The following is a 57,671-nucleotide window of genomic DNA, read 5'->3' on the forward strand; positions in this document are numbered from 1 at the left end:
ACCAATCTGGAAAATTAACTGGTCATATTCGCCCAATCCCTAGAACACATTTTTGTCACTCTTTCAGCACTCTCGGTGAAAGTGTTCCAGGCTTCACAAACACTATCAACAATGTCTTCATAATTTTTGAAAACTCGATTGGCAAGGCAGTGCTGGCGCATCCAGCTCCACACTTGTTCGATCGAATTAAGCTCAGGTGAATAAGGGGGTAATTTGATGAGGCTGACATTATTGAATTCATCTGCAATGCCATCGGTATGCAGCCAGCACCATCCATAATAACGACTGCATGTCTGTCTGCTTCTGTGACTTCCGAGATCTGTCTCAAGTGCAGGATCATGGCTTCTTTACTCGTCCATGGAACCACTGTTGCTTGGCCTATACCTCTGCTTGGACATACTGAACCAAATAGGTATGAATATGTGCCCCGGTTAATCTACCACCTTGAGCGCTACTTGCTCTTTTTTCTATGTAGTCAGCCAGTTGCGCTCGTTGTTTAGTGCTAATAAATGTGGGTACTACCAGTACGTGGTTTCTCTTGTAAGCCTGCTAGGCCTTCTGTTAAATAGACATGTACCCACTTGTTGACACTGGTTCTACTCACTTTTAAAAATTGAGAAATTTGAGTCCGAGACTTTCCATCTTGAAAGTGAGCGAGTGCAAGTAAGCGCATCTTCATTTGAATGGATGTCTGGCTACGAGCAAGAGCATTGAAATCTGTATTTTTAAAATTATCCATGAATACAAATGAAGAAGATATGATCACAATTAGATCATATTTTTACTTAGAATGGTATAAGGTGGCTTTTTTGTACAGGAAGTACTTATCCTTGAACGCCAAGGATGGCGTAGTATAGATTTTATTTCCCATATCCAATTTCAAGGTAGGCAGGTGGCTTATCCACTTAAGCATGTACGTGCAATGCCTACTCCCGATGTCGCCCCGCCGCTGAGCGGGGTTCCCAGTTCACAGCGACTATGTCGCTTCTCGCTACAAAGCCGTTGAATGCTGCATACTGCAGACTCAAAACATCAGTTTCTTGCCTATGCTCTAGGTATAAAAAAGCCTACTTTTATAAGTAGGCTTGAGTCATTTTTGCGAGAGATTGTTAATCTATCGAGAGTTCTTTGAGCTTGCGGGTGAGGGTATTACGCCCCCAGCCTAGTCGCTTGGCGGCTTCCTGTTTGTGCCCATTGGTATGGGCCAGTGCGGTTTCGAGTAATATGCGCTCGAATGCAGGTTGGACTTCGGTGAGGAGATTATTTTCACCAGCACAGAGTCGCTCATCAATCCAAAGTTTCAATGATTCTTGCCAATTCGATGGATCTGCGGATGATTGATTTCTAGTTTGATTTTGCTCCTTGAGTAACTCAGGAGGGAGATCTTGAGGTAATATCTCCTGTCCCGATGCCATGACCATGAGCCAGCGACAAGTATTTTCCAATTGACGGACATTACCCGGCCAAGGAAGTTCTGAGAGTTTTTCGGCAGTCTCTGCTGTTAGAACTTTAGGTTCGACAGCTATCTCTTTGGCGGCTGATGAAAGAAAATGCCTGGCGAGTTGTGGTATGTCCTCTCTTCGTTGTGACAATGGCGGCAGGTGGATCTTAATTACATTAAGCCTATGATACAGATCTTCCCTGAAGCCTCCATTTTGTACTAACTGCTCTAAATCTTGATGGGTTGCGGCTATTATTCTCACATCGACTTGTATCGGAGAGTGACCGCCGACACGATAGAACTGACCATCGGCTAAGACTCTGAGTAATCGGGTTTGAACATCCAGAGGCATGTCACCAATTTCATCCAGAAAGAGTGTGCCACCATTAGCCTGTTCGAATCTGCCCTGCCTCACTCCAGCGGCACCAGTAAAGGCGCCCTTTTCATGGCCAAAGAGTTCAGATTCGATCAGATCTTTGGGGATGGCTGCCATATTGATGGCGATAAAGGGTTTATTTTTTCGTGGGCTGTGTTTGTGCAGAGCGCTGGCGACGAGTTCTTTACCTGTGCCTGACTGTCCGTTGATGAGTACGCTAATAGAAGATCGTGATAAACGACCTATCGCTCGAAAGACCTCCTGCATAGCCGGTGCTTCACCAATAATTTCAGGGGCTTTAACTTGTATCTCTGCTACCGTATTGATAGTTTGGTCTGTAGAGTGAGTTAATGCTCGTTCGACTAAGGTTACGGCTTCATCGATATCGAATGGTTTAGGTAGGTATTCGAAGGCCCCCGCCTGATATGCACTCACAGCACTATCTAGATCCGAATGAGCGGTCATTATGATGACCGGGATATTAGGATAATGAATTTGAAGCCTCTCTAATAAAGAGAGTCCATCTGTACCTGGCATGCGGATATCGGAGATGATCACCTTAGGCTGTGATAATTCCAGTGCCTCCCATAGAGACTCAGCCGCGGCAAAGCTTGCTGAGGAGATCTTCGCGCCCTTCAATGCTCTTTCTACGACCCAACGAATAGAGCTGTCGTCATCGAGTACCCAAACTTGCTCCGTCATACTGCTCTCCCGTGATGCTATTCAAATTTTATTGGTGTCGTGCTTGTTGTCATCTTTTTACAGCTGTCTTTTATGTGGTCTTTATTGGCAGTAAAATTGTAAACTCGGTTTCTCCAGGCTTCGACTGACAATCTATTCTGCCACCATGCAATCTGGCAAAGTTATGGGATATGGACAAACCTAAGCCTGAGCCTTGAGCCCTACCTGTCACCATAGGATAAAACAAGGTATCCATGAGCTCAGGTTTGATGCCTGGACCATTGTCAATAATAGACAAGGCAATCACGATTTTATGCCTCTGGGTGCCAATAGTGACTTGGTGTTGGGTGCGTGTCTTTATGGTTATATTGCCACCAATACCTTCCAAGGCCTGCACCGCATTTTGCACAATATTAAGCACAGCTTGCTGAAGCTGTTCCGGATCCATATTGATATCTGGAATTGAAGGGTCGTAGTCTTGCTTGAATTGGATGTTTTCCGGTAGCGTCATGGTGACAAGTGTAAGCACTTTTTGAATCACTTGATGAATATTTTGCAATGTATGTTGGCTGGGCTTCTGTGGTCCAAGCAAGCGATCGACCAAATTTCTTAATCTATCGGCCTGCTCGATAATCATATCGGTGAATTCATGTAATTCGGGATCATGTAACTCACGTGAAAGCAGTTGTGCCGCCCCCCTAAGTCCACCTAATGGATTTTTAATTTCGTGTGCTAAATTACGCACTAGATATTGTGCTGCCTGCTGTTGGGCATCGAGAGCCAGTTGCTGATGGATGCGGCGTTGCTGATCTACCTGTCTCAGTTCTAGCAGAGCTAAACCTTGCTCATGCTCCAATGGGGTCAAGGTAATATCCACAATATGATGTTGGTTATCCAATGTCACTAGAGGTGCGGTACTGATGGTTAACCCTTGGTTATCCCTTATTGCATTGCTGAGTATTTGTGTGCTTACGCCTAACACTTGAAAATTATCTGCAAGGGAATGCTCAGTTAAACGATGGGTGCTGACGCCTAATAGCTGCTCCGCAGCGGCATTGGCATAACACAGTCTAAGATCAACATCTATGACCATTACGGCGGTAATAAGGTTGTTTAGCAGGTGTTTTAGATCCATTTGGACTCCAAGCAAATTAGATGCACCATCACAATGCACCATTTTGGTGCGTCGCGCAATACCCTTCACTGAGTTGACTACCCATATAAATAATATAACTATATGAAATCAAAAGATTTATTAGTGGTCGCCTGGTGAAAGTGTAGGTGTTGCCTGACGACGAATGATAGCTCTGTGAAGAAATATCTTTCTTGGTGGTGTTGACGCAAGTTGTTTGCCGTTTTGTGCAACAGCCTTGATAACAAAGCTATGCTCGCCTCTGTCGATATCTTTGAGGCTAAATACAGGGCTGGTTTGTGGGGGGCCGACTATAACGCCATCCATCAGAAGAACCAATACATGTTTGGCCTCTAAATTCGGGGAAATCCGAGCCATAATCGTTATCTTGCCTTGGTTATTCCAAATGGTTTCCTCTTCGTCGGGAGAGGTGATACTCAAGTTATATTGAGTTGATGAATCCTGATCGTCATTGCTAGTTGAAGAATTAGCCTTAAATGCCTGCAATTTTATCTGGTTTTGAGTATTGCTCTTAAACTCGACGGTTTCAGCGTTTTCGATGGGTTTATCCGAATAATGTATCTTGCCGTCTTTATCGACCCACTTATAAACCGTGGCTTGGGTGAAGAGGGTAAAAAACAACAGAAAAATAGTAAGGGAGAAGCGCATAGAAGTTCCTTTGTTACATATTTGTATGCTCTTCAAGATTAGCTTTTTTTCAGTTAAAAATCAGAAGTAAATCATTTTGCGCCTATTCATCCCTATGCAATATCTAAGCTAAAGTCATATGTTCATTTTGATATTTAAAGTGGTCGTTAGCTGGTAAAAATAAAGTACTGACCAGATAGTGCTGACGACGTGATCTGGGATTCATTCGTGTCGTGAGCCTATTACTTTGAATCCGGCTCCCCAAGCTTTGGACTACAATGGTGTGCTACGAAGCTAACTCTTATTGATAGCGCTTGCCATTGAGCCGCTCGATGATCTGTGTCGCATTGAGATCGTGGATCACGTTGATTAAGGTCGCTGGTGCATCGGTAACTGCGCCGATTATCACTAGGATAGGAATGACTTCAATAGGCAGGCCAAGAGTGGTGACAATAAAAATCTCCCCTAAAAATGCGCCACCGGGCACGCCACCTATAACGAAGGCAGACAAAACCGAAATCAAAATCGTGATGGCAAATACATCCGGGGTGAACTCTAAGCCTAGTAGTGAATAGATGAAGACGATTTTAAGTGCGGTGGTCATCGAGGCGCCGCCCTTGTTTAAATTGACCAGTAGCGGTAAACAGATATCGACAATTTCTTCTCTGATCTCCATCTTACCCGCAGCACGGATATTGACCGGAAGGGTGGCCAGCGAAGAGCTGGTGCCCAATGCGGTAACCGAAGGTTCGATAGCATGTTTCCAGAACTGAGCAACCCCCTTAACGCCACCTCCAAGCCAGGCATAGAAAGTGGAGCCTACGGTGAAATAAGCGATGGCAGCGATGAAAAATAGGCCTATAGCGCGGGCAAATGTACCGAGTAGATGTGTATCCTGACTCGCCATAGTCGAGGCAAAGTAGGCGCCTAAGCCTACAGGGGCGGCGACCATAAGAATGGCAACAATCTTCATGATGACAGTATTAAGGCTGTCGAGCATGCGGGAGACTCTTACCCCCATCTTCACCGGATTGACCAATGGCAATACCTGAAATCACCGACATAATAATGAGGGCTAATATATTCGATTTTGAGAGTAAACCGACGAAATCATTAGTGGTAAGCAGTCCTACAAAGTCCATGTTGCCTGGGCCGGTTTCGACGCTCTGATGAAGGTCCAATATGACACCTTGAGCTGGGTCAAAAGCCAGTGCTAACCCGACTATGGACAGTGCGGGAATAATTGCCATTACAATCGATACCAGCAATATAGTGACTAGAATAACACCGAGATTTTTCAAATCTGTCATGCGCGCAATTGATGAGGTCACGCTGATGGCGACGAGTGGCACGATTATCATAAACAGCAAGTTAAGGAAGATTTGCCCTATAGGTTTGAGTCTAAGGGCAAACTCGGGGGCGAAGACTCCGACACAACCACCGATAAGCAGAGCCGACAGTAAAATGATGGACGAGCGATAGGGTTCAAGTTTTTGCCACATACAATAGTCCCATTAATTATGTCAGATCACCGACTTACCGTGAGCTAGAGGCGCCAAACTATATAATACCATTTCATATAAGTATCTGGTCAGTTCAGAGACTTACTCGGAATGGTATAACTCATTGCTCGTGGCTAACGTCCTCTCCTGCCTTCTCTCATCATGCCGTGTTGCCGGGCATTGCGAGAACGATTTAGTCCTTCACGATCTAAGTGACGATTATTCATCTGCTGACTGACATTATTCGGTCTGGCTGGCATAGTCGTAGGCATGCTGATATCTCTATTACTTAAACCTGTATCGATTTGCTGGCGGACCTCTGGCGTGGGAGTCCAACTGCCTCTGTCACGGCTCTGCCATTGCCCCTCGTTATCTCGAGCCAGGTTACCATTCTTGTCGGCAAAGACATTATTGGCACGATCAGCATTATGAGTCGCTTGCTTAAACTTATTATTGAGCTTAGCAGGATCGGCATTACGCTTTCGGTTCTCCGGGTGATTATAGAGGCTATTTCTATTCACTCGATTGCCTGAGATATGGTTATTTTTAACCAGCTTATTGGAGATGTTGGTTCGGTTACCTATGCTGATGCTATTACCAATATTAATGTCACCTGTGTTGATCACCACAGGTCGGCGATAGCCACCACCATAGTAACCGCCGCAGCAGCGACCCGGATAGTAGTGGTTACCCCAGCCTGCATTCCAGCCAACACCTACACTGAAGAAGCCATTACTCCAACTGACGCCGACATTCCATCCAGTCCATGGGTTGTAACCCACATGTAGCCCCCAAGTCGGTGGACGCGGGTAGTAGTATCTACCCCAGTAAGGAGGGTAATACCAGCCAGTGCCGTAGACGGGCACACCGTAGTATGGATAGGACCACATATAACCTGGGGTGTATCCTACGTAAACGATCTCAGGTGTGGAATCATAGATTTCTACATAGGTGGTGTTGTAGACAGGCGAGCTGGGGGGGATCTTGGCTAACTCTTCAGTGGGGATTTTATCCGCGACTTTCCATGGGCCATTTGCCGAGCTGGCGGTGAACCAAACGCCGTTGTCGACCGCGTAATATTGGTCATTAATCTTCAAAACCTGAGTACCGGTGTTAACGGCATAAGCCACCTTAGTACCAGGAATGGATTCGAATTTAGGCTCACCATCATAGGTAACGTTAAGTTTTGCCTCGCTACGTTTAATAGCCGCGGTTTGTGGGATCTGTGCATCTAGCATAGCCTGATCGGCTTCCGATGTGCCGGCGACTGAGACTCTTAAGCCGCCGATATCAGACTCTGGCGGGATATCATTAAAGCTGGCGGGCAGCTTATCGGCGCGGACAAATATCCAGGGACCCGCCTCTTTCTTCGCTTTAAACCAGCGTCCGGAGAGGAGTAGATACATGTCACCAGTCGTTGTCTCTCTTATCCATGCCGTCTCTGTATTACTGACATAAAGTAGCTTGCCTTGAGTTAGGCTCTTCCACTCAGGCTTTCCGTCGGTTGCCACCAGCTCGCTGGGTTCATCGACGGCTATCACAGCCGGAGCCTTGCTAGCCTTAGCGCTTGCTTGCTCGGATGAGGGTATCATCTTCACCAGATCTGCTGGCGGATACTGGGTAATCTGCCAGGGTCCCATTGGCTTATCCGCGACGTACCAGAATGTACCACTGCTGAGATACACCTTGTTAGTCTTAGTATTGCGCGCAACAGCGAAAGGCGTATTTAACGCACGTTCATAGGGGCTGTTTTCTATCTCCCTAAATTGAGGGCGGCCATCATACGAGAGTAAAACGCTGAGCTGCTGACGAAAAAGAATATTTGGGGCATCATTTTTAATCGCTTGTAGGCTTTTCTTTTCTTGTTTGGCATTGGCAAGACTGGCGGATAGTTTGTCCATAGATATCTCGAAGCTGCTTGCAGCCAAAGCTTTCTCTACGACTTGGGTAAACCTTTGTTCGTCAGCTTGTGTCGAATCTGGCCACCTTACTCGGGTGACTCTTACATTTCTGACTGTCGCGCTGTCATTATCGGTATCGATACGTGCACTGAACCAGAACGCTCCGAATATGGGGTCCTCTGTGTCGATAAGCTCGAGTGACATAGCCGCTCGCCCCTGAAGGATATTACCGGAAAGAGATTCGGGTTGCGGTTGGTAAACAACAATAGTCCCTTCCTTGTTAGTGACTTCCTGAGGCCATTCTATGGTGCTGGCGTTGACATTGAATGTCCCTATGGAGAGGAAAGCAATAGCGATGAAGATAAGGCGTAAACAAGTTGAGATTTTGGCAGGCATGACAGTTCCTTCTATCTGAGACTGATCACAAGCTAACATAATTGCTCAATTTAGAAGCTATTTTTATTCTTTTTAGGTAGTGAGATTACTCTCGAGATCCAATGAAGCGGGATGTAGGAATAAAGCTAGTGGCAAGAAAAAGGCCCTAAACAAGATGTTTAGGGCCTTAAAAACTCGCTGTTTAACTTACAGCTATGGATACATCATTGAGATTATAAGCTGTAGTAAAGCTCGAATTCGACAGGGTGAGTGGTTTGATTAACACGCTCGACATCTTCAGTCTTCAGCGTGATATATGAATCGATGAAATCGTTACTGAATACTTCGCCGCGAGTCAGGAATTCACGATCCGCATCCAGACATTCCAGTGCATTCTCAAGTGAAGTTGCCACTGTTGGAATTTCAGCAGCCTCTTCAGGAGGCAGGTCATATAGATCTTTGTCCATGGCTTCACCCGGGTGGATCTTGTTCTGGATACCGTCGAGGCCAGCCATCAGCATAGCCGAGAATGCCAGATATGGGTTAGCCATTGGGTCACCGAATCTTATTTCGATACGACGTCCCTTAGGGCTTGGAACCAAAGGTATACGAATCGAAGCACTGCGGTTAGCCGCAGAGTATGCCAACATTACCGGTGCTTCGAAATGTGGAATTAGGCGCTTGTATGAGTTGGTGGCTGGGTTAGAGAAAGCGTTAATCGCACGTGCATGCTTGATGATGCCACCGATAAAATAGATAGCCAACTCGCTTAATCCGCCGTATTTATCGCCGGCGAATAGGTTGGTGCCATCTTTGGCCAGCGAGATATGCACGTGCATACCGCTACCATTGTCGCCAACGATAGGTTTAGGCATAAAGGTGGCTGTCTTGCCGTAGACATGGGCGACGTTATGAACGACATATTTAAGCACCTGAACTTCGTCGGCCTTGAGCGTTAGTGTGTTGAAGCGAGTCGCGATCTCGTTCTGACCGGCCGTCGCAACTTCATGGTGATGAGCCTCGACAACCTGACCCATCTCCTCGAGGATAAGACACATAGCGCTACGGATATCTTGTGAAGAATCGACCGGAGGCACAGGGAAGTATCCGCCCTTAACGCCGGGTCTGTGGCCCGTGTTACCACCTTCGTAGCTGGTTCCTGAGTTCCAGCTGGCTTCTTCGGCGTCTAGCTTATAGAAACAGCCGGACATATCGGCGCCATATTTAACATCGTCGAACAGGAAAAACTCTGGTTCTGGACCGACCAGGACGGTATCTGCTATACCGGTAGAACGCAGGTACTCTTCGGCTTTCTTGGCGATAGAGCGTGGGTCACGGTTATAACCTGTCATGGTGCCAGGATTGAGAATATCGCAACGTATATTAGCCGTGGTATCTGCGGTGAAAGGATCCAGTACGAAGCTTTCAGGATCTGGCATCAACACCATGTCTGATTCGTTGATTCCCTTCCAACCATTAATAGATGAACCATCGAACATCTTGCCGTCTTCAAAAAAGTCTTCATCGACCTGATGCGCAGGGATTGAGACGTGCTGTTCTTTACCACGGGTATCGGTAAAGCGTAGATCAACAAACTTAACTTCTAATTCTTTGAGTTGTTGTAAAACTGATTCAGCTGACATTCTAAGTCTCCGAGTAGGGTAAAGGCTAAGCCCTTATTTATTTCTAAAATTATATTAGCGCTTCTTATGCGATTCTGACTTTTAATATGCTAGACTCGTGCCAAAAGCGTAAGGTTATGATTTTCAATAAAACAGAAGCGGCATGCTGCCCACAGATATGAAAGTATGCACTATTATGGTGCGTCAACTGGTCGATTTTGGTGCGATCACCATGATGGTGCGAAGGCAGACAAAACATACTATTCATAGCTGACTAAAAAATAATCCTGTGCGAGAGCACTTGGCTAGAGTAGAATGACACGTTTTTTATTGCAACAGCTATTATTAAGGCTGTTACAAATATCCCACTATATTATAGATGGTAAGAGGTTTATCAGTGTTAGAGAATTTACGTAACATCGCCATTATTGCACACGTGGACCATGGTAAAACTACCTTGGTAGACAAGTTGCTGTCGCAGTCTGGAACCCTTCAGACCCGAGGAGAAGCCACTGAGCGGGTGATGGATTCAAACGATATTGAAAAGGAACGTGGAATCACGATTCTTGCCAAGAACACTGCCATCATGTGGAACGATTACCGTATCAACATCGTGGATACTCCAGGTCACGCCGATTTCGGTGGTGAAGTTGAGCGCGTTCTTTCTATGGTTGATTCAGTATTGCTTCTTGTCGATGCCGTTGACGGTCCAATGCCGCAGACTCGCTTTGTAACTAAGAAAGCTTTCGCCCTAGGTCTTAAGCCTATCGTGGTTATCAACAAGATTGACCGCCCTGGCGCGCGTCCTGATTGGGTTATCGATCAAGTCTTCGACCTGTTCGACAACCTAGGCGCTACCGATGATCAGCTAGATTTCCCAATCGTTTATGCTTCTGCATTGAACGGTTATGCTGGTCTGGATCCTGAAGTCTCTGGAGGTGACATGACGCCATTGTTCGAGACTATCGTCGAAAAAGTTGCTGCACCCAATGCTGATGCAGAAGGTGATCTACAGATGCAGATCTCCCAGATCGATCACAACAACTATGTGGGCGTTATCGGTATCGGTCGCATCAAGCGCGGCAGTGTTAAGACTAACCAGCAGGTCACTATCATCAGTGCCGACGGTAAGAAGCGTAACGGTAAAATTGGCCAGGTATTAGGTTACATGGGTCTTGAGCGTAACGAAGTCGAAGTCGGTAATGCCGGTGACATCGTGGCTATCACGGGTCTGGGTCAACTACTTATCTCAGATACTGTCTGTGCTACTACTAACGTAGAGGCATTGGAACCACTGTCTGTCGATGAGCCTACTCTGACTATGACCTTCCAGGTCAACACCTCTCCGTTCGCCGGTAAAGAAGGTAAGTACGTGACTTCACGTAACATCCTTGACCGTCTGCAGCAGGAACTAGTACACAACGTAGCACTACGTGTGGAAGAGACTGAAAGCCCGGATCGTTTCCGTGTTTCTGGTCGTGGTGAGCTTCACCTGTCAATTCTGATCGAAAACATGCGTCGTGAAGGTTACGAGCTAGCCGTTTCTCGTCCAGAAGTTATCGTTAAAGAGATCGATGGCGAGATGTGTGAGCCATTCGAAAACTTGACTGTTGACATTGAAGAGCAGCATCAAGGTTCTGTTATCGAGAAGCTGGGGATCCGTAAAGCTGACATGCGTGACATGCAGTTAGACGGTAAGGGTCGCGTACGTATCGACTTCATCATTCCAAGCCGTGGCTTGATTGGTTTCCAAACTGATTTCATGACAGCGACTTCTGGTTCCGGCCTTATTTACCATTCATTCGACCATTACGGTCCAGTGAAAGGCGGTGATATCGGTCAGCGTGCTCGTGGCGTATTGATCTCTAACGCTACCGGTAAAGCACTGACTTTCGCTCTGTTTAACCTTCAAGCTCGTGGTCGTCTATTTATCGGTCACGCCGCAGAAGTTTATGAAGGTCAGGTTATCGGTCTTCATGCTCGCGCAAATGATTTAACAGTTAACTGTTTGAAAGGTAAGCAGCTGACTAACATGCGTGCATCGGGTACCGATGAGGCGCAAGTACTGACTACGCCAATCACGATGACACTCGAGCAGGCGCTTGAATTTATCGATGATGATGAGTTGGTAGAAGTTACGCCGTTGAACATTCGTGTTCGTAAGCGTTACTTGACCGAGAACGAGCGTAAGCGTCATAACCGTAAGTAATGTATTTGAGTTACTTATGTTAGTCGAAACCTAAGGTTTCGAGTTTCGTAAGAAAAGCCCTGAGCATGAAAATGCTCAGGGCTTTTCTGTATATGGATATACTTATCCCCGGAGTACAGGATGTACTAGGAGGGGATTGTGTTGGCCTCAAATTAGGCCAAGTGGAATTTGGCTGTATTGTTATTTGGCAATGTTGCGAATGCCATTACTTCATGGTTATCTATCACCTGCCGTGGGTGCTGTACAGGATGTACGAATGTCGTGATCACATGGATGTGAATGAACGACCTTAAGTGAAAACACTTCTATGACACGGCGCCCTCTCTATTGACGGAAAGGGTCCCTATAGCCTCTGCGACATCAAATAACCTCCATGTTTAAGAGCCAGTTCGATAAAATATGTCTATATACAAATGCCAGTTCAGCTTTCATGCTTCTCGTTCATGAGCTTACCTGATTACCCACTATCGTCAGCCATTGTTATACTGTAAGTAATCCCAGTTGTGTTTGAGGTGCAAAATGGCCAAAAACAAAGTGCAGTTCCAAAAAGGGTATAGCTTAATTGAGCTATTTAAAAACTACGGCTCAGAAGAACAATGCTCCGCCGCCTTGTTCAACTGGAAGTGGCCACATGGCTTTCAATGCCCGGATTGTGGGTCTTCAAAATACTGCTCGTTAAAAAGCAGAAAACTTTATCAATGCAATCATTGTCACCACCAAACTTCTCTGACCAGCAATACGATTTTTGCCAGTACTAAACTTCCATTGCAAACGTGGTTTATTGCCATCTATCTGATAACACAATCAAAGACTGGTTTATCAGCATTAGCGTTAAAAAGGCAAATTGGCGTTTCGTACAACACTGCCTGGAAAGTAAAGCAAAAAATCATGCAGGTCATGAAGGAACGTGATGATACTAAGCCACTATCTGGCATAGTCCAGCTCGATGATGTGTATTGGGGTGGCGAACAGCATGGAGGTAAACCGGGAAGAGGTTCCAGCAACAAAACACCTTTCGTAGTAGCCATATCGTTGACCGATGATGGCCAGCCATTACACATGAATATGAATGTTGTGAATGGTTTTAAGACCCAAGAAATAAAGAACTGGGCAGATATGCATCTATCAGATGGGTGCACTGTAGTATCGGACGGATTGGCGTGTTTTCGAGCAGTGACAAAGTCCCACTGTGCTCACGTTAGTCTTGTTACTGGAGGAGGGGCGAGTTGTGTAGAGATTGAAGCTTTTCGTTGGGTCAATACAATGATAGGTAATGTTAAAATGTCCCTGCACGGTGCTTACCACTCGATTAGCGCCGAGCATCTACCGCGATATCTTGGCGAGTTTTGTTATCGGTTCAATCGGCGTTTTAATCTAACTGAATTATTGCCACGATTTATGAGTGTGGCAGTTAGAACGCCACCTATGCCATATAGACTGTTAAAGATGGCTGAGCCTCATGGGTAATCAGGTGAGCTTATGGCTTTGCCATATTCACCCTATCTCTCGCTCGGAGAGTTTCATGCTGTGAAATCTCGCCTTGCTGTCGAAGGTCACAGCCGCGTTTGCACTAGAGTATTTACTTCTTCGATTTCAGCTCTACTGGTTTGTAACTTGTTTCTGTCGGATAGGCGACACCTGTTACCCAGCACCCTACATCGCAGCTAAAACAGGTTAGAACCAAGAGTTTCGGCCTTCCTTCACCCGCTTCCGCTTACTTATGTAAGCTTCATATTCGGGGTCGTAAGTCGTAAGGTGTCGTTGCACTCCTCAGGAAGAACACCCTCTCACGATTCAGTTCCCGTCCAATGGACTTCGTTACATTGTCAGACTCGCTGCTTTATTCAGAGTCTTAGGGTTAGGGGATGTATGGCAACCTGACACGTACTAACTCTGGCTGCAACAGCCCTAGTTTGGGGGAAACGACAGACCTTCTGACTGCCAGATTAAGGGCGGAGAATAAAGTTTACACTGACCCCACTTGTTACCACTTGTTAGCGCTTAATCCACAACGGTCATCGAATTCGAGTAGGGTGGTAAATCGATGAGAAAACTGGCGAAATCCGATCACTTAGGGTAAAAATAGAAGATAAAGAGAAAAGATGATTTAGGTGATCGGATTAAGCCGAAATGAGTGATTCGCAATCACGGGAATATGCACATGAATTAGAAGAGTATTTGTTTAAAATGAATAATATAAGATTACATATTAGTCAAAATAATAGTTAGTTTCTTTTTTGGTGATTTGAAGCTACGTCATAAGTTGAATACAAGGATATTTTGATGGGACAAGACGGCTCAGGAAGCACAATTGCAGTAATAATTACTCTTTTAATATTTTTTATACCTCTTCTTTTTGCGTGGCTATCAAAGCGAAAACGCAAAAAAGTTGAAGCTGAGCTTGAGGAAAGTAAGTCAAAGCTAAATGCTGCCGAGAAAAAAGTAGAAGAACTAAATGATAAATATAGCCCTATTATTGATATGGAGTTACATATTCAGCAACTACTTGATGAGGCAAAAGAAGTATCCGCATCGAACATTTTCCAATCAGAGATTATTCTAGGTAAAGCAGAGGCTAAAGCTAAAGAGCTTTCAATTACAAGTTATTCGAAAGCCAAAGACCTGGTTACTGATGCAGAGTTAGAAGTAGTTAATATAAAATCAGAATCTAAAGAATTAAATGCTAAAGCGAACCAAAAGTTAAAGGATATTAAGGACAAAGTAGTTGTTTTAACAAACGAAGCTCATGAAGAAGCAAATCGTATTATTGAGTTAGCAAAAGTTCAGGCACAAGAAATTGCTGGCGATGCATATGATGCTAAGTTAAAAGCAGACTCATATGAATCTGCAATTCGAGCTATGAAAAATACAATTGAAGGATATAAGGATGATTACATCATCCCTAATCATTCAGTATTAGATGACTTAGCGGAAGAGTTCAGTTTTAAAGATGCAGGAGAGCAGTTAAAGCAAGCTCGTAAGCGTGTAAAAGATATGGTTAAGCAAGGGCATGCTGGTGATTGTGACTATGTTGAAACACACAGAAAGACTTACGCAATTCATTTTGCTGTGGATGCATTCAATGGGAAAGTTGATTCAGCATTAGCCAAAGTCAAGCATGATAATTTCGGTAAAATCAAACAAGAAATCACTGATGCTTTTGCTTTGGTAAACCACAACGGGGCACCTTTTAGAAATGCTCGAATTAATCAAACTTTTTTAGATGCTCGTCAAGAAGAATTAAAATGGGCTGTTTCTACACATGAATTACGCCAAATTGAATTGGCAGAACAACGTGAGATAAAGCAACAGATTCGTGAAGAAGAGAAAGCACGAAAAGAAATGGAAAAGGCAATTAAAGAGGCTGAAAAAGAAGAACGTTTGATTCAGAAAGCCTTAGAAAAATCTAGAGCTGAGTTAGCTAATGCCAATGAAGAACAACGCATAGAGTTTGAAGCACAGCTAGCTGAATTAGAAGGTAAATTAGAAGAAGCAGAAGAAAGAGGGCAACGAGCACTATCTATGGCACAGCAGACGCGACGTGGTCATGTTTATGTAATTAGTAATGTTGGTAGCTTTGGTGAGAATGTATTTAAAATTGGTATGACTAGACGATTAGAACCGTTGGATCGAGTGAAAGAGCTTGGTGATGCATCAGTACCATTTTCTTTTGATGTTCATGCCATGTTGTATAGTGAGGATGCACCAGCTCTAGAAAAAGATTTACATCGACGCTTTAATCGCGAATCAGTAAATAAAGTGAATCCGAGAAAAGAATTTTTCCGAACATCTCTAGCTGAAATTAAACAAGTAGTAAATAACCAAGGTATTACTGATGTTCATTGGACAATGAAAGCAGAAGCAGCAGAGTACAGAGAGTCTCTTGCTATTGAAGCCGCACAACAAGAAGAAAATGTGGCTTAATGAACGAAGGGGTCGTAGCGAATTAGGTAGGTCTCATGATTCAAAATTGTTTATAGGTAAGGTTAAATAACCTTCTTTTGAATCACACAGTGTAGATGCGGCTGCGAGCTTCGATGATACGGTGAGGTTTCACGGCGTGAAATTCTTCGAACGAGAGACAGGATGTCGAACTGGCATTTAAACATGGAAGTTGTTTGAAACCGCAGAGCCCACAGGGCCAATTTTGTTCCATACAAAATTTGGCATTTCCTCCATCCCTGGAGGTCAGATGTACTCGAATGATATCTTATCTAAAAGCCAGTTCGGTAAAATATGCCCCTATAAAAATGCCAGTTCGGCATCTAAGCCTCTTGTTCATAAGCACATGGCTACGCTATAGCAGAACCCTCTCGCAATTAAAGAGTGCACTTAAGCACGCTGCAGGCGATAGATAGCAATGAAATTATGACCTTCAATGACATATTTCAACAGCAAAGGACACTGGATTCCGGCTCAAAAGATCTGCCGGAATGACGAAAAGTAAAAACCAAAACAAAATGAACCAAGGTAAAAATGTATTAAGCCTTCATTCGAAGGCTAACAAGCTTTGTGGTAGAGAGCAGAAGTATCTGCATATAAGGTCCTAGAATCTAGGACCTATAAGCTGATTTTTAATGTCCAATCGATTTCAGATGCTGTATCAGATAGATACGATCTTCATCCGGTGTTTGGCTATGCCAAAACCCGCCAACGTAGGCGCCTAATGGGATGAGGAACATGATGAGTAACAGGATTATGGTTAATCCCCTTGCGGATAGCTTAATCCCATTGCGGGTGCTGAAGTGTAGGGCTTCCTTCTTGGGGCAGGCCGATACGCAGCGCATGCAGGCCTGACATTCGTCGGAGCGAATATTCTTCTGCGTGTGAACTGAAATATTGGCCGGGCAGGCGCGGGTACATTTGTCGCAGTTCATTCCCTTAGACTCGATCAGGCAGTGTTGTGTGCTTCTGCGTATCTTAAACGGGCTCAGGAAGCTGATTAAACCTAATAAGGCACCATAAGGGCAGATGTAGCGGCAGAAGCCCTGACGTCGCCACGCAGCGAGACCTAAGATGAAGGCAAAGCAGACTAAGGTCACTAACCCCGGGGTGATGAAGAACAGACCCATCTTGAGATCGGCTATCTTGTGGTAGTTTCCCTCAAGATAGTGCGGAATAGACTGAGGCGGCATGCCGATGATGATGTAGAGCAATGCGGCTAACAGCAGGTATTTGAGCATACGAAGGGGCCAGTCTAACCAGGCTGGTGGTAGCATCTCATTCTTAATGAAGTGTTTTCTTAGCTTATACAAGTATTCCCCCGCGAGCCCCAGGGGGCAGGCCCAACCACAGAAGGCGCGTTTGCATAGCAGTCCAGTCAGCAAGACCACGGCTAACATCACTGCAGCGGCTGGATGAGTCTGATCCCATAGGCCTAGAGTCAGTATGGCCTTGAGTTCTATGCCTCCGGCGATGGGTAAAAAGGCGTCGCCGACATCTGGCCTCATTAGCCAAGGCGTGATGCCAGCTTTTAATAATGCCGTGTTTATCGCAAATTGAACTCCGACTAACAACATAGACAGTGCCAGTAGATGTTGAATTGCATCTCGCAGGCTATTTATCCTCTGTTCACCTCTGGCTAGCTCAGGTTTAAATTTAGTGAGCAGGAAGATTGAAGATGCTGCGATAGCACTCGCGAGCATCAAGGGCCAATACAGTGAGCTTATACAGGCGCCAATAGCCAGGATAATAGTGGTCAAGGCTCCCGATTTTTTTCCACTCCAATAAAGTAAGCTTGCGCTATAGGCGAGTGCAAGCATTAAGGTTAATGATTCTACAAAGGTCATAATGATCTGATATGAGTGACAAGGTGTATCAGTCAGAGGCTTGAGGCGGAAGTAAGTTCTTCACATAACACGCTTTTGTGTATTACCTCTAAATAACAGCGGGTGTTTAGGGCTAGGCTAGGAGCTGTATCACAAACTTATGATTGAGTGGCTTGTGTATATTGATATTTGGGGTAGGGAAGAAAAATCGAGTACGTAACATCGACAAAAAGACCCTGAGCATAGATGCTCAGGGTCTTTTTGTGTTGTTTGATTTTCTAGTTTCTAGTTTCTAGTTTCTAGAACCTAGTTTTCTTCCATGGCGGCAATAAACTTATTCGATGCTTCGATAGACTTATTCATCTCTTTGATCAGGCCTGAAATATCGGTCTTCAGGCTAGCAAACTCACCCTTGATGGCTCCGATCGCTTGGGCATTCAAGTTATGCTTCAGATAAAGCATATTGTCTTTCATTGCGGTTAAAACCGGTGCCATCTTACTTTCGGCGCGCTTCATGGTACGAACTAACTGCTGGTACGAACGCTGAGTCTCACGCAACTTACTCTCACTGCTACGGCGTAGGCTGGCCTTGCTTATTTCACCTATTTCGCTTTGCCATTCATCGAATAGAGCATCGGCTACATCTTCCACTTTTTCGATGCGGTTGCTGACGTCATCGGCTGCATCTTGAGATGATTCATATTCATCCTTGGCCTTGTTGTAAGCCGTCTGCAGATCACCACCATCGTGGTTAATCAGGGCCTGCATCTCGACCAGTGCCGAGCTGAACTGCTTCTGTGCCTCTTGCTGAGACTCTCTGGCATCCTCTATTCGGTCGACCATGATGTCACGCTTGTGATAACCCACTTTCTCCATGGCACCATAATAGGCACTCTGACAGCCCGTCAGGAGTAAGCTGGTGGCCACGATGGCAATTGATATGTATCTGTTCATTTTTGGATTGTCCTTGTCCATAACTGGAAACTGAGTTCGGCCAAATGTAAACGATTAATCGGCTTTGAATCGTGCGGCGTCAATGATGCACCAAAGGTGCAATGGCAACGCGACAATTAAGAATATGCCAAAAGTGAAAGTGGCAATGCCGTATGAAATATATGTAGCGAGACAAAAGATTATTGCAGCGATTATGCGTCCCTGAACGAGTTGTCCTAAGCCTGCGAAAAAAAAGCTGGCGATAGCGGCAATTACGTTGCCTGCCGATCCTGGTTGTGACATCTATTTATTCCTTACACTTGTCAATCTTAGGTTATAAGCTTTATTGTACGAATATACGTATTTAATACCAAGTCTTCAAATCAACAAAATCAAGAGATCGCAGTGATAAATAAGATAGATGGAACACATTTTCGTACCTTGGGGCTAAGCATTTGGCATTTCATGGTACATCTAAAACAGAGATTAGCGGAAGATCAGATCAATATTCGTGCGGGACATTTAGCCTATGTCACCTTATTGTCCTTGGTGCCTATGGTGACAGTGACCATGTCTATGTTGTCAGCTTTTCCTGTGTTTAGCGATATTAGGGGCCAGATAGAAAGCTTTATCTATGATAATTTTCTGCCTGCTGCCGGTGACAGTGTTCAGGTCTATATCAATGAATTTGTCGACAATGCCTCCAAGGGAACGGCAGTGGGTATTGCAGCATTGATGGTCGTGGCGATCATGCTGATATCTAATATAGATAAGTCCCTCAACAGTATTTGGCGCACCACGGAGAAGCGCTCCATAGCGGTGTCATTTTCCATGTATTGGATGGTGTTGACCCTTGGCCCGGTATTGATGGGGGCAAGTCTAGTGGCAACGTCCTATGTGGTGTCACTCAAGGTATTCAGTGGTGCAGATATCTCGGGATTTGTGCCCTTATTAGTTGAGCGTTTACCTCTGTTTTTCTCGGTCGCTACCTTTCTGCTCATCTATATGGTTGTGCCCAATACTAAGGTTAAATTTTTTCACGCACTATTAGGGGCGGTTGCTGCGGCACTATTGTTTGAGTTTGGCAAGAAAGGCTTCGCTTTCTATCTGACTGAGTTCCCAAGCTACGAGGCGATATATGGTGCCTTGGCGGTGATTCCTATCCTGTTTGTTTGGGTGTATCTCTCCTGGATTATCGTTTTGATTGGCGCCGAAATAACGGCGGCCTTGCCTGAATATCTCGATAAGAAATTGCCAGCGTCTTCTGAGTCGTCATCTGCTAAAGATGCGATAAAGACCAACATCTCCTATAGCAGCCATATCTTAGAAGTTGAGCCAGAGAAGAAGGACGAACAAAAAATTGCAGATAAAGCGGCAGAGATATCGACAGAGAAAGTGACCAAGCTATGAGGTCCTTACCCACATTTATTCGCCGAGATTGGCTAGATGTGGGTGATGGCCATCAGCTTCATTTGGCGCAATACGGCGATCCAGCGGGTGTCCCCGTGCTATATCTTCATGGTGGGCCTGGGGCGGGTTGTATGAGTGAAGAATTAGCCCTGTTTGATGGCGATAACTGTCATGTGTTGATGTTAGATCAGCGGGGATCAGGGCGGTCTAAGCCTTTGGGTGAGATAGATAAAAATAATATTTTAGCCTTGCTTAAAGATCTGGAAAAAGTACGCCTATGGCTAGGTATTCAGGCCTGGTGCTTAGTTGGGGGCTCCTTTGGTGCCACCTTAGGCATGCTGTACAGTGGTTTGTATCCTGAAAAAGTGCTGTCTCAGGTATATTGGGGGCTGTTTATCCCCAGTGAGGATGGCACAAATTGGCTGTATTCGAATAAGGGTGCAGCCAACTTGTTCGCTGATGAGTACCTGGCATTTACAGCTCTTGCGCCTTTCTGTTCCCATGTAGATCAGTTATTTGCAACATATCGGCTTGGACTGAAGCATAATGATGCCGATACTCGTCATCATTATATCCGTTCTTGGTTAGTCTGGGAGGCGGCACTTGCTATGCCCACAAATGAGGGGGTTAGCTTAGATGCATTTCTGAGTAAAAGTTTAGCCGAAATAGAACTCCACTTTGCGAGTCATCAATACTTTGGAGCTTATTCATTAATGCGAGAAATATCAGTGGGTATTCAGGCTCCAAGCCGTATATTACAGGGGGAGCTGGATTGGGTCTGCCCCACTCAAATAGTCGAAAAATTCTTAACTCAGTTTGGTAATGACTGCATAAATTACTCTGTGATTAAAAGTGGGTATCATGGATTAGCCGATGATAAGATGTTTCGGGAAGTCGTCTATGCCATACGGGAAATGGCAAACAATATTAAGGAAGTATAGATAAATGAAAAAATTGATTATCGCTGGCTTGGCCATCGCATTGAGTGCCTGTGCGGCGACGGAATCTAATGATGGGGCTGCGACGGCCGTTGTGGCGCCTGAGAGTGTCACTTTAGGCGGCATGACGAATGAAGAAGCGACTAAAACCTTATTCGAGGCATTGATCCATAAGAATTATTTGGCGACTATGGTGAGTCCAAATAGGATTGCCCTGCAGTTTGATGATAACCAGTTTTTGCTGCAGCCAAGCATTAACCCGAATGGTATCGATCGTATCATGATGAATCGTTTCTATGCCGTGCATCCCAAACTGAGAGGCAGCAGAGAACTGCTTATTTTAATCGGTACTCTCAATCATAAGCTGAATTTCGCCAAGTTCACTCTCAGAGAGAATGGCGCCGTGATTCAGGTGCAAGGTGCAGCGACCTTCGTCAACACCATAGAGCTGGAAGAGATCAGAAGATTTATGTTGTGGACCGATGAAGGTCTGCGTCAGGTTGGCCTCTCTCTACCCAAAGGCTCGGAGCAGCTAATCAAGCCGATCCCGGTGATGCAGCAATCTCAGTCTTTGTGATCCATTTAAGTTCCTAGTTCCTAGAATCTAGTACCTAGGAACTTCTCAAATAAGAGTAAATTGAAACGTGATAGCCCTAATTCAACGTGTAAAACAGGCCAAGGTCGATGTCGATGGTGAAACGATCGGTGCAATCGATAAAGGTTTATTGGTACTGCTTGGTGTAGAACGTGAAGATGACACGGCTAAAATGGAAAAGTTAGCCACTAAGGTGATGAACTATCGTGTCTTTTCCGATGAAAATGGCAAGATGAATCTAAATCTGCAACAGGTGGGTGGCTCCTTGCTGGTGGTCTCTCAATTTACTCTGGCGGCGGATACCGGGCGTGGCTTGAGGCCGAGTTTCTCCGGGGCGGGCACGCCGGAGCTGGCAAGAGTTCTATATGAAGAGTTTATCGCATTCTGTCGGTCTAAAGGTGTGGCAACTCAGACCGGTGAGTTTGCTGCCGACATGCAGGTGAGTCTGGTCAATGATGGTCCTGTTACCTTTAACCTTACCGTATAGGCTCTGTTATTTTAGCCAACCCGTCACACTAAGCCTTTGTTGATGATTTTCTACCACCTCATGTTCGATGAGATGACTTTTGAAGATGACAGTTTTGCCAAAAATAGGCTCGACCTCGATGACTTCACCGTCGAGGTGCAGCTTTAGCTCACCACCATCTCCCTGTTGCCAGCTGTCATTCAGATAGGTGATAAAAGAAAATTTTCGATTGGAGTCATTCTTGAAGCGATCTAGGTGTTTCTGGTAAAAGGTCCCTTTCTCATAACAGGCGTAATGAAATTCAAAGTCAGAAATTCCGGTGAAGCAGGTTCGGTTCAGATAGCTATAGAAGGCATGTACAGCTTGATAATAAGCCTGTTCACAGGGAACCTTGGAATGGGTGTCGATCCAGGAGATTTTATCAGAGCGGATAAGATCATTGACTGAACTGTTGGCACCATTGCCGATCTCGGCCCGTTTCAACTCTTCCTCGCTGTGCTTATTGAGGAGTTCGGTTTTCAATTCGAATAAGATCTCTGGTTCGATCAGACCATCGACTACCACATAGTCCTTGGTAGCTAACTCATCTATGATGTGTTCGTAAGTTGCAACTGGAGTCATAATTTCTCTTCTAAAATAAATAAGTTACTCATAGATACGAATAGCCCTGATCAATAACTTTAGCCCTAAGTTCAGGTATACACTTATGGCTAAGCCTTATCTAGTTGTCATTCCATCGTTTAAAAATCAGTGAGGTGTTGATGCCACCGAAGGCGAAGTTGTTACTCATCACATGATCTGTGTCGATATGGCGAATTTCATCTCTGATGTAATCTAACTCGCCGCAAGCGGGATCGATCTCGGTCAGGTTTAGTGTTGGCGCGAACCAGCCTTCATTCATCATCTCTATGCTGACCCAGGCTTCTAGTGCACCGCAGGCACCTAAGGTGTGTCCCGTGTAGCTCTTGAGGGAAGAGATTGGCATGTTAGGACCAAACACTGAACTGGTGGCTTGAGTCTCGGCGATATCGCCTCTATCTGTCGCGGTACCATGGGCGCTGACATAGCCGATGGCATCGGGAGCTAATTTGGCATCTTTCAACGCATGTCTGATGGCGATTTCCATGGTGGTCGCATTGGGCTGAGTCACATGCACACCATCAGAGTTAGTACCGAAGCCGACGATCTCGGCATAGATCTTAGCGCCTCTGGACTGAGCATGTTCCAGCTCTTCGAGCACTAAGGTGCAGGCACCTTCACCGATAACCAGACCGTCACGATTCTTATCGAAGGGGCTGGGACTCAACTCAGGTGTGTCATTCTTGGTGCTGGTGGCAAACAGAGTATCGAAGACGACGGCTTCGGTGGCGCATAGCTCCTCGCCGCCGCCGGCAAGCATCAGGTCTTGCTGACCATATTTTATCGATTCATAGGCATAACCTATTCCCTGACTGCTCGAGGTGCAGGCGCTGCTGGTGGTGTGCATCCGGCCCTTGATACCGAAGAACACGCCTACATTGACAGCGGTAGTGTGGGCCATCATGCGAATGTAGCTGGTGGCGGTGATGCCTGACATGTCGCCATCCTTGAGCATGTCGCCGAAGGCTATGATAGGATCTGTACTGCCTGTCGATGAACCATAGGCTATGCCCATGGCGCCGGAACTGACAACAGGGTCATCGAGTAGGTTTGCATCTATGAGAGCGAGCTCACTGGCTCTGGTTGCCATTAAAGAGACACGTCCCATGGAGCGAACCTGTTTACGCGAGTAGTGTGCCGGTTTTTCGAAATCTGTCACTGGGGCCGCTAGGCGGGTGTTGAGACCATCATATCTGTCCCATTCGTCGAAGCGAACCACGCAGTTTTTCTGCGCTTTTAAATTTCTGGCGATAGTCGGCCAGTCCTGGCCTAGGCTGGATATACCCCCTATGCCGGTGATCACTACACGTCTGGACATTAGATCATGCCTCCGTTGACCGAGATAACTTGCCTGGTGATGTAAGCTGCATCTTCAGACATCAAAAACTTAGCGAGTCCCGCGACTTCAGCAGGTTTGCCCATGCGGCGCATAGGCACGATATCTTTGACCATATCTTTGGGGAAATCTGCCACCATATCTGTCTCTATAAGCCCGGGAGCGATGCAGTTTACGGTGATCTTACGTTTAGCCAGCTCAAGAGACAGGGCCTTAGTCGCGCCTATTATGCCAGCCTTAGAGGCGCTGTAATTGACCTGACCTCTGTTACCAGCGATACCGGATACCGATGCCATAGTGATGATGCGGCCGCCTTGGCGAGTCTGGATCATCGGCATTATGGTGGGATGAATTACATTGTAGAAACCATCTAAGTTGGTATGTACCACCTTGTCCCATTCATTTTCTGTCATGGCGGGAAATGCGGTATCACAATTGATCCCCGCATTGAGTATCACGCCATAATAGGCGCCATGCTGCTCGATATCGGCTGTGATAGCTGCTTTGACTCGCTCGCGATGGGCGATATCAAACTGCAGGCAAGAAACTGAGACACCCAGAGCAATAAGCTCGCGTTTCGTCTGTTCGGCTGCTTCTACATTGCTGTGAAAGTGCAGGGCGATATCGAATCCCGCCGCTGCCAACTGTAAGGCTATGGCTTTCCCTATGCCGCGGCTAGAACCTGTGATCAGTACTCTTCTGTTTTTGTTGTTCATTTTTGCTCTTCCTGCTTGCTCTGTGAGATGTAGGTGTCGACATCCTGAGGCTGAAATACATTCACATTCGCTGTAGCGACTAAGGTTTGCCGATGAAATATCTGGCAGTCGAATACCGCCAGTCCGGACTCCTCTTGGTAGAGCCTGGTGACCCGAGTCTGATAACTTTCCCCCAGCCGGTAGTCTGGTATGTGCATCTGCAGCTTACGTGTGCCAAGCAAGAAACCGACGCAGATAATATCGCCACGTGATTTAGCTTCCACACCGGCGAGGGCGGCAATGCTCTGAGCCATATACTCGATACCCACGTAATTCGGTACCCCCTTGAGCTCTGCATCGAAATAGGGGCTGAGCTCGCCGATATCCACCTGGGTCAACAGGCTGTCGGTTTCATAGCTGATGAGGCGATCGATCAAGATCATAGGATCTCTATGGGGGATCACATCTGCAATCGCCATCTGAGATAGTACTTGGGGTGACATCTTTTTCGGACTCATTATTTATTTTTTTCCTCGCGGATTTCTGGCGAGAATGAGGCTGGCGTTACTGCCGCCGAAGGCGAAGGAGTTGCTCATCAAATAGTTAACTTCTGCACTCTGACCTTGGCTGACTAAGGGAAGTGACGGATCTTGTGGATCTTGAATGCCGTCCCATATCTGCGGCGGTAAAGTCTGTCGGCTGCTCTCTTGGCTCAGTAACAGGTAACAGAATGCAGCCTCTATGGCGCCAGCTGCACCTAAGGTGTGGCCCGTGATTGGCTTGGTGGAGCTACAGGGCGGAGGCGTCGAGCCGAATACCTGCTTAATTGCCCTGCTCTCCATGGCGTCATTTTTCGGTGTCGCCGTGCCATGTAGGTTGATGTAGTCGATGTCTTCAGCAGCCAGATTGGCATCTTCCAGTGCCGACTGGATGGCCGCGATGGCGCCGCGTCCTTCGGGATGTGGCGCAGATATGTGGTGGGCGTCACTGGACTCGCCAATACCCGCTAAGATCACACTGCTGCTGTCGTCAGCTGTTAGCTTTTCCAGGGTAAAAAGGGCTGCGCCTTCACCTATGTTGATACCATCCCGGTTAGCGCTGAAGGGTTGGCAGTGACCCTTAGAGACAGACTCCAGTGAGCTAAAACCGTTAAGGGTTAGCTTGCAAAGACTGTCGCCGCCGCCGACGATCACCAGATCGCACAGATCGGCTTGCAATAGGCGTCTGGCACTGGCGAAGACCTTGGTGCTGGATGAGCAGGCGGTGGATACTGTGTAACAAGGGCCGGAGATGTCGAAGTAGTGACGTAAAAAATCACTGCTGTTACCTAGCTCTTGCTGGGAATACAGATATTGTTCAGGAAAGGCCCCGGTTTGTGATCTTATCTTTAGGGCATCTTCACCTGCGCCGATCCCGGATGTGCTGGTACCTATGACAATAGCTATCCTTTGAGGGCCCCAGTCTGCTATTGCCCGAGTGACTCTGTCGGCAATCTGCTCTGCTGCACACAGGAGTAGCCGATTGTTGCGGCAGTCATATTTGGCTAAATGTTCGGCTATCACAGGCAAGTCGAATGTGACCTCCCCCACTAAGGTCTCGGCATCAGGGATGATATCGGTTCGGTTCTTCATCGCGCCGATATCTCCCTGAGAGAGTCGGGATAATACGCTGGCAGCAGTCTTGCCCAGAGGCGTACACAGGCCTAAGTGTGAGATGGCTATTTTAGTCATTGTCTCTATTTATCTTCATTTTTTGATAATGTGGGCCATGGAAAATAGCGGTGATCTAAATTGGCGTTAGCGTTAACTCAAATTTAGCTGCCGGTATCTGCAGATCTATTTCTGCCTGCCAGGGGTCATCATGACTGTACTCGATATTCACAATACTGTCATTCTGAGTACCAGTGTTTACCTTTATGGTCGCATTGGTCGCGTCAGCATATATTTTTCGGCATCTAGACCCGTCACAATCCCTCGAGGTTAGTCTAGCCCCTTGTAAGTGGGCATTTACCGTCTCTTCAGGCCAATATATCAACTGAATCAGTGCCAGCAGATATTCGGCCTTGAACTCGCTGCCCAATAAAACACTCTGCTCACTGGTGAGCGTGCTGCCGTCATAGATCAAGGTAAACAGTGCCTGACCCAAGGGGGCCAGTCCGACTAAGGTGAGCCCATTGGCGTCAATCTCGACTTGTGTCATCAGTTCATGTTGAGATGAACCGACTCTAATGCCGGCTTTTTGCGTTGCCGAGCGTACCCAAGTCTGATTCTTTTCGTCTAAGGGGATAGGAGCGAGACAATAATTCACCTCTTCGGCCAGTGCTACACAAGTTTGTCTCTGAAAAGTCTGACTGCAGGCAGGCAGCATGAATGCCAACAGGATAGAGGCACTCAGGGCTATCACACTCTTTAGTTTGTGTTTAAGACCGGTAAGCAAGCTCAGTGAAATCATCATGAAACCCTTATCTGCATAATCCGACAATCATGTTTAAGCGGCGCTCGGAGTCACTCACGAAGGGGTTGGTTTCATCCCAGGCGTATCCGGCTAAGATGGAGCAGATCATCTGCTTGATCTTATTATCGGGAGCGTCGAAAAATATGATCTCCTGGAAACGGCCGTCATACCAAGCCTCGACATAGGTTCTAAAGGTATCGACGCCGCGCATAAGGGGCTTAGCGTACTCGGCATCCCAGTCCAACTTTTCACCATTGAGTTGTCTGACGACACATTTAGCCGCCATGGAGGCTGATTGCATAGCGATAGTTACCCCAGAAGAAAAAATCGGGTCGAGAAACTCTCCGGCATTGCCGAGTAAGGCAAATTTGTCGGTGGCTAGGGTGGTGACATTAGCGGAATATCCCTTGAGCAGTGAACATTCCCTTACTACCTCGGCATTGGCTAAGAGTCTGTGTAAGTTTGGCTCCTGTTTTATCATCTCCATGAGTACCGTCTGCAGATCGGCTTCGGTATCCCCTAAGAGATGTGGCTCGGCCACAACGCCTAATGAACACCTGCTGTCACTCAAGGGGATCAACCAGTACCAGATATCTTTATTTTCAGGATGAACACAAATTAGAATTTTCTGCCGATCGAAATGAACATTTTCCTGGGTACTGGGGTCGATATTATCCTCAATATGGGTAAACACGGCGGTGCGGCTCGGTAGGCAAGAGGGCTTCTCTAGCTCCAGTAATCTAGGCAGCACTCGACCAAAACCACTGGCATCGAGGAGGTATTTAGCCTGAATACAATAGTCTTTCCCCTCCCGGTCTCTTATGGTTAGTATCGGGTCTTGAGTCAGGTCTATGGCTTGAACCGATTCACCGAAACGTATCTCTACCCCTTGGGACTCGGCCGTATCTGCCAGTAGTTTGTCGAAACTTGCACGTTCTACCTGAAACGTCGTGCCTGGGCCGCTGGAAAATTTATCGGTGAAATCGAAGTGGGTATATTGGCCCCGAGAACTGAAGGCGGCACCATTCTTAAACTGAAAACCTGCGTTATTAACGGCCTCAAGCATGTTGGCCTCTTCGATGACTCTCATGCAGGCCGGTAATAGGCTCTCACCGATGGAGAAGCGGGGGAAATCTTGTTTCTCTATGACTATGACCCGCTTTCCTTGCTGGTGGAGCAGGCTGGCGGCAATGCTACCCGATGGACCCGCACCGATAATAGCAACGTCGTAACTTGCTTGTATGTCTGGGTTTGAAAGGGGTGCTTGCATCACTTAACAGTCCTTGTAAACGTTTGAATGAAGGGGGAGAGCATAAAGGTGAAACCTATCCCTATCAGTAGGGTCAATCCAAAAAAGTGTATTGCTGGGGTACTGCTAAATGCCAGTAAGCCAAATGCCAGTATCGTAGAGCTAGCCGACATAAACACGGCCATCATGACGCCTCGACTCTGTTGTTTAGATTCGGCGAAGAACACACTGTAATCTACGCCGATACCGAAAACGAGGATCAGCGCCAAAGAATGGAATAGGGTGAGTGAGGCCCCCATTATTCCGAGTGTGGCTAAGGTGAAGATCGCCGATAATGCCGGTACGGCAACGACCAGACAGGCTAATTTTATACTGAAACGGCTGCAAAAAATCAGTGCCGCAGCCAGCATGGCCACAGCCAGCAGTATCAAGGTCAGCTGACGATACTTGCCCATGACCTTAGAGATATCGCCGACCTTATCGACCAGCTGCACATAGGGGGAATCTGCGAAGAAGTGACTGAGTTTATCTATATCTGAGATCCCGCCGAGTAAGACTATGGCACCGAATTCCTCTTGACCACTCGAAGGTACTATCCATAAGGGGGCGAAGAGTTTGCCTGCCGGCGAATTAAAAAAGGAGCCTGCATCGATATAATGCCCCTTGGCTGCCAGATACGCGCGTTTGAGCTTAGGGGCTAGCTCATCATTCAGACCTAGAGTGTCTATAACATGAGTTAGATTCTGCTGATAAATCTCACCCTGAAGGCGATAATTTTTCTCTTGCCTGTCATGGCTAGGGAGATAGTTACTCAGGCTAAATGAGTTACCAATTAACCGTTGATTCACCGCATTGTTTAATCTTGGGGCCAGACTCTCTAAGTGCTGTAGCAAAGCTTGCTCGCTGTCGCCCCTGACTAACAGAAATTGATTATCCGTGCCGCCACTGAGCAGAGCTCTCAAGGTGTTCTCTGGTACTCGTACCTCAGGTGGGCTCTGCTGTAGGTTGCGGATATCATCATCGCTTGTCAGTCTCAGTATGCCAAAGCTGGATACCGATAAGCAGATGATAACGATTAAGCTCAAGCCTTTAGGTGTGATCTTTCCCAGTAGGCTGTTGATTTTTTGTAGATATCGGTCTGCTAATTTGAGTTGCTTGTCGCCTTTGGGCAAGCTGCCTGATGCCAATAGTGGATAGGCAAGTACTAAGGTGATATAAGCCGACATTAACCCGGAAGCGCAGAATACGGCGACCTGTTGCATGCCGGGAAATGGTGTAAAACCTATGCTGGAGTAGGCTAAGACGCTGGTGATAAGAGCCAGAGTGATCGCGGGAAATATGTGTTGGATGACTTGGGCCGCACTGGCATCAGGCTTATTTAAGCGTTCGCAATAGAAGTGAAAACTATAATCGATGGCTATGCCTATCAAGCTGGTGCCGAAGACGAGCGTCAGCAGGTGCAACTCGGAAAACACCCAGGTAGTCATGACGACGGCGACTAACATGCTAGTCGAGATGGTCAGCAAGGCTATGGTCAGTGGCATCAGGGAACGAAATGCCAGCCAGACCAATAGGCATACGCCTATGAGAGAGGCCAGGCCTAAGCTGCTGACTTCACTCTTAGCCAGTTGGGTTGCGGCTGCTGCATGGAAAAGTGCGCCCGCTCTGAGTATCTCTATATCTGTACCTTGTAGCGCTAACCGCTCAAAAGCCTGATTGAGTACCGATATCTGCCGATCTTGCACCTTAGGATTGAAGGCGCTGCCGACCCCTCTTGCCATGACGATGGCAGCCACTTTTCCCTTTGAATCTTCTGCTGGTAGCCTGGCAAGCAAGATACCTTGATGTACTTCCAATGCTTGTTTAGGAGCTAAAGCTTGCAGGTTTTGCGGATAGAGTAGCAGGGGATCATTGGCTAGCAGGCCGCTGGTTGCGTAGCTAAATGCGTTATAGATTTGCTGCTGAGCTTGGCCTATGAGGCTGTCTAGTTTGCCGCTCTCCAGTGTTTGAGCCTGATCTAGGGTTAACAGGCTAAACCTATGGGGGAAATAATAGTTATTGAGAGACTCGGCCTGATCGATGTCGGCGCTCTTTATATCGACAAAGATGCCTTGGCCATGTTCATTGAGCTGTGCCATCACCCCTTTTGCAGCCTGAATAGCTTGTGCCTGATTATCGGCAATAAAACCAAGGTAGATGGAGTTTGAGAGTTGTTCCTCTACCCGCGACAGGGCGATATCTGTGAGGGGATCTTGCTGAACATTTGGCAACATGGCCAAGATATCACTCTGAACTCTAGCGCCACCTTGCCAGAGTGAGCAACCGATAATCACCATGAGGGACATCATGATGAGCCAGATGGAGAATTTAAATTTTGCCGAATATTGGCTCAGCAGGGCGGCGAGCTTATCGATCATGATGCCTGCTTAGGCTTAAGTTCTGGCTCGGTGATGGCTTGAGAAGGCTTGCCTTGTTTCTGAATGAAACCCGGTGAGAGTAGCTCTAACTCAGCTTCTGCCAGGGGACCATTGTTGATCTCCTCGAATTCGATTCTGCTGGTGTCCCCATTAGTGCTTACTAGCGTGAGCGCCGAGATCTGCTCGGTACCTTCTAATATCATCTGCGGGATGGCTTTTAGCATCAAGGGATCTTTGGGGATCAAGCCAAGTGTCCAAGGTGCCAGTGGATCTGCTGCCAACAGGTAAAAGCTAAAGTGCTCATCTAAGGTCTGCAGTTCTCCACCGAGTAGGGCTTTTAGCAAGGTTGGCAAGGTCTGCGCCAGGGCGCCGGCTCCTTGATTACCGTGGGTTTGAGAGACCCGTTGCTTGCCCGAACTATCGATTTGAATTAATGCATCATCCTTGAGTATCAAGGTGGATTTGAAGGGGAACTCTTGACTCCAGACCAGACCCAGTTGGGCATCGAATATAAAACTCCCCTTGCTAATCAAGGGTTTTTTAAGCACCTTGAGACTTCGGTACTGAGTAAACTTTCCCTTGGCATGTTGGCTCAATGCGAGTCTCTTGCTGAGCTTCTCTATCTGTTGATTGTTTACTTTAGATTGAAACAGGGCCGCAAACTTGGCTGTTTGTGCACCGACAACAGATAATTTACTGGTGTTAGCCTGAACTGGGCTGCTGCCCATGAGTGTCAGTAACATCAAAGATAGCAGTAATAGCACCGGAGTTAGTCGCCCTCGAGAGCTGAAATAAACGTCAATCATCGACCGATCCTCTCATTACTTGTTGTGTTAATGCTTTCAGTTTCAGTGCTATCAGTTTCAGCGCTGTCGATTTCAAGACTGGGAATTAGCTGGGCTAGCTTCTGCCTGAATACGGTAGGAGTCACGAAGCACAGCTCATTGTTACTGTCTACGGCGGCTTGGATGGTATAGCCTTTAGTGAGACGTTTATTGGTGGCCAGATCTCTGATTTGGTAGTTGATCTTCATGCGGTTTTCCCACTCGACCAAGGAGGCTATCACCTTCACCCTTTGATCGAAGGTGCTAGGTTGCACATATTTTATCTGTAGATCCACGATTGGCCAGGAATAGCCCGAGGCCAACATTTCACGATAGCCATAGCCAAACAGATCCAACAGCTGACATCTGGCCATCTCGAAATAACGCAGATAGTTACCATGCCAGGTGATCCCCATGGAGTCGACATCATGAAAGGGGATCAAGATCTCCAGCTCTGTGGTTAAGATGGATTTGTTGGACATAGGGGTCATGAACAGACTTCCCACTCACCGGCCTGGATCTTGTCTACCGTTTGTCTAAGCACAGACTCTAGTGGTCTATCTTCGGTTAATAGCTCGAAATCGGCCTTGACCTGGTCTAATGTTTTCGCCAGCGAAGGGGTGAGTGAAGACTGGCATAGCTCATCTTGTGAGATACGTAAATTGATCCCTTGAGTCATGGCCAGCAGGGCCGCAGCCGCGACCTGCTCGGTCAGTTGCAATACCCGCATGCAATCTCGCGCGGCTATGGTGCCCATGCTCACCTTGTCCTGATTATGACATTCGGTGGAGCGGGAAAACACACTGGCTGGCATGGTATTTTTCAGTGCTTCGGCGGTCCAGGCGGATGCGCCTATTTGTACGGCCTTGAAGCCATGGTTGATGGAGCGTCTGGCTCCGGTCGCCGCCGATAAATTAGCGGGAAGACCGTTGTTGAACTTAGGATCCATGACCAGAGTCAATTGACGATCGATAAGATCGGCGATGTTGGCCACTGTGTTCTTCATCGAGTCCATAACGAAGGCGATATGACCGCCGTAGAAGTGACCACCATGAAGTATGTGCTCGCCTTCGGCATCGACAATCGGGTTGTCGTTGGCACTGTTAAGCTCGGTCTCGATAAACTGACGCATGAAGGGCAGCGCATCTTGCATCACACCTATGACATGCGGGGCGCAGCGAATCGAATATCTGTCCTGCAGCCGGTCGGAATTGCGCGGATGCTCATGGTGATTGAGATCGGTGCGGATCCAGGCGGCTATCTGGTTCTGACCCGGATGAGGCTTGGCGGCAAATAAAATTTCGTCGAAGTGGTTCGAGTTACCCTTCAGTGTGAGTGAAGCCATGGCCGTGAGGCGACTGGCCAGGCGACAGAGGTACTGACCCCTGTCGAAGGCGAGGCAGGCGAGTGCTGTCATGACGGCAGTGCCGTTCATCAAGGCTAAGCCCTCTTTGGGGCGTAGCTTCAATGGCGTGATGTTAAGCTTGGCATAGACATCGGCAGTTGGCTGACGTTCGCCTTGGTAGATCACGTCGCGATCACCCACAAGCACGGCGGCAAGATAAGATAAGGGGGTGAGATCGCCACTGGCGCCGACTGAGCCCTCTTCGGGGATCACAGGAATAATATTTAAGTTGAGTAGCATCTCTATGCGCTGCAGCAGCTCATAGCTCACACCCGATTTTCCAATGGCCAGAGAGCTGAGACGGCATGCCATAACGGCTCTGGCCTGTACTGTGCTTAGGATTTCACCGAGTCCACAACCGTGGAAGCGCAAAAGATGTAGAGGCAGTTCGTGGACCAGATCGAGTCCGACTGTGACAGTACAGGAGTCACCATAGCCTGTGGTTACGCCATAGACGACGCCTTCTTCATTGAGCAGGCGGTCAATGAACAGAGCACCCTTCTGGATGTAGGTCTGAAAATCGCCCGTATCTTTTAATTTTACTTTAGCGCCCTTGGCTACAGCCACCACATCTTCCAGGGTTAACGCCCTGTGACCAAATTGAACAATCATGTCCCTTGGATTTGATTGATTATTCTGAGTCATCTATTTATCTGTCCTGTTTTTACCCTGAGAGTTGGCGCGTTGAATATCATCCTTACGCCAAAAATCAAAAAAATTAAACCATTGCAAGGGTTCTCGCCGTGCAAAATATTCGAGTCGTGCACTGTAGTGATTGACGGCTACTTCGAGCCTCTGCATGCGGCCTTTTCTGGGGCCTTTGAGTGTATTTGAGAATGTTTCCAGGTGGACCACATAGCGGCCCTGTTCCCGCAAGCAGAACATAAGGTAGACAGGACAATCGAGCAGACCGGCAAGAATAAAGGGTCCCTGTGGGAAGGGGGCCGATTCTCCCATAAAGGGGGCATATATGACCCTACCTTGGCTGCTGGACGAGGTCCTGTCTCCGGCTATGACGACCAGTTCGCCGTCTTCTATCTTCTGCTGCAGCAGCATAGAGGTGCTGGGGCCGAGTTCGCTGACCTGGATCAGGTTGACCGAGCTATCCGGGTTCAACTGTTTCAGTACCCGGTTAAAGTTCTCGGCATTGTCGGTTAGTACCATGACGTTCACTTTCACCTTTTTTTGGTGAACCGATATCGCGCGACACAGCTCTAAATTGCCTAGGTGAGACACCAGTAATACGGCGCCCTGACCGGCTTCGAGTCGATCCGCCAGCAGGGCTCTATTAGGAAAGTCTACCTGGCTGAGTTGGATGCGGTCGCACCAGGCATCGATGCGGTCGAGGGCCGCATTACCAAAGCTAAAGAAATGTTTGAGGCCGTGCTGCCATCCCAAGTCTCCCTGCAGTTGCGGGTGCTCTGGATCGAATGCTTTGACTCTGTTGAGAAACTCGAGGGAGGCCTTTCTCGCGTTGCGTCCGGTGAGGAAGAAATACAAGATCACCGGATACATGATGGCGCGACAGAGCCAGTGGCCACCGAGTTTATAGCTTGATGCTAGCAACTTGATGCCCAAGTAACTGCCTCGCTCGCCTATGCTGGACCAGTGAGAGTCTGATTCATCTCGATTGCTGCCACCGATACCGATAATCTTACCAGGCAAACGTCTCAGCATGCCGAAGAAGAGGCGGGTATGCATGGCTGAAATACGTAAATTATCCCATAATCCCTGAAAATGGCTGATGCCGTCTTCGGGGTAGATGACTCGGGTCGGCAGATGAATGACTCGAACGCCTTGCCAGTGCAAGCGAACCATGATTTCGGTATCGAAATCCATGCGTTCGCCTAAGGCTGTGGTGAGGAAAAGCTGCTCGGTTACTGCCAGAGGATAGACGCGAAAACCGCACATAGAGTCCTGGATATCGAAACTTAAGGTTTCAACCCATACCCAAAAATGGGTGAGGTAGCGGGCGTAAAATCTAATTTTGGGCACAGACTCATCATATTGAGGTAAGCCGGAGATGAGTGCCTCTGGGTTTTCCTCGGCCCGAGCTAGCATGGCCGGAATATCGTCTAAATTATGTTGGCCATCGGCATCGACCTGTAATGCATGGCTGTAGCCATCCCTATAGGCGGCTCTCAACCCTGTGGTCACCGCGGCGCCTTTGCCTCGATTAAAGGGGTGGTGCAACAGGATGACCCAGGAATAACGCTGGGCCAAAGATGTCAGCAGGTGCCGAGTGGCGTCATCGCTGCCATCGTTAATTAAATAGCAAGGCAACTCAAGACGTGCCAGCTTCTCGAGGGTTGCCTCGATGGCGACAACATGGTTGTAATTAGGGATGACTAATGCAACTTGCATCAGCTGGCCTCACTAAAATGTGTTGAGTCAGTCGCGAGTGCGAGACGGCCCGATGCGAAACGCTTGTCGCCATCGAAGTAACGGAAAATTAATTTGGTCTTTGTCTTGTTCTCGCTGATCTCCAGGGTCACTTCAGAGTCAGGTAACATCAACTGCTGAAACTTGAGCACCTCTAAGGTGGCAATATTTCGCGGGTAGCCGAAATGCTGACAACCTAAGCGAATGGCCCAATCCAGTTGGGTCACGCCGGGAAGCACGGCCTGTTCGGGAAAGTGACCATTAAAAAATGGCAAATTTGCGGCGATGAAGAGGCGAAATACAATAGCACCGCCATCATAGCTCTTAGATAGGATCTGCGGCAAACTGGATTTAATCATGGTCGAATAACTCGGTTAGCTGTGCCTGAATGTGTTTGCCTTGTTTGTTGACGGGCAGCAGATCCGGATAGCGCCAACGTCTGGGTAAGGTCACCCGTTCAAACTGGCTCAATAGCTGGGCCTTGAGTAAATTGTTCAGGCTCAGCTTGCCTTCACTCTCGAGGTGGGCCTTGCCATGCTGCGATAATTCGATGACGGCGCCCAGCTGCATACGTGGCTGGTTTAGCATCACTAGGGCGGCATGACTGACGAGGGGATGGCTCTCGAGTAATGTTTCCATCTGCACCAGAGAGACACGTTTCTCTTCGATCTTGATGATGCGATCCAGGCGTCCTTCCAGCCGAAACAGCCCAGGTTCTATGAGGGTTATCTTGTCTTCACATCTAAGCCAATCCTGGTCTTCTAAATAGGGAGACTTGACGGTGAGGGCGCCATCTTTGGGGTCTGATGATATTTCAACATTGGCAAAGGTTTGCCATGGTTGGTCTTGTCTCATCTGGCGTCGATAGCCGATACCACCGGTTTCCGTGCTACCGAAAACTTCGATGGGCTGACGTCCATAACAATGAGCTATGCCCTGAGCGGCGTCGAAACTCAATGGACCGCCGGAACTGAAGACTAAGCTGGGTGATCTCAGCTGCTTCTCGTTATCCAGGGACTCAGGTAAGCGGGACAACTGAGCCGGGCTGCTGATAAGGCACAGATTAGGAAACAGACTGGTGTAGTAGGTTAGGGTCTCCGGATATTCGATGATATCACTTAAGAAGGGGCGCCCGGCGGCCAATGGCCAAAGGATCTTGAATAACAAGCCATAAATATGTTGATGTGAAACCGTCGATACCACACTACATTGGGGCAAGTGCTTGGCGAACGTGTGCTCCAATGCGGTGACTTCGGCGTCTAATTGAGTGAGAGACTTACGGACGGCTTTGGGCTGGCCACTACTTCCTGAGGTATACAGCACCAGTTCGCCCCATTTCTCACTCGTCGGCCATAGGCTTGCCGCTGATGAGAGCTCTTTCTTAAGCATGACTAAAGCCTTACTTTCACATAAGGCTTTATCTGAAATTACTCCATCGAATTTATGGGTCAACTCACTCAAGCTACCCGCTTGGGTGTTAGTCGGTAAGATGATCTCTTTTCCGGCGAGTAGTGCAGCACATAAACCGACAGCAAACAGATCACTGGAATCACAGGCTAATAACCAACGTCGGCAAGGTGATTGGCTCAGTTGCCGATGCACATTCGCAACCTGGTTGGTGAATGCAGCGCCAGTGATAATATCATGATGGTTAAAACTGATAAGCTGTTGGCTCGAAGGCCCCTTGGATAACCAAGATTTGAGTAACTCTGTCATGATTTATTTAACCAAATAGTTCTATATAACCACTCGCCACCCAGTAGCGAACCGATAAGCAGATAGGCGATGAGGCCGTTATACAGTGTCCAGATCTCTAATGAGGCGTAGTGTGCCGTGTACAAAGCCACTGACCCGTTAAAAACAAATAAGCCACACCATATCCGGGTGACTTTTTTCAGGTAAGGAATCGCCTCGTGCGGAAGTTCGGGCTCCTTCAACCTCGCTAGCCTCTCTATCATGCTGGGGCCTAACTTTAGCGAGTAAACAAACAGCATCAGCATGCTGAGGTTTATGACCACAGGATAATAGAGTAACCAGTCATGCCGTTTGGCAATAAAACTTGCCGCCGTTAATCCTATGCCTACTAGGATAGGCAAGATCATGACTTTGACTTGTTGCTTCTGAATCAATAATCGTACGATTAAGAAGCAACAAAGCACCATGGCTATGGTGCCTGTAGGCAAATAGTTGAGTCCAAAATAGACTGCTAAAGGGTATCCCAGCAGCAGAATGCCGGTGACTATTTGCAAAAATAACCGCATTACTCTTCGACGAGTCCTTCGATGGCAGAAACCACATCGTCTACGGTGCGTACGGCTTTAAATTCTTCAGGTTTGATCTTCTTGCCTGTCATCTGTTGTAGCTTGATGACGAGATCTATAGCATCGATACTGTCCAGATCGAGTTCTTCATATAGGGAAGCTGATGGTGAGATATCAGCTTCATCGATCTCAAATTCATCGACTAAGATGCGAGTTAAGGCTTGCAGTATTTGTTCACGGCTTTGCATAATCTCTCCTAATCTCGCTGTGATTCGATAAAGCTGGCCAGACTCGACACGCTATGAAAATGTGCCTTAGTGGCGTCTGAATTGGCTTCGATTTTGACATCGAACTGCTTCTTAATTGCCAATCCAAGCTCCAGGGCATCGATTGAGTCTAGTCCCAGACCTTCACCGAATAGCGCTGATTCGGTGTCGATGTCATCGACTGTGACATCTTCGAGATCCAGGCAATCTATGATTAATTGTTTTATTTCGTTATGTAGTTTCATCATGTTCTAAGTTCGTCTTAAAGTAATTTTCCAGATCCCGTGTCAGTTGACGTGCCATTTTCGCATTGCCACCGGCAAGCGCATCATACCTGATATGGTCGATGGTTTCGCCTACTTCGACTCGCATGCCTATGGTGCGACGGGGTATTTGATACCAGGCTTCTTGTTTGCTCAAGCCTGGTGCATCGGTACGAAGAACCACAGGCAACAAGTCTGTCTTGGTTCTCAGTGCAATATTGGCGGCGCCTCTGGCAAAGCTGTTAATGCTGCTGCCCAAGACTGTGCGTGTGCCTTCGGGGAAAATAATTAAATTGGTGCCACTTTTTAGCACATGTCGGCAATCTTCGAGTAGCAATTCGGCGCCTCGATTGGGGATATAGCCAGCACAGGCGACCACACCGCGCATGAAAGGGTTTCGCCAGATCCCTTGTTTAACGATACAGCCCGCGTTGGGCATCAAGCTGATCAACACCACCACATCGACCAGAGTAGGATGATTAACGATCACCACTCTTCCTTTAGCTGAGGCGAGACGCGCTATATTAACAGGACTCACCTTGATGACCCCCGTCCAGGTCAGCATATAAACGAAACCGCGAAACATGATGTGCACCGCCTGCTGTACACGGCGGATCCGCTCTAATTCTGTGCCTGGCCAGAATCTCAGCAGAGGTAAGATGGTTAACGAACTCAGCAATCCACCGATACCGAAGGTGATATAACAAGCGACGCCGCCTATCCATCTGGGAACATAGGCTAGCCCGGTTAATCTGACTGCAGGCGTATCAGTCAAAGCTGAGTTGCCAATGATAGTTACCCAAATTACCGGCTAGAGGCCTGGTAACAGACAAACTGTGTACTAGCTCAGCATAACTAATCTTTCTCCCTTCCCGGGTCTGACTGAGCGTTAATTGCGGCTTGGTACATGTCTCATCGTATCGCTTGAGAACAAAGGCGAGAGAGAGGGGCAGGCTAATTTCATCAACAAACTGTGTGTATATGTCAGGCACAGGCTGATCGCCGAAGACGAGTAATACCGGTGTTGGATCTTCATAGAGCTGGGCATATGCTTCGATAAGCGCCTGTGGCAAGCTTTCTTCACCCGCGGCAATCGAAGTCGATGGGGCTCGATTATCGGTAAGAATACTGTAAATACCGCTTGCGGTGTTGTGCACTGATTGGCTAAAAGCCGCCGGAGAAAGAGGTTCTTCTGCTATTAGGTTGTCGAGTAAGCCTAGGGTGCGATGTAACTCTCCGTGCCTGGAGGCAAAAATTGTGCGGCACGAATTAGCTGCATCGGCCTGAAATGCGGCCTCGAGTTGCATCTTAGTCAAGGCGCTATAGCGTCGTCGCTGCATCGCAGGGACTTGAGCTAATTTAGGTGCATCAGGCCGGGAGGAGCTTTGCTGATCATCGGAACTTTGCCAATGCTGCCAATCTTGGGGGTGCTGATGTCGGGGGGACCAGGCTCCCCAAGAACAAATGTTAAACCTTAACTGCAACGGAATGCCTCTGACACGACTAATAAAAATTAAGAAGATAACCTGTTATACCAATAGATTATCTAGTCAATTTCCCAGCCAGCTAATTGTTATTTGAAGGTTATTCTACACTAGATTAACTGGGATGCTGAAGTGTTTTGATATATAAGTGTTGCCGACATGTATATACTTGTGTGGTCTGAAGTGTTAAAGCCCGCAGCCTGAGCTGCGGGTTAATTTGTTAGGGTTAGCTTACTAAATGTTTTTTCAGCTTACGCAGTGCCGCTTTCACTTTCTTGGTGTTTTCAGGACCCATACGCAGCAGAAGTTTCTGCGCGTTGGGTAGTGCTTCGAGCTGAGGATCGACAAACTGATAGTTTACGCTGACGCCATCTAGTTCAATGGGCTGCTCTATGACAGGTGCCGCCAGCATGATGTCGATCGCTTGTAGTAACCTCTGCTTGAAGCTCATGTCACCGTAGCCTAACTCCTCGAATGCCTCTTCAAGCAAGGGCGTTAGTGCCTTGTAGGTCGCTGCGAGTTGTTGTTCATCTAAGTTGGCGACAAAATTGGCGTACAGATCATATCTGTGATAGCTATCGGGATTAAGATAGGTCTTGTTGGTGATGTCAGAAACGGTGAAGATTCTGTCGGGGGCCTTGAGAGGGCTCACTTTTCGTGCCAGTTCACCCTGGGCTAAGTTATCGACGAAGACCACGAAATGCCTGAGCAGATCTTTCTCCACTAACAGTGGCTCGATCTTCATGCCATCGGCAATTTCGACCGTTTTCTTATGTACATAGCCATCGCTGTGACTTAGCGTTGGCAGAGGATCCACTTGAACTTGTGGCTCTGCCTCGATGATTTTAGGCTCTATGACGTCTTCAATCACAGGTTCTGCAATATCCGCAATCGATACCAGGGGCTCTTCAGTGATGTCTACTACTTCAATAGGCTGCGGTACTGGCTCACTGGCTTGGAAATAATAATAGGCGCCTCCCGCAATGATCGCCGCAACTGCAACGGCAACAAGGGCTAAGGTATTGGTATTCGCTGATTTCTCTTGTGGCGCGATTCTATCTTCTTGATTGACTTGCATGTAATACCCTTAGTAAATACGGCTTGGTTACAGGAGGTGTACCCAAAAGAGGGCTGCTCCATTTTGCAAAATTTAGCGACCTTGTCTATAGGTATTAGCCGAATTAAAGCATAATTAATCGAATAAAAATTAACGAATTTATGCTTACACCCTAAGCTTGGACGTACTGCTCTCGATCACCTAGCCAGCGTTGCACTATGCCATCGACATTATCCGGTACCTGCTCCATGATATGTACGGCCAGTTTCTGAATGTGAGGGATCAGTGCCTGATCTCGAACCAGATCGGCAATCTTCATGTCGGCAATGCCAGTCTGCTTGGTACCTAATACCTCGCCCGGGCCCCTGATCTCCAGATCCTTCTGCGCTATGATGAAGCCATCGTTGCTACTCCTAAGTACTCCCAATCGCTTGGTCGCCGTCGGTGACAAGGGCGCCTTATACATGAGTACGCAGTGACTGGCGACGGCGCCTCGACCGACTCGTCCCCTGAGTTGATGTAATTGAGCCAGGCCTAAACGTTCTGGGTTTTCTATGATCATCAGGCTGGCATTGGGAACATCTACCCCCACTTCTATGACTGTGGTAGCCACCAGGAGGTGCAGTTCGCCAGATTTGAATTCGGCCATGATGGCCTTTTTCTCGGCGGACTTCATGCGCCCATGGATCAAACCAATTTTGAGTTCGGGCAGTGCCAACGTCAGCTCTGCGGCGGTATCTTCTGCCGCCTGACATTCCAGTACTTCCGACTCTTCGATTAAGGTGCATACCCAGTAGGTCTGTCTACCATCATAGGTGGCGGCATGGCGGACTCTCTCTATGACCTCATTGCGTCTGATGTCGGCAACGGCTACGGTTGTCACCGGAGTTCGCCCGGGTGGCAACTCGTCTATCACAGAGGTATCGAGATCGGCATAGGCCGTCATGGCCAAGGTGCGCGGAATTGGCGTAGCTGTCATGATCAATTGATGGGGATGGAAGCCCTGTTTGATGCCTTTCTCTCGCAGGCTAAGCCTCTGATGAACGCCGAATCTATGTTGTTCATCTATGATGATGAGGGCAAGATTATTGAAGACAACCTGCTCCTGAAAAATTGCGTGGGTGCCGATAATGATATTAGCCGCACCGGACTCAATATCTTGCAAAGATTGTGCTCTGGCCTTGCCCTTGAGCTTACCGGCAAGCCAGCCGACTTTTAGTCCGAGAGGTTCAAACCAGAGGGCGAAGTTCTCGGCGTGCTGTTCGGCTAATAATTCTGTCGGGGCCATCATGGCCACCTGATAGCCATTTTCTATGGCTTGCAATGCCGCTAAGGCTGCCACTAATGTCTTACCCGAGCCCACATCTCCCTGCACCAGACGCATCATAGGCGAACTTTTTTCGAGATCGCCGCAGATTTCAACGCCGACTCTCTGTTGCGCCCCGGTAGGCTTAAATGGCAGTGCCTTCAGGAAAGGCTTGAGTAGTTTGCCCGTCGCGGCCAGACTCACAGCATGATCGCGATTGCTGCGTTGACGCAACTTGAGCATGCTGAGGTTATGGGCTAGGAGTTCCTCTTGGATCAAGCGTTGCTGCGCTGGGTGGTGACCTTGCTCAAGATCGAACTGGGAAACTTGATTGTTGGGTCGATGTAATAGTTGTAAGGCCGCATTGAGACTCAGGTTATTCGGTTGCAGTTGCGGTGGCAGTAGTTCCTGCAGTCCGCCCTCGTCGAGCATGGCCAAGGCTTGATCTGTCAGCTTTATCCAACTAGCCTGTTTTAACCCTTCGGTTGTCGGATAAACAGGCGTCAGGGTATCACTCATGACGAGATCGGTATCGCCGTGAATGAGTTTATATTCGGGGTGGATTATCTCGGCCTGATGTTTGCCGCGGCGTATCTCGCCATAAGCCCTGATGGTCATGCCATTCACCAGGCCATTCTTCTGCGCAACAGAAAAATTAAAAAATCTGAGGGTTAAGTAACCAGTGTCATCTCGTACTGTACAGGTCATCATGCGCTTACGCCCTTGGATGATCTGACTGGACTGGATCACGGCTTCTATGGTGCCGTAAGTGCCTGGATAGAGTGAGGCTATGGGATATATTTGAGTGCGGTCTTCATATCTTAATGGCAGGTGGAATAGTAGGTCTTGTATCGTGTGGATGCCGAGCTTAGCCAGACGTTCGGCCATCTTCTTGGCAACGCCCTTAAGATCTGTGATAGGAACAAGATCGAGTCTCTTCACGCCCGGTACCCATTTTATCAATTGAATATTATCTGAGCAAAATACTCAAACACTGTATTTATATACATATACTATCAGATAAACCCATGATGGCAAGGTTAGGGCTGATTTAACCCTTTATAGCCGAGTACTCGGGTGGATTAAGTTCTTTTATGGGGTCAGGACTAGTATCAAAGATATGGCAGAAACTTGCAGGTACAACAGTAATAAGATCATGATGACATTTGTCATCATGATCTTATTTTCAGGGTATAGATGAGCTGAATATTATGCTGAGGCTTGAACGATTAGATAGCCCATATAGCTGAGGTAAGTGGTTAACAGTATGGCGCCTTCGCGGCGGCCTATTCTGAATCCTGTCCAGGCGAAGGGCAACAAGATCAGGGATAGTGCCAGCATGACGATAAAATCGAAGTCCTGAATACCGGCGGCGGCAATAGGATGAACCAGGGCGGTTACACCTAAGATACCCAAGATATTGAACAGGTTAGATCCGATTATGTTGCCTATGGCTATGTCACTCTGGCCTTTACGCGCGGCCACAATTGAAGTGACTAGTTCAGGCATGCTGGTGCCTATGGCGACTATGGTTAACCCTATGATGACTTCACTGATGCCAAATGTTCTGGCGAGATCGACAGCACCATCGACGAAGAGTATGCCGCCGCCGACGAGCATGGCGATCCCTATGATAATAAACAACACAGAAACCACAGGTTTTTGTGGGCTATCATCTATCTCTTCGCTGTCACCACCATTGCGTGAGCCGATATAGCTGAAGCTGAGATAGCCGACTAATAAGCTGAAGAGCAGGGCGCCATCCCAGAAGCTGAGCTCGCCATCGACGAGTAAGCCCCAGAAGAGCATAGAGGCAGCGATCATGATGGGGATATCACGCTTGACTATCTGTGATTTTACCTGGATTGGACGAATGAGGGCAGTTATTGCCAAGATGAGTCCTATGTTGGCGATGTTAGAGCCGATGACATTACCTAAGGCTATGCCGCTATTGCCAGACAGGGCAGATTTTAAGCTCACGGCTAGTTCGGGGGCGCTGGTACCGAAGGCGACTATGGTAAGGCCGATAATCAGAGGTGCAATGCCAAGTCTGAGGGCGATAGCGCTGGCGCCTCGTACTAAAGCTTCGGCACCTAAGGTGAGGATCACGAAGCCACCTATGATATAGAGAGCGATTAACATCTTAGTTGCAATTATCCTGTGGTAAATTTTCGATTAGTTAGCTTAAAGTTTTTTCAGCATAAGGCAAACACTAATGTCATATTATGTCATTAATGTTTCTATAGGTTTCAGGTTGGTATCATATAAAAAGCACGCTCGGCGCGTGCTTTTCTACTATTTTATCTTAAAGAGTCAGCACTAGTCTATTTCATCTTCCCAGCGTATCTTGCCGCCACGTATGCCGTCGACCCTGTCAGTGAATCTTTTTTCCAGTACATGACGCTTAATTTTCAGTGTTGGAGTCAGCACATCGTTTTCGACATCCCAGGCGTCTTTGACGACTATGATTGCATCAAGCGTTTCATGGGATTCAAGATTGGGGTTGATAGTGTCCAGCGTCGCCTTGAGTGAACTACGAACCTCTTCTCTGGGCTGCAGAGAAGCACCTTCTGAGAGCTGTACTAAGGCGATGGGGTGTGGCAGGCCAGAACCTATGACACATAGCAGCTCAATATGGGGATCTTGTGCCAGCTTGCGCTCGATGGGTACGGGGGCAACATATTTACCCTTAGAGGTCTTAAAGTTATCCTTGATCCTACCGGTAATTGTTACGTAACCATCGCTGTCGATGGTGCAGAGATCTCCGGTGCGGAAGTAACCTTCTTCATCGAATGAGGCCGCGGTCAGCTCATCTTGCTTATAGTAACCCGTCATCAAGCCCGGGCTTTTTACCAAGAGCTCGCCGCTGTCGGTTTGCTTGATTAGGCAACCTTCGACGGCGCGGCCGACTGTGCCGATTTTACTGGCATCGAAGGGATAGTTGATGATGGAGTAGGCGCTATTTTCTGTCATTCCCCAGGCTTCACTGATATTGAGGCCGATACTGTGATACCAATGAATGAGTGATGGTGGAATAGGCGCTGAGCCCGATCCCAACAGGCGACAATGCTCCAGGCCCAGGCCTGAATGGATCTTCTTCTTGATGATGCCGCTGATAATAGGAATTTTAAGCAGCAAGTTCAGCTTACTCTTGCCTATTTTACCGATAATATTTTGTTGGAACAGGCTCCAGAGCCTAGGGACCGAGAAAAACACCGTAGGTCTGGCACGTTGAACATCGGCAACGAAACTGTCGAGACTCTCGACGAAGGCGACGCTGCTGCCGGAGTAGAATGAAGAGCCTTCCATCGCCACGCGCTCGGTGATATGGGCCAGAGGCAGGTAAGAGATTAATCTATCGTCGACACCTGTTTTAAGGTCTCTTACCACCGCCTTACTGGTCCAGACATAGCTGGCGAAGGTTTGAATCGCACCCTTAGGCTTGCCGGTGGAGCCGGAAGTATAGATCAGTGTCATTATCTGCTCTGGGGTGGCAAATGGGGCATCTAACAGGGGCTCGCCAAGTTGCAGTAAGGTTTGCCACTTATATTGAGCCGGCATAGTGTCGTAGGGCATGGCCATTCTTAAGATATCGCCGCCAACCCCAGCTTCTTGATCTGCCCAGTAATCTAGCTTACCAATAATGATGGCCTTGGCTTCGCTGTGCTCCAACACGTAACGTATGGTATCTGCGTTGGCCGTTGGGTAGATGGGCACACTGATATAGCCGCCATGCATCAGGGCAAGATCGGTAATAAACCATTCGGCACAGTTTTTAGAGAGCACGGCGATTTTATCAGCTGGTTTTAGGCCTAAGTGTCTCAGCGCACCGGCGAGCTGCTGCATCTTCTGCTGTACTTCGCGCCAGCTAAAATCTTGGTATTGGCCATTGATCGGTTGTCTCAGGTAGGTGGAGTCACCTAGTGTGTCGACCCAGTGGTCGAGCATCTCTACAGGTGTTTTGATCTGTGATTCCATCGGCAACTCCATACTTGTGATTGTTAATTCCATTCCAATCGGCAAACTTTTGTTTTTATAAGGCTTGTGTTTGCTGTCGGTATTAATTTTAGTATGGCGAAAATTGTGATCTATGACAAATGGTTTGAATAACTGTGAGGTGAATCGATGCAAAATCGGGCTAGCCTTGGAATGAAGACTGATGACATTTTCTGTTTTAGCTTCTGGCTGAGTTGTTATTGGGGAGTGTGTTTATAACTTTTACCTTCATGGTTACCTATCGCTTGCTCAGCGGAATATGTGCAGATGCTTCTGCGAACCGCCGCAAGCACTTCCCTGTGGGCTTCCAAAACATGGAAGTTTTGGTAGAGCTTACAGGGACTGTACTTGCAGCGTCCCACAGAAGTAGCTACATGTAAGGTCACTCATTCACATCCTTGTGAACGTGACATTCGTAAATCCATTTACAGCAACTGCTGCAAGCAATAAACACCAATGAAGCTTTGGTTTTCAATAAACCAACCAAATACCAAATCCGCCCAATGAACCCAACTACAAAGATATTTAACTAACTTGTTATCCGACAAGTAGACCAAGTTTTTAGTCTAGAGCAGCCCAGAGAGCTGGATGAACTAGCTAGAGTAACTATGCCGGGTGGAATTCTGGAGAGCGCATTTTTGCCCACCAGATGTCATCGGCGACGATTTGTCCCTGATCATCGACCCCTGGATAGGGAATGTTCTTGCGTTTGCAAGCGTTGGCGTAGATGGGGTGGCCTTGTTCAAATAGCTTTATCTGACAGTAGTCATCATCTAGCTTGCGACGGCCATACATGCCGGCGGCTTGTCGTTGGCGCTGCGCCTCATACATGATGAGTGCAGAGGCTACCGAGACATTGAGTGATTGCACCATGCCTATCATGGGAATAATAATATGCTGATCCGCTGCCGCTATGCCTTCGGCGCTCACGCCATCATGTTCATTACCTAAGATGATGGCGGTGGGACGGGTATAATCTATTTCACGAAAATCGACGGCCTCTTTCGAGAAGTTGGTGGCTAAGATTTGCATGCCCTGAGCGCGAAACGCAGCTTCGGCATCATGCATATGATAGTGCTTAATCGTTTTTACCCATTGTTGGCTACCGGAAGCGGTATTACCGGAGACACGCATCTCTATATCAGGCCATACCGCATGAATTTGATGAATGCCTACGGCATCTGCGGTGCGGATCACGGCTGCTATGTTGTTGGTCTTATGAACCTTATCAAGACAGAGGGTGAGATCTGGCTGACGGTTATCCAACATTTCATTGATACGTGCTAAACGTTCAGGGCTCATGGTGTTACTTCTTAAATCTGTGGTTGTATATGCATTTATGCAAGGTAAACAAAAGGGCGCCGAAGCGCCCTAGTAGATAAATGGATTAGGGTTAAACTTCCATCACTCCATCCATCTCGACAAGTGAGTCTTTCGGTAGTTGTTTAACTCCGATAGCCGCACGAGCCGGGTAAGGCTGAGAGAAGTAACGTCCCATGATCTCGTTGACCGTGGCGAAGTTGCTCAGATCTGTCATATAAATATTAAGTTTGACGATATCACTCAGAGAGCCGCCGGCGGCTTCACAGACCGCGGTCAAGTTATCGAAGACTTGCACTACTTGAGCTGAAAATTCATCGCTAACCATCTGCATAGTCGTTGGATCTAATGGGATCTGACCAGACAGATAGACAGTGCTACCCACTTTAACAGCCTGAGAATAGGTGCCGATTGCCTGTGGTGCCTTATCGGTAGCTATGATGATTTTTTCTGCCATAACGCTCTCTCTAATTAGTCTTGATGAGTTAACTATCGATTACGGGATGTTCTGAGTACTTCGGGCAGTACCCTGATACGTCGCATCACGTTTGCTAGATGAATTCGGTCTCTGACTGAGATCCTCAGATTGATCAGGAAGACTCTTCCATCACGCTCTTCGGTACTCAGGCTGTGAATATTGGCACCTTCTCCGGCGACAATCGAGGTGATCTTGGCTAGTGCACCTTGGTGATTCACTATCTCTACCCGCAGATTAGCCTGGAACTCGACGCCTTCGGCATTATCCCATTGAACCGGGATATATTTGTCTGGTTCACCTTGATAGCCACGAATATTGGTACAGCTTTCCATATGAACCACCAGGCCTTTTCCCGGACTTACGTGGGCAATAACTGCATCACCCGGAATGGGGCGACAGCAGTTGGCGAAGGTGACAAGCATGCCTTCGGCGCCACGGATAGGCATCATATGGGAATCATTATGTTCCTGAGCTGCGACCTTATTGCCTACTAATCTTTGCGCGATCACTATGCTCATCGCATTGCCCAGGCCGATATCGGCCAGCAATTCATCTAAGGTATTATGCTTAGTGTCGTTGACGACCTTATCGATCTGCTCGGGATCGATCGAGTCTAATTTGGTTTCGCCTAAAGCATGATTGAGTAGACGCTTACCTAAGATAACCGCGTCGTCTTCGGTGAGACTCTTGAGTAGCTGACGGATCTTAGCGCGTGCCTTGCCGGTCACCACGAAGTTAAGCCAGGCCGCATTTGGCCTCGCACCTTTGGCGGTGATGATCTCGATCGTCTGCCCCGAGATCAGCGGCTGACTCAAGGGGTAGGCTTGACGGTTAACGCGAGCGCCGACACAGGTGTTACCCACATCGGTATGAACTTCATAGGCAAAATCGACCGGGGTAGCCCCAACAGGAAGCTCGAGGATACGACCTTCCGGGGTAAATACGTAGATCTCTTCTGGGAAGAGCTCGGTCTTGAAGTTTTCCACAAATTCGAATGAGGTGCTGGCACTCTGCTGCAGTTCGAGTAGGCTCTGCATCCACTTGCGGGCACGAACTTGGCTCGTCGTGCCTCGTTGCGCCGAGTTGCCTTTCTTATAGATCCAGTGAGCTGCAACGCCTTTATCTGCCATCTGATCCATATCTTCGGTACGGATCTGTATTTCGACCGGTACACCATGGGGGCCAAATAGCGAGGTATGCAATGACTGATAGCCATTGGCCTTTGGAATGGCGATATAATCTTTAAAACGGCCCGGGCGAGGCTTGTAAAGGCCATGCATGGCACCCATGACTCGGTAGCAGGTATCTATGGAATCGACGACGATGCGAAAAGCATAGATATCCATGACTTCCTGGAATTGCAGCTCTTTACTGCGCATCTTATTGTAGATGGAGTAGAGGTTTTTCTCGCGACCCTTGACGGTGCCTGGGATCTTGGTATCTTCGAGGCGAGTACGTACCGCGGATTCTATGCTTTGGATTAATTCTTTGCGGTTACCTCGGGCGGATTTTACTACCTCTTTCAATACGCGATAGCGCATAGGGTAGTATGCCTGGAAGCCTAAGTCTTCCAGCTCTATCTTGATATTGTGGATACCGAGACGATTGGCTATAGGAGCATAAATTTCCAGAGTTTCCCGCGCAATACGGCGACGCTTATCGGGCCTTAAGGCTCCTAGGGTGCGCATATTGTGAGTTCGGTCGGCTAACTTGATGAGGATAACTCGGATATCTTGAGTCATGGCCATCATCATCTTGCGGAAGTTTTCGGCTTGTGCCTCTTTCTTGTCGCGAAATTTTAGCTTATCGAGTTTGGAGACACCTTCGACCAGTTCGGCGATGGATTCACTGAAAATTTCAGCCAATTCATTTTTGGTTACTGGAGTGTCTTCGATGGTGTCATGCAAGAGGGCGGCCATAAGTGTCTCATGATCGAGACGCATATCGGCCAGGATGCGGGCGACCGCAACCGGGTGAGTGATATAGGGTTCACCACTTGTGCGCATTTGACCTTCATGGGCATCACGCGCCACCAGATAGGCCTGCTTGAGTAATGCTACCTGATCAGGTTCTAAATAACTTGATGCAGACTCTTTGAGACCTTCAAACAGATACAAGTGGTTGTACTCCTTATAGTATGTCGTTGCGACCTTCAGCAATCGCAGCAACGGCAGCAATTTCTGCTGCTTCACGTTCACGAACAGTTTGGCGCTCATCGGCATCCAAAGTCTCAGCAGTTACTAGACCTAATTCGATTTCGCGCAGGGCGATAACCGTAGGCTTGTCGTTCTCTTCTTCAACCATAGGGGTTTTACCCTCCATAGCGATTTGGCGAGCACGACGCGCTGCAACTAGGATCATATCAAAACGGTTGCCGATTTGGTTTACGGCGTCTTCTACAGTTACGCGAGCCATGTGTGGAACTCCAGGGTTAGGATGAAAAAATGACGCAAAATTGTACATGTTGGCGGCTAGTCTGCCAACAGATCTTTAATCATATCATTTTGTGCATGAATTTGGCCAGCACCCGTTAGGCGTTGACTGCGGATAATTGCGACTAAGTCGGCTAAAGCCGTGTCGAAATCGTCATTAATGATGATGAAGTCATACTCGCCATAATGGGAGATCTCTGATGCAGCTTGCGCCATACGGCCGGCGATGACTGCGCTACTGTCTTGGCCACGACCCGTTAGGCGTTTTTCTAATTCGGCTCTTGAGGGAGGAAGAATAAATATTCCAATGGCCTCTGGCATCACTTTCTTGACCTGTTGCGCCCCTTGCCAGTCGATATCGAGAAAGACATCTATGCCATCGGTTAAGGTTTGCTCGATCACTCTTCGCGATGTGCCGTAGTAGTTGCCAAACACCTCGGCCCATTCGAAAAAAGCATTTTCGGCAATTAAGGCTTTAAATTCTTCGCTTGTCACGAAATGATAGTGCTGTCCATTGACCTCAGCCGGACGAGGTTTGCGGGTCGTATGTGACACAGAAACTTGTTTATCGGTGGGCTTATCTTGCAGCAATGCCGAAATGAGAGAGGATTTACCTGCGCCGCTAGGCGCCGATACGATAAATAGGTTTCCGCGTGCGGTCATGAGCTAAGCATCCAAAAATGTAAAACGAAATGTGGTTCCCGAGCATCGGGAAGCCGTACATTATACGCTCGACTGCAGTTGCGGCGCTAGTGGCTGTTTAATCTGAATCCTTTTAATGTTTTTGAGCGGACGGGAACAGTGAAACAAGTTTAATGGCTTTATTCAAGCTGGCACTGACTTTGAGCTATAAATTGGTTAGTCTGTATACGGTTAATTTGACCATTTTAGGTGTATGACACCTAAGAGATATGAGACCTATTGGTCGCTTCGTTTTTACTCTTAACTCCTAGGAGTGAGAATATTCAATTTTATTAGGTGTTTTCCCATGCAATATCAATCACTTTTTTGCTTCAAGGGCCTAGATAATGGTGTCAGATTTGCGCTAGTTAGTGCCTCTGTGTATTTTATTTTACTGCTTGGTTTTGTGCTCTTGGGTCAAAGTGCCGCCCTCTTGGTGCTAGGCTGTTTACTCGCCCCTGTACTAGGCTTGAGTGCCTATAGAAGGATGCGTGATGCGGCAGGGCCCAGTTGGTATGCCTGCCTGGTTTTAATCCCCCTATGCCTATTTTCAATCACACTCGTCTATGCCGCTAGCCTGGCGCTAGCAGTCGCGATTCTTGTTATCGCCGTTTTACTCAGTCTGTTTTTTGCCAGACTCCCATCAGTTGGTAAGGTTAAGTCTTATCATCAAGGTTATGTAGGCTCGGCAGTTACACCTAGATCTAGCGTTAATCGTAGAAGGGTTGAACCTAGCTTAGGCGGTCATGTGAGCGTTGCGGATGCATATGAAGGCGTGAGTGAGGAGGAGGAGGATAATCATCAATGGCAAACATCCTCCTCGCAGCAGGGATTTTTTGATTCTATGGCACTAAGGCCGTGGACTCATTGGGCCAAACAGAATCAAAAATCATTATTAGCTGTCGTAGCCGGTCTGGGTGCTTTAGTGCTTATAGCAGGCTTGTTTGAGGCATTAACTGCTGATAATGAGCCTATAAGTGAGCTGGTTCAAGCAACATCAGCACAGGTAATTGCCCCGAGCAGAGAAGAGGCTAAAATACCGGACGGATTTAGCGTGTTGTTGGAAAATGATGTGCTGATCATTCGCTGGCTAGGAGAGAAGGCAGCCGAGGGCGAGATCTGGTCCCTTGCATCTGCACAGGGTGACCGCAGCTGTGCCAATTTGAGTTTCAACGATGGCAGTCATTATCGACCTATGCTGGTGGAATATATGCCTGATACGTCCATCGAGGCGCGTTTTTCACCGCTAGACACTCGAGCAATCATCTCTGACATCGCAATGCGTGGCAGCATCAAGCTATGTGGCTATGATTTCAGCCTCAAGGGGAGCCAGTCAGCCTTGTCGAAAAACGCCGTTTTTATCCCCTATTTATAGCTGGAATAAATGTCACTTAGTCTTTACACTGCTTGGTAGAGTAAGGCTCACAGTGTATATCTAGATATATGGCAGCCGAATTAATTGCGGATGACAATGCGGCTCTGACCTTGGTCATCATGAGAGTCTGGGTGCAAGAAAAGCTCTCAGGAGTTTGATATAATAAGAGCAATGGAGTTGTTGAGTGATCGATTTTATCAGGCAGTCTGTGCTGCCTTATTTTGCTATTGGGACCCGCGATGCCAAAATTTCCCCTCTGGGAAATGGTCATATAAATGATACTTTCCTGGTCCGTTGGAGTGATGGTGAATTCGTTCTTCAGGGGCTCAATACTCAGGTATTCAAGACTCCGAACGCCTTGGTTGAAAATGCTCATAAAATAGCTGCACACTTAGCAAAAAAGCGTAAGAGCAATGACTATACGCTTACAGTTGTTAAGCCTGTGCGTACCGAAAAAGGTCTGCTGGCTGTCGATCTCGGTGCACAAGGTTTCTGGCGTGCCATTAACTATCTTCCCCATAGTCACAGCATAGATGTGGTGAGCTCTGAAGATGAGGCTTACTCTGCTGCCAAGGCATTCGGACATTTCGCATCGGCATTGAGCGATTTTGATGCGACTCAGCTTGAGGATGTGATTCCACAGTTTCATCACCTTCCCGGACGCATAGACCAGCTCAAGGCGGCGGTAAAAAATGATCAATATAATCGCTTAGAAACCTGTCGTGACTGGGTTGATTTGGTATTTTCTCAGCAAGATATTTTGCAAGAACTTGCCGACGTTTCGCCAACATTACCTCTTCGAACATGTCATAACGACACTAAAATCAACAACATGCTTTACGATAAACGTGATATGAGCAGTTTGGCTATCATAGATCTGGATACCTGCATGAAAGGACATCTCATGTATGACTTCGGTGATATGGTGAGAACCTTCACCTCGCCAGAAGAGGAAGACTCGACCTCTCTGCAGAATGTGCATGTGCGCGAATCTATTTTTGCCGCTATCTGCCGTGGTTATTTGAGTGAACTCGGCACTGTGCTTACCCAAGATGAGAAGGCCAGCTTGTGGCTGGGCGCCCGGGTCATGTGTCTGATGATTGGGGTGCGCTTCTTGACCGATCACCTTAACGGTGATATTTATTTTCATATACACTATGAGAAGCATAATTTAGCGCGTGCGGCGAATCAATTCACCCTATACAAGAGCCTGCTTGAACAAGAAATCCAGCTTAAGACTTATTTCAATTGATTCATCCCAGCCTAAAAAAACGTCCCGAAACTTTAAGGTCTCGAGACGACGGAAATATGCTTCACCGCTAAAGGTTGAGAGCGGTCAAAGCGGGTTATTTCAAAATTAAATGAGACTGAGACGTAAGCTTTACTAACGCTTCATGTTGGGGTATTCAAATTTATGGCACTCATTACAGTACACCTTGCTCTGTTTATGTTCCCGATGACAGTAACTGCAGGGCAGGTCGGTGCCGTAATGCAGGCTATCATGAGGATTAGGCTCCACATCGTGACCGGCATCTTTCGGGCGCGCCGTTTGCAGGGCCATATCATCACTGCTGCCGTGGCATGACTCACATTGACTCGCTGCAGGAATGGTTTTACGTTTTACATCACCATGACATATGGCACATTCAACCTTGCCATTATCGCCTGTCATAATCTCTTTATGATAATCCTTCATCTGCATCGCAGAAGCTGCAGGGGCGACTAACAAGCAAGCTAATAATAAAGTATTAAGGGTCTTAAACATCTTGAAATCCTATTGCGGGGCAGTAAACTGCCCCGCCTAACCGTTTAGTATTGAGTGATGAAATCGTATGACGTCTTGATATCCGGCGTAAATGGACGGTCTAACTCAACGAATGGCACCTGCTTGCGATAGTCTTCGTACATCGTCTTCGTCGCTTTACCCATATCCAGATTAGGATTGGTCAGCTTACGTAGGTCAATGGCTTGAGTTGAATGCAGCAATTCAAGACCATAGATGTAGTTGGTGTTGTCGACGATCTGGATAAGATTTTCCGAAGCCAGTTTCAGGTTAGTGAAGGTATCTTCGATGTTACCTGCAACTGGGATGCCGTCAAAAGAAACGGGGCTGGCTAAACGCTTGTTACGTACCTGCATATCGACCAAGTTCTTCTGGATAGCGCCGAAAGCGTGACCATTGTTACCAGGCGCGCTCAAGAAGCGAGACAGTTTAGTGAAATGGTTGTCTGACAGGTGAATAGTACGCATCACACTGTTGTGAGACACATGAGTCAATGCAATACTGAGCCCTTGAACGGCAAGAGCAACCGGTAATGGCTCGAAGTTTGTGGTCGGGAATACCCCACCCTTACCTTCGATCAGATACTTAGCGACTTGTGGGTACTGAGTGTAATCCTTCGATGCATTCTGAATAACGCCAGGGTTATCATCTGAGTGGTTAATCTGTACATCGATAACTTCGCCCAGATCGGCCAGTGCTTTCTTGGCTCCGGCAAATGTGTATGCGGTTGTGCGATAGCTGAGTGGATCTTGCAGTGAACGTTGATCATTCAACTGCCACAGGTAGCTGCCATCTAATTGGTGCAGAATTTCACTTGTCGCTTCCTTAATGTATGGGAAAGGACGAATGTCATTGGTTTGAGGCAGGAATGGTGACACGTTGCCGTTCAGAGCCTCCAGGCTAAGGCTGAATACCGTTGGCGAAACAGCCATCAGGTGAGACGCATCCCGGTAACCCTTCATGGCATAAGATACCGAGATAGAGTTGTTTGACAGGATAGACAGCGCATCTTTACCGATAGGCTTAAGTGGCTTTACACCCGCATCCTTCATTGCCTTAATACTGCTGACACGCTTGCCTTTATAGAACACGTCCCACTCACCAATCATGGCCAGACCGACATGAGATGCCATTAAGATGTCGGCCTCACCTACAGTGCCCTTAGATGGGATAACCGGTGTGATGCCCTTGTTTAGGTACTGTTGGTATAGCTCGGCAACATAGGGTTGAACTCCCGTGTGACCGGACAAAATGGTATTTAGGCGAACAGCCATAGCAACACGGGTCAAGCGAACCGGTATGGGGTCTCCCATCGCGGCGCTATGGGCGCGCAGTGTGCTGTAGTTGAAGCTTTTAGAGGCTTCCATCACGGCCTTGCTTAGCTTGCCATCGGCGGTAAATAGCTTCTGGTCTTTGTTCAGCCCTACACCTACTGTTAAGCCATAGACCGGCTTACCTAAACGCGCAGCATCCATCAATAACTCATGGCTCTTAATCAGGTTATTGGCCGCTTTCTTACCAATTTTGACCTTAGCGCCGTCGGCAATAGCCCAAGCTTGATCTTGTGTCATGTGCTTGCCATCTAAAACGACACTGTCCATTGCCAGTGCACTTCCTGACATCAGGCTTAACGCCAGAGATGCCATAACAAATTGCTTACTATTCATCATCTTAATCCTTTTTATATTTAACTTGATTGTACGTGTTTCAAAACAATACTTTTTGATGCAGCACATATTTGACCGGCGTTGCGGCCTGTGACCACTCCTTCTGCGACGGCGCAGGCTCCGAGACGACTCGCACCGTGAATGCCCCCGGTTGCTTCACCTGCCGCGTATAAGCCTGGGATCGGCTCGTAGCTCACCAGATGCAATACCTCGGAACGGGTATTTACCTTGACGCCACCCATGCAGTAGTGAACCTTTGGCCACATGCGCACCGCGTACCAAGGGCCTTGCTCAAGCTTCATCGCCTTCTGCATAGGTCTGCCAAACTGGCTATCCTCGCCAATATCGACGGCCTTGTTCCAGCTCGTCACTTGTGCCTTGAGTGCATCGGCGGGAATGCCATAAATCTTGGCTAGCTCTTCGAGCGTGTCTGCTTTCTTGATGACGTTATATTTAAGTCCCCAATCTAACGTCTGGGCCTTGCTGGCACCTTCTGCATTGGTGAAACCTATGGGGTAGACAGGTTGTCCTTGGTCATCACGACGGGTCATGATGGCGTCGGCGCGGGCCTTACGGTCTGCCAGTTCATTGAAAAAACGTTTACCGGTACGCGCATCCACCACTATTCCTCTGGGATAAGTGGCAATGGTGTTAAATTGTGATGCGGTGCCAAAACCTTTCTCATCGGGAGAGGCCCAAGGTCCCAGTTGGATTTGATCCAGGTGGATGGGGTTGGCACCGATCAGCATCATCTGCTTCAGTGCATCGGCATTGGCTCCCGGATGGTTGGTGGAGTCCAGCTCTTTGGTGAGTTTTGGTTGTTGCATCTTGCGATACTCGATGTCTCGACTGAAGCCACCTGTGGCCATGATGACCCCTTTACGGGCACCATAACGACGGGTTACACCGGAGCGCTCTTTAGGGAAGAAGTAATTGGCCTTAACTTCGATACCAGTTACGCGTCCCCGATCATCTTTAATAAATGATTCCAGTTTGGTCTGAGTGCGCATATCTATGCCGCGCTTCTTGGCTGCCTTGATCAGAGGACGAATGATCCCGGCGCCTGAGCTTTCGACGGTTTGAAGTATGCGAGGCAGAGAGTGTCCGCCAAAATGCTGTACAAATGGCTTCCACTGCACGCCATAATCCGTCAGCCATTGGCATGACTCTGCGGTGCCATTACATATTAGTTTGAGCATCTCAACATCGTTCATGCCACGGCCTGCTTCAAGCATGTCGGCCACCATAGTGTCTACCGAGTCTTTAATACCGTTTTCCTGCTGTAAGGGAGAGCCGGCAACTGCCATGGCACCGCCATTGATGGTTGAGTTACCACCGAAAACAGGCATTTTGTCGACCACCATGACGCTTGCTCCGGCTTCCCGGGCTTGTAGTGCCGCAGACATGCCTGCAAAACCGCTACCTACCACTATGATGTCGACAACTTCATCGAACTTAATTTCATGAGCCGGTACACATGCGGCGCTGACAGGCTTAGCCATAGAGGCTCCCAGACCGGTAATGGCAAGTGCTACCCCTCCGGTAATTAGTTGGCGTCTGCGATGGTTTAATGGTTGTTTGTCACTCATTCTCATGTGTTCCTTAATCTTTCCGAGCATATCGTTCTGCTTATCTTCGTTATTACACCGTTGGTTGCAGTGACTGTGCCAACTGCTCTAAATCGATGAGAATCGCGATGGTTTATGATCTGTCACACTAAATCACGAAATATGATGAACTGTGACCACGAAATTTCGTGGTTAACTTGAAATATCGGTTAATAATAATTGTTAGAACTCTCTGTATAACTAATGAGTGAGTTTTCGTTTATTTCATAGGAGGTGAAAATAAAATGGGTTGTAACATTGAATACGAAGTGACAAGTTATAAATATTAGTGGTTGG

At 47.6% G+C, this 57,671-nt stretch carries 48 protein-coding genes and 2 pseudogenes; 9 read left to right on the forward strand and 41 right to left on the reverse strand.

The window, feature by feature from the left end; genetic code table 11:
* Positions 1-14: 14 nt before the first annotated feature.
* From KT99_RS23560 to glnA, 7 genes and pseudogenes are all read right to left on the reverse strand, one after another.
* A pseudogene (locus tag KT99_RS23560) lies at positions 15-739 on the reverse strand (IS630 family transposase).
* Positions 740-1,109: 370 nt separating this feature from the next.
* Positions 1,110-2,519: a nitrogen regulation protein NR(I) gene (gene glnG / locus KT99_RS10405; RefSeq protein WP_005499760.1), complete on the reverse strand. Its 1,410-nt coding sequence runs from the start codon at positions 2,517-2,519 to the stop codon at positions 1,110-1,112.
* Between the two features lie 70 nt (positions 2,520-2,589).
* Complete coding sequence (gene glnL / locus KT99_RS10410; RefSeq protein ID WP_040571861.1) at positions 2,590-3,633, reverse strand: nitrogen regulation protein NR(II); 1,044 nt, start codon at positions 3,631-3,633, stop codon at positions 2,590-2,592.
* Between the two features lie 120 nt (positions 3,634-3,753).
* Positions 3,754-4,299, reverse strand: coding sequence for a DUF4124 domain-containing protein (locus tag KT99_RS10415; protein WP_005499764.1), 546 nt, complete (start codon positions 4,297-4,299; stop codon positions 3,754-3,756).
* A 280-nt stretch (positions 4,300-4,579) separates the two neighbouring features.
* Positions 4,580-5,780 (reverse strand): annotated as a pseudogene (locus KT99_RS10420) (dicarboxylate/amino acid:cation symporter).
* A 134-nt stretch (positions 5,781-5,914) separates the two neighbouring features.
* A complete protein-coding gene (locus tag KT99_RS10425) occupies positions 5,915-8,077 on the reverse strand; it encodes a carbohydrate-binding protein (protein WP_040571871.1) in 2,163 nt (720 codons plus the stop codon).
* Positions 8,078-8,289: 212 nt separating this feature from the next.
* A complete protein-coding gene (glnA, locus tag KT99_RS10430; RefSeq protein ID WP_005499768.1) occupies positions 8,290-9,699 on the reverse strand; it encodes a glutamate--ammonia ligase in 1,410 nt (469 codons plus the stop codon).
* Between the two features lie 376 nt (positions 9,700-10,075).
* Between glnA and typA the strand changes: the two genes are divergently transcribed.
* From typA to KT99_RS10450, 3 genes are all read left to right on the forward strand, one after another.
* A complete protein-coding gene (gene typA, locus KT99_RS10435; RefSeq protein ID WP_086017591.1) occupies positions 10,076-11,887 on the forward strand; it encodes a translational GTPase TypA in 1,812 nt (603 codons plus the stop codon).
* A 519-nt stretch (positions 11,888-12,406) separates the two neighbouring features.
* Entirely contained in the window at positions 12,407-13,354 is a 948-nt protein-coding gene (locus tag KT99_RS10445) for an IS1595-like element ISSbe1 family transposase (RefSeq protein WP_005499772.1), read from the forward strand.
* Between the two features lie 816 nt (positions 13,355-14,170).
* Complete coding sequence (locus KT99_RS10450) at positions 14,171-15,811, forward strand: DUF4041 domain-containing protein (protein WP_005499774.1); 1,641 nt, start codon at positions 14,171-14,173, stop codon at positions 15,809-15,811.
* A gap of 650 nt (positions 15,812-16,461) precedes the next feature.
* Here the strand turns inward: KT99_RS10450 and KT99_RS10455 are convergent.
* The 3 genes from KT99_RS10455 to KT99_RS10465 all read right to left on the reverse strand — a co-directional run bounded on the left by KT99_RS10455 (position 16,462) and on the right by KT99_RS10465 (position 18,891).
* Entirely contained in the window at positions 16,462-17,676 is a 1,215-nt protein-coding gene (locus KT99_RS10455) for a 4Fe-4S binding protein (protein WP_005499776.1), read from the reverse strand.
* A 285-nt stretch (positions 17,677-17,961) separates the two neighbouring features.
* Positions 17,962-18,609 carry a DUF2959 domain-containing protein gene (locus tag KT99_RS10460; protein WP_005499778.1) on the reverse strand — a complete coding sequence of 216 codons (648 nt, stop codon included), beginning with the start codon at positions 18,607-18,609 and terminating at the stop codon, positions 17,962-17,964.
* A gap of 54 nt (positions 18,610-18,663) precedes the next feature.
* Positions 18,664-18,891, reverse strand: a complete 228-nt coding sequence (locus KT99_RS10465; RefSeq protein ID WP_005499780.1) for a hypothetical protein — start codon at positions 18,889-18,891, stop codon at positions 18,664-18,666.
* A gap of 162 nt (positions 18,892-19,053) precedes the next feature.
* Between KT99_RS10465 and KT99_RS10470 the strand changes: the two genes are divergently transcribed.
* The 4 genes from KT99_RS10470 to dtd all read left to right on the forward strand — a co-directional run bounded on the left by KT99_RS10470 (position 19,054) and on the right by dtd (position 22,018).
* Positions 19,054-19,998, forward strand: coding sequence for a virulence factor BrkB family protein (locus KT99_RS10470; protein WP_005499781.1), 945 nt, complete (start codon positions 19,054-19,056; stop codon positions 19,996-19,998).
* Positions 19,995-20,939 (forward strand): alpha/beta fold hydrolase, encoded by a 945-nt coding sequence (locus KT99_RS10475; protein ID WP_005499783.1) that lies wholly within the window; start codon positions 19,995-19,997, stop codon positions 20,937-20,939. The genes KT99_RS10470 and KT99_RS10475 overlap by 4 nt, the downstream gene beginning before the upstream one ends.
* Positions 20,940-20,943: 4 nt before the next feature.
* Positions 20,944-21,513: a hypothetical protein gene (locus tag KT99_RS10480; protein WP_005499785.1), complete on the forward strand. Its 570-nt coding sequence runs from the start codon at positions 20,944-20,946 to the stop codon at positions 21,511-21,513.
* 67 nt (positions 21,514-21,580) lie between these two features.
* Positions 21,581-22,018 (forward strand): D-aminoacyl-tRNA deacylase, encoded by a 438-nt coding sequence (dtd, locus tag KT99_RS10485; RefSeq protein WP_005499786.1) that lies wholly within the window; start codon positions 21,581-21,583, stop codon positions 22,016-22,018.
* A gap of 6 nt (positions 22,019-22,024) precedes the next feature.
* Here the strand turns inward: dtd and KT99_RS10490 are convergent, their stop codons facing one another.
* The 28 genes from KT99_RS10490 to gmk form a co-directional block, all read right to left on the reverse strand.
* On the reverse strand, positions 22,025-22,618 hold the full coding sequence (locus KT99_RS10490) for a 2OG-Fe(II) oxygenase (protein WP_005499788.1): 594 nt from the start codon (positions 22,616-22,618) through the stop codon (positions 22,025-22,027).
* 100 nt (positions 22,619-22,718) lie between these two features.
* Positions 22,719-23,954 carry a beta-ketoacyl-ACP synthase gene (locus tag KT99_RS10495; RefSeq protein WP_005499792.1) on the reverse strand — a complete coding sequence of 412 codons (1,236 nt, stop codon included), beginning with the start codon at positions 23,952-23,954 and terminating at the stop codon, positions 22,719-22,721.
* Positions 23,954-24,688 (reverse strand): 3-ketoacyl-ACP reductase FabG2, encoded by a 735-nt coding sequence (locus KT99_RS10500; RefSeq protein WP_005499793.1) that lies wholly within the window; start codon positions 24,686-24,688, stop codon positions 23,954-23,956. The genes KT99_RS10495 and KT99_RS10500 overlap by 1 nt, the downstream gene beginning before the upstream one ends.
* Positions 24,685-25,185, reverse strand: coding sequence for a hotdog family protein (locus tag KT99_RS10505; protein ID WP_050774346.1), 501 nt, complete (start codon positions 25,183-25,185; stop codon positions 24,685-24,687). The genes KT99_RS10500 and KT99_RS10505 overlap by 4 nt, the downstream gene beginning before the upstream one ends.
* Positions 25,186-25,188: 3 nt before the next feature.
* Positions 25,189-26,397, reverse strand: a complete 1,209-nt coding sequence (locus KT99_RS10510) for a beta-ketoacyl-[acyl-carrier-protein] synthase family protein (protein ID WP_005499796.1) — start codon at positions 26,395-26,397, stop codon at positions 25,189-25,191.
* 55 nt (positions 26,398-26,452) lie between these two features.
* Complete coding sequence (locus KT99_RS10515) at positions 26,453-27,118, reverse strand: DUF3261 domain-containing protein (protein WP_005499799.1); 666 nt, start codon at positions 27,116-27,118, stop codon at positions 26,453-26,455.
* A 10-nt stretch (positions 27,119-27,128) separates the two neighbouring features.
* Positions 27,129-28,391, reverse strand: a complete 1,263-nt coding sequence (locus KT99_RS10520; protein ID WP_005499801.1) for an NAD(P)/FAD-dependent oxidoreductase — start codon at positions 28,389-28,391, stop codon at positions 27,129-27,131.
* Positions 28,391-30,787: an MMPL family transporter gene (locus KT99_RS10525; RefSeq protein ID WP_005499804.1), complete on the reverse strand. Its 2,397-nt coding sequence runs from the start codon at positions 30,785-30,787 to the stop codon at positions 28,391-28,393. The genes KT99_RS10520 and KT99_RS10525 overlap by 1 nt, the downstream gene beginning before the upstream one ends.
* Positions 30,784-31,593, reverse strand: coding sequence for an outer membrane lipoprotein carrier protein LolA (locus tag KT99_RS10530; protein ID WP_005499806.1), 810 nt, complete (start codon positions 31,591-31,593; stop codon positions 30,784-30,786). Before KT99_RS10530 ends, KT99_RS10525 begins: the two co-directional genes overlap by 4 nt.
* Positions 31,590-32,102, reverse strand: coding sequence for an acyl-CoA thioesterase (locus tag KT99_RS10535; protein ID WP_005499807.1), 513 nt, complete (start codon positions 32,100-32,102; stop codon positions 31,590-31,592). The genes KT99_RS10530 and KT99_RS10535 overlap by 4 nt, the downstream gene beginning before the upstream one ends.
* Positions 32,099-33,661 carry an HAL/PAL/TAL family ammonia-lyase gene (locus KT99_RS10540; protein WP_005499808.1) on the reverse strand — a complete coding sequence of 521 codons (1,563 nt, stop codon included), beginning with the start codon at positions 33,659-33,661 and terminating at the stop codon, positions 32,099-32,101. The genes KT99_RS10535 and KT99_RS10540 overlap by 4 nt, the downstream gene beginning before the upstream one ends.
* Entirely contained in the window at positions 33,662-35,380 is a 1,719-nt protein-coding gene (locus tag KT99_RS10545) for a glycosyltransferase family 2 protein (RefSeq protein WP_005499809.1), read from the reverse strand. It abuts the gene before it with no gap.
* The gene (locus KT99_RS10550; protein WP_005499810.1) at positions 35,380-35,757 is read right to left on the reverse strand and encodes an ApeI family dehydratase; all 378 of its coding nucleotides are present in this window, start codon (positions 35,755-35,757) and stop codon (positions 35,380-35,382) included. Before KT99_RS10550 ends, KT99_RS10545 begins: the two co-directional genes overlap by 1 nt.
* A complete protein-coding gene (locus KT99_RS10555; RefSeq protein WP_005499811.1) occupies positions 35,750-37,114 on the reverse strand; it encodes an AMP-binding protein in 1,365 nt (454 codons plus the stop codon). Before KT99_RS10555 ends, KT99_RS10550 begins: the two co-directional genes overlap by 8 nt.
* Positions 37,111-37,659, reverse strand: coding sequence for a hypothetical protein (locus KT99_RS10560; RefSeq protein WP_005499812.1), 549 nt, complete (start codon positions 37,657-37,659; stop codon positions 37,111-37,113). Before KT99_RS10560 ends, KT99_RS10555 begins: the two co-directional genes overlap by 4 nt.
* The gene (locus KT99_RS10565; RefSeq protein ID WP_005499813.1) at positions 37,659-37,907 is read right to left on the reverse strand and encodes an acyl carrier protein; all 249 of its coding nucleotides are present in this window, start codon (positions 37,905-37,907) and stop codon (positions 37,659-37,661) included. Before KT99_RS10565 ends, KT99_RS10560 begins: the two co-directional genes overlap by 1 nt.
* An 8-nt stretch (positions 37,908-37,915) precedes the next feature.
* Positions 37,916-38,170: a phosphopantetheine-binding protein gene (locus KT99_RS10570; protein WP_040571864.1), complete on the reverse strand. Its 255-nt coding sequence runs from the start codon at positions 38,168-38,170 to the stop codon at positions 37,916-37,918.
* Positions 38,157-38,963, reverse strand: coding sequence for a lysophospholipid acyltransferase family protein (locus KT99_RS23700; protein ID WP_005499815.1), 807 nt, complete (start codon positions 38,961-38,963; stop codon positions 38,157-38,159). The genes KT99_RS10570 and KT99_RS23700 overlap by 14 nt, the downstream gene beginning before the upstream one ends.
* The gene (locus KT99_RS10580; protein WP_040571865.1) at positions 38,956-39,672 is read right to left on the reverse strand and encodes a beta-ketoacyl synthase chain length factor; all 717 of its coding nucleotides are present in this window, start codon (positions 39,670-39,672) and stop codon (positions 38,956-38,958) included. Before KT99_RS10580 ends, KT99_RS23700 begins: the two co-directional genes overlap by 8 nt.
* Positions 39,673-39,898: 226 nt before the next feature.
* A complete protein-coding gene (locus KT99_RS10585) occupies positions 39,899-40,750 on the reverse strand; it encodes a DUF3014 domain-containing protein (RefSeq protein ID WP_005499817.1) in 852 nt (283 codons plus the stop codon).
* Positions 40,751-40,901: 151 nt separating this feature from the next.
* The gene (recG, locus tag KT99_RS10590) at positions 40,902-42,977 is read right to left on the reverse strand and encodes an ATP-dependent DNA helicase RecG (RefSeq protein ID WP_005499818.1); all 2,076 of its coding nucleotides are present in this window, start codon (positions 42,975-42,977) and stop codon (positions 40,902-40,904) included.
* A 267-nt stretch (positions 42,978-43,244) separates the two neighbouring features.
* Positions 43,245-44,177 (reverse strand): calcium/sodium antiporter, encoded by a 933-nt coding sequence (locus tag KT99_RS10595; RefSeq protein ID WP_005499819.1) that lies wholly within the window; start codon positions 44,175-44,177, stop codon positions 43,245-43,247.
* Positions 44,178-44,354: 177 nt separating this feature from the next.
* Complete coding sequence (locus KT99_RS10600; RefSeq protein WP_040571866.1) at positions 44,355-46,013, reverse strand: AMP-binding protein; 1,659 nt, start codon at positions 46,011-46,013, stop codon at positions 44,355-44,357.
* Positions 46,014-46,637: 624 nt separating this feature from the next.
* The gene (gene trmH, locus KT99_RS10605) at positions 46,638-47,333 is read right to left on the reverse strand and encodes a tRNA (guanosine(18)-2'-O)-methyltransferase TrmH (protein ID WP_005499822.1); all 696 of its coding nucleotides are present in this window, start codon (positions 47,331-47,333) and stop codon (positions 46,638-46,640) included.
* A 91-nt stretch (positions 47,334-47,424) separates the two neighbouring features.
* Positions 47,425-47,808 carry a RidA family protein gene (locus tag KT99_RS10610; RefSeq protein ID WP_005499823.1) on the reverse strand — a complete coding sequence of 128 codons (384 nt, stop codon included), beginning with the start codon at positions 47,806-47,808 and terminating at the stop codon, positions 47,425-47,427.
* 32 nt (positions 47,809-47,840) lie between these two features.
* Complete coding sequence (gene spoT, locus KT99_RS10615) at positions 47,841-49,946, reverse strand: bifunctional GTP diphosphokinase/guanosine-3',5'-bis pyrophosphate 3'-pyrophosphohydrolase (protein ID WP_005499825.1); 2,106 nt, start codon at positions 49,944-49,946, stop codon at positions 47,841-47,843.
* A gap of 13 nt (positions 49,947-49,959) precedes the next feature.
* Positions 49,960-50,244: a DNA-directed RNA polymerase subunit omega gene (rpoZ, locus tag KT99_RS10620; RefSeq protein ID WP_005499827.1), complete on the reverse strand. Its 285-nt coding sequence runs from the start codon at positions 50,242-50,244 to the stop codon at positions 49,960-49,962.
* Positions 50,245-50,300: 56 nt separating this feature from the next.
* A complete protein-coding gene (gene gmk, locus KT99_RS10625) occupies positions 50,301-50,924 on the reverse strand; it encodes a guanylate kinase (RefSeq protein WP_005499828.1) in 624 nt (207 codons plus the stop codon).
* A gap of 325 nt (positions 50,925-51,249) precedes the next feature.
* Between gmk and KT99_RS10630 the strand changes: the two genes are divergently transcribed.
* On the forward strand, positions 51,250-52,317 hold the full coding sequence (locus tag KT99_RS10630; protein ID WP_005499830.1) for a hypothetical protein: 1,068 nt from the start codon (positions 51,250-51,252) through the stop codon (positions 52,315-52,317).
* Between the two features lie 184 nt (positions 52,318-52,501).
* Positions 52,502-53,569 carry a phosphotransferase enzyme family protein gene (locus KT99_RS10635; RefSeq protein WP_005499834.1) on the forward strand — a complete coding sequence of 356 codons (1,068 nt, stop codon included), beginning with the start codon at positions 52,502-52,504 and terminating at the stop codon, positions 53,567-53,569.
* Positions 53,570-53,701: 132 nt separating this feature from the next.
* Here KT99_RS10635 and KT99_RS10640 read toward each other — a convergent pair whose 3' ends face one another.
* The 3 genes from KT99_RS10640 to KT99_RS10650 are packed head-to-tail and all read right to left on the reverse strand — an operon-like array spanning position 53,702 to position 57,356.
* Positions 53,702-54,082 carry a cytochrome c3 family protein gene (locus KT99_RS10640; RefSeq protein WP_005499835.1) on the reverse strand — a complete coding sequence of 127 codons (381 nt, stop codon included), beginning with the start codon at positions 54,080-54,082 and terminating at the stop codon, positions 53,702-53,704.
* 44 nt (positions 54,083-54,126) lie between these two features.
* On the reverse strand, positions 54,127-55,770 hold the full coding sequence (locus KT99_RS10645; RefSeq protein ID WP_420038544.1) for an HAL/PAL/TAL family ammonia-lyase: 1,644 nt from the start codon (positions 55,768-55,770) through the stop codon (positions 54,127-54,129).
* Between the two features lie 17 nt (positions 55,771-55,787).
* Positions 55,788-57,356: a flavocytochrome c gene (locus tag KT99_RS10650; RefSeq protein WP_040571867.1), complete on the reverse strand. Its 1,569-nt coding sequence runs from the start codon at positions 57,354-57,356 to the stop codon at positions 55,788-55,790.
* Positions 57,357-57,671 lie beyond the last annotated feature (315 nt).

The sequence above is a fragment of the Shewanella benthica KT99 genome (genome assembly GCF_000172075.1).
Taxonomy (GTDB): domain Bacteria; phylum Pseudomonadota; class Gammaproteobacteria; order Enterobacterales; family Shewanellaceae; genus Shewanella; species Shewanella benthica_A.

Bases quoted from the DNA above. Each gene is read 5' to 3' on its own strand.
- glnG (WP_005499760.1), bottom strand. From the start codon at position 2,519: ATGACGGAGCAAGTTTGGGTACTCGATGACGACAGCTCTATTCGTTGG.
- glnL (WP_040571861.1), bottom strand. From the start codon at position 3,633: ATGGATCTAAAACACCTGCTAAACAACCTTATTACCGCCGTAATGGTC.
- KT99_RS10415 (WP_005499764.1), bottom strand. From the start codon at position 4,299: ATGCGCTTCTCCCTTACTATTTTTCTGTTGTTTTTTACCCTCTTCACC.
- KT99_RS10425 (WP_040571871.1), bottom strand. From the start codon at position 8,077: ATGCCTGCCAAAATCTCAACTTGTTTACGCCTTATCTTCATCGCTATT.
- glnA (WP_005499768.1), bottom strand. From the start codon at position 9,699: ATGTCAGCTGAATCAGTTTTACAACAACTCAAAGAATTAGAAGTTAAG.
- KT99_RS10445 (WP_005499772.1), top strand. From the start codon at position 12,407: ATGGCCAAAAACAAAGTGCAGTTCCAAAAAGGGTATAGCTTAATTGAG.
- KT99_RS10450 (WP_005499774.1), top strand. From the start codon at position 14,171: ATGGGACAAGACGGCTCAGGAAGCACAATTGCAGTAATAATTACTCTT.
- KT99_RS10455 (WP_005499776.1), bottom strand. From the start codon at position 17,676: ATGACCTTTGTAGAATCATTAACCTTAATGCTTGCACTCGCCTATAGC.
- KT99_RS10460 (WP_005499778.1), bottom strand. From the start codon at position 18,609: ATGAACAGATACATATCAATTGCCATCGTGGCCACCAGCTTACTCCTG.
- KT99_RS10465 (WP_005499780.1), bottom strand. From the start codon at position 18,891: ATGTCACAACCAGGATCGGCAGGCAACGTAATTGCCGCTATCGCCAGC.
- KT99_RS10470 (WP_005499781.1), top strand. From the start codon at position 19,054: ATGGTACATCTAAAACAGAGATTAGCGGAAGATCAGATCAATATTCGT.
- KT99_RS10475 (WP_005499783.1), top strand. From the start codon at position 19,995: ATGAGGTCCTTACCCACATTTATTCGCCGAGATTGGCTAGATGTGGGT.
- KT99_RS10480 (WP_005499785.1), top strand. From the start codon at position 20,944: ATGAAAAAATTGATTATCGCTGGCTTGGCCATCGCATTGAGTGCCTGT.
- KT99_RS10490 (WP_005499788.1), bottom strand. From the start codon at position 22,618: ATGACTCCAGTTGCAACTTACGAACACATCATAGATGAGTTAGCTACC.
- KT99_RS10495 (WP_005499792.1), bottom strand. From the start codon at position 23,954: ATGTCCAGACGTGTAGTGATCACCGGCATAGGGGGTATATCCAGCCTA.
- KT99_RS10500 (WP_005499793.1), bottom strand. From the start codon at position 24,688: ATGAACAACAAAAACAGAAGAGTACTGATCACAGGTTCTAGCCGCGGC.
- KT99_RS10505 (WP_050774346.1), bottom strand. From the start codon at position 25,185: ATGAGTCCGAAAAAGATGTCACCCCAAGTACTATCTCAGATGGCGATT.
- KT99_RS10510 (WP_005499796.1), bottom strand. From the start codon at position 26,397: ATGACTAAAATAGCCATCTCACACTTAGGCCTGTGTACGCCTCTGGGC.
- KT99_RS10515 (WP_005499799.1), bottom strand. From the start codon at position 27,118: ATGATTTCACTGAGCTTGCTTACCGGTCTTAAACACAAACTAAAGAGT.
- KT99_RS10520 (WP_005499801.1), bottom strand. From the start codon at position 28,391: ATGCAAGCACCCCTTTCAAACCCAGACATACAAGCAAGTTACGACGTT.
- KT99_RS10525 (WP_005499804.1), bottom strand. From the start codon at position 30,787: ATGATCGATAAGCTCGCCGCCCTGCTGAGCCAATATTCGGCAAAATTT.
- KT99_RS10530 (WP_005499806.1), bottom strand. From the start codon at position 31,593: ATGATTGACGTTTATTTCAGCTCTCGAGGGCGACTAACTCCGGTGCTA.
- KT99_RS10535 (WP_005499807.1), bottom strand. From the start codon at position 32,102: ATGACCCCTATGTCCAACAAATCCATCTTAACCACAGAGCTGGAGATC.
- KT99_RS10540 (WP_005499808.1), bottom strand. From the start codon at position 33,661: ATGACTCAGAATAATCAATCAAATCCAAGGGACATGATTGTTCAATTT.
- KT99_RS10545 (WP_005499809.1), bottom strand. From the start codon at position 35,380: ATGCAAGTTGCATTAGTCATCCCTAATTACAACCATGTTGTCGCCATC.
- KT99_RS10550 (WP_005499810.1), bottom strand. From the start codon at position 35,757: ATGATTAAATCCAGTTTGCCGCAGATCCTATCTAAGAGCTATGATGGC.
- KT99_RS10555 (WP_005499811.1), bottom strand. From the start codon at position 37,114: ATGACAGAGTTACTCAAATCTTGGTTATCCAAGGGGCCTTCGAGCCAA.
- KT99_RS10560 (WP_005499812.1), bottom strand. From the start codon at position 37,659: ATGCGGTTATTTTTGCAAATAGTCACCGGCATTCTGCTGCTGGGATAC.
- KT99_RS10565 (WP_005499813.1), bottom strand. From the start codon at position 37,907: ATGCAAAGCCGTGAACAAATACTGCAAGCCTTAACTCGCATCTTAGTC.
- KT99_RS10570 (WP_040571864.1), bottom strand. From the start codon at position 38,170: ATGAAACTACATAACGAAATAAAACAATTAATCATAGATTGCCTGGAT.
- KT99_RS10585 (WP_005499817.1), bottom strand. From the start codon at position 40,750: ATGCAAGTCAATCAAGAAGATAGAATCGCGCCACAAGAGAAATCAGCG.
- KT99_RS10595 (WP_005499819.1), bottom strand. From the start codon at position 44,177: ATGTTAATCGCTCTCTATATCATAGGTGGCTTCGTGATCCTCACCTTA.
- KT99_RS10600 (WP_040571866.1), bottom strand. From the start codon at position 46,013: ATGGAATCACAGATCAAAACACCTGTAGAGATGCTCGACCACTGGGTC.
- trmH (WP_005499822.1), bottom strand. From the start codon at position 47,333: ATGAGCCCTGAACGTTTAGCACGTATCAATGAAATGTTGGATAACCGT.
- KT99_RS10610 (WP_005499823.1), bottom strand. From the start codon at position 47,808: ATGGCAGAAAAAATCATCATAGCTACCGATAAGGCACCACAGGCAATC.
- rpoZ (WP_005499827.1), bottom strand. From the start codon at position 50,244: ATGGCTCGCGTAACTGTAGAAGACGCCGTAAACCAAATCGGCAACCGT.
- gmk (WP_005499828.1), bottom strand. From the start codon at position 50,924: ATGACCGCACGCGGAAACCTATTTATCGTATCGGCGCCTAGCGGCGCA.
- KT99_RS10630 (WP_005499830.1), top strand. From the start codon at position 51,250: ATGCAATATCAATCACTTTTTTGCTTCAAGGGCCTAGATAATGGTGTC.
- KT99_RS10640 (WP_005499835.1), bottom strand. From the start codon at position 54,082: ATGTTTAAGACCCTTAATACTTTATTATTAGCTTGCTTGTTAGTCGCC.
- KT99_RS10645 (WP_420038544.1), bottom strand. From the start codon at position 55,770: ATGATGAATAGTAAGCAATTTGTTATGGCATCTCTGGCGTTAAGCCTG.
- KT99_RS10650 (WP_040571867.1), bottom strand. From the start codon at position 57,356: ATGAGTGACAAACAACCATTAAACCATCGCAGACGCCAACTAATTACC.